Source organism: Pseudomonas marginalis (assembly GCF_001645105.1).
Lineage (GTDB): Bacteria > Pseudomonadota > Gammaproteobacteria > Pseudomonadales > Pseudomonadaceae > Aquipseudomonas > Aquipseudomonas petroselini.
This window is the reverse complement of sequence record NZ_LKEG01000052.1, coordinates 355884-413554: the sequence shown is the minus strand read 5'-3', so window position 1 is coordinate 413554 and position 57671 is coordinate 355884. Positions and strand designations below refer to the sequence as shown.

Annotated in this window: 55 protein-coding genes (2 of these 55 cut by a window edge); 24 read left to right on the top strand and 31 right to left on the bottom strand. The window is 61.3% G+C overall.

The window, feature by feature from the left end:
• The 7 genes from AO064_RS24075 to cmoB form a co-directional block, all read left to right on the top strand.
• Positions 1–560: the 3' portion of a GntR family transcriptional regulator gene (locus tag AO064_RS24075; protein ID WP_012722412.1), read on the top strand. Its footprint begins 430 nt before the window's first position; the window shows 560 of its 990 coding nt (coding positions 431–990); its start codon lies beyond the left edge, outside the window; its stop codon occupies positions 558–560.
• A gap of 218 nt (positions 561–778) precedes the next feature.
• Positions 779–3199 carry an endopeptidase La gene (gene lon / locus AO064_RS24070; RefSeq protein WP_046034400.1) on the top strand — a complete coding sequence of 807 codons (2421 nt, stop codon included), beginning with the start codon at positions 779–781 and terminating at the stop codon, positions 3197–3199.
• Positions 3200–3406: 207 nt separating this feature from the next.
• Entirely contained in the window at positions 3407–3796 is a 390-nt protein-coding gene (locus AO064_RS24065) for a protease inhibitor I42 family protein (RefSeq protein ID WP_012722410.1), read from the top strand.
• Position 3797: 1 nt separating this feature from the next.
• Positions 3798–4445, top strand: a complete 648-nt coding sequence (locus AO064_RS24060) for a lysoplasmalogenase (protein ID WP_064054852.1) — start codon at positions 3798–3800, stop codon at positions 4443–4445.
• A gap of 129 nt (positions 4446–4574) precedes the next feature.
• Positions 4575–5072, top strand: coding sequence for a hypothetical protein (locus tag AO064_RS24055; protein ID WP_064054851.1), 498 nt, complete (start codon positions 4575–4577; stop codon positions 5070–5072).
• A gap of 154 nt (positions 5073–5226) precedes the next feature.
• On the top strand, positions 5227–5970 hold the full coding sequence (cmoA, locus tag AO064_RS24050) for a carboxy-S-adenosyl-L-methionine synthase CmoA (protein ID WP_012722408.1): 744 nt from the start codon (positions 5227–5229) through the stop codon (positions 5968–5970).
• Positions 5967–6923, top strand: coding sequence for a tRNA 5-methoxyuridine(34)/uridine 5-oxyacetic acid(34) synthase CmoB (gene cmoB, locus AO064_RS24045; protein ID WP_046034396.1), 957 nt, complete (start codon positions 5967–5969; stop codon positions 6921–6923). The genes cmoA and cmoB overlap by 4 nt, the downstream gene beginning before the upstream one ends.
• Positions 6924–7005: 82 nt before the next feature.
• Here cmoB and tadA read toward each other — a convergent pair whose 3' ends face one another.
• The 10 genes from tadA to lptF form a co-directional block, all read right to left on the bottom strand.
• Positions 7006–7503, bottom strand: coding sequence for a tRNA adenosine(34) deaminase TadA (gene tadA / locus AO064_RS24040; protein ID WP_064054850.1), 498 nt, complete (start codon positions 7501–7503; stop codon positions 7006–7008).
• Positions 7503–8879: a multicopper oxidase family protein gene (locus AO064_RS24035; RefSeq protein ID WP_102061638.1), complete on the bottom strand. Its 1377-nt coding sequence runs from the start codon at positions 8877–8879 to the stop codon at positions 7503–7505. Before AO064_RS24035 ends, tadA begins: the two co-directional genes overlap by 1 nt.
• A gap of 259 nt (positions 8880–9138) precedes the next feature.
• Complete coding sequence (pdxJ, locus tag AO064_RS24030; protein ID WP_064054848.1) at positions 9139–9882, bottom strand: pyridoxine 5'-phosphate synthase; 744 nt, start codon at positions 9880–9882, stop codon at positions 9139–9141.
• Positions 9883–9934: 52 nt separating this feature from the next.
• Positions 9935–10624, bottom strand: coding sequence for a DNA repair protein RecO (gene recO, locus AO064_RS24025; RefSeq protein WP_012722403.1), 690 nt, complete (start codon positions 10622–10624; stop codon positions 9935–9937).
• A gap of 226 nt (positions 10625–10850) precedes the next feature.
• On the bottom strand, positions 10851–11753 hold the full coding sequence (gene era / locus AO064_RS24020) for a GTPase Era (protein WP_043204836.1): 903 nt from the start codon (positions 11751–11753) through the stop codon (positions 10851–10853).
• On the bottom strand, positions 11746–12435 hold the full coding sequence (gene rnc / locus AO064_RS24015) for a ribonuclease III (RefSeq protein ID WP_012722401.1): 690 nt from the start codon (positions 12433–12435) through the stop codon (positions 11746–11748). Before rnc ends, era begins: the two co-directional genes overlap by 8 nt.
• A gap of 146 nt (positions 12436–12581) precedes the next feature.
• On the bottom strand, positions 12582–13436 hold the full coding sequence (gene lepB, locus AO064_RS24010) for a signal peptidase I (protein ID WP_012722400.1): 855 nt from the start codon (positions 13434–13436) through the stop codon (positions 12582–12584).
• Between the two features lie 5 nt (positions 13437–13441).
• Positions 13442–15241 carry a translation elongation factor 4 gene (lepA, locus tag AO064_RS24005; RefSeq protein WP_003210439.1) on the bottom strand — a complete coding sequence of 600 codons (1800 nt, stop codon included), beginning with the start codon at positions 15239–15241 and terminating at the stop codon, positions 13442–13444.
• A gap of 151 nt (positions 15242–15392) precedes the next feature.
• Complete coding sequence (lptG, locus tag AO064_RS24000) at positions 15393–16472, bottom strand: LPS export ABC transporter permease LptG (protein WP_064054847.1); 1080 nt, start codon at positions 16470–16472, stop codon at positions 15393–15395.
• Positions 16465–17583, bottom strand: a complete 1119-nt coding sequence (gene lptF, locus AO064_RS23995) for an LPS export ABC transporter permease LptF (protein ID WP_012722398.1) — start codon at positions 17581–17583, stop codon at positions 16465–16467. Before lptF ends, lptG begins: the two co-directional genes overlap by 8 nt.
• Before the next feature lie 284 nt (positions 17584–17867).
• Here lptF and AO064_RS23990 point away from each other — a divergent pair, with 284 nt between their 5' ends.
• The 5 genes from AO064_RS23990 (at position 17868) to rlmF (ending at position 24895) form a co-directional block, all read left to right on the top strand.
• Positions 17868–19358, top strand: a complete 1491-nt coding sequence (locus tag AO064_RS23990) for a leucyl aminopeptidase (RefSeq protein ID WP_064054846.1) — start codon at positions 17868–17870, stop codon at positions 19356–19358.
• 158 nt (positions 19359–19516) lie between these two features.
• Positions 19517–19945 (top strand): DNA polymerase III subunit chi, encoded by a 429-nt coding sequence (locus AO064_RS23985; protein WP_064054845.1) that lies wholly within the window; start codon positions 19517–19519, stop codon positions 19943–19945.
• A 7-nt stretch (positions 19946–19952) separates the two neighbouring features.
• Positions 19953–20330 (top strand): hypothetical protein, encoded by a 378-nt coding sequence (locus tag AO064_RS23980; RefSeq protein ID WP_043204835.1) that lies wholly within the window; start codon positions 19953–19955, stop codon positions 20328–20330.
• Between the two features lie 267 nt (positions 20331–20597).
• Complete coding sequence (locus tag AO064_RS23975; RefSeq protein ID WP_064054844.1) at positions 20598–23444, top strand: valine--tRNA ligase; 2847 nt, start codon at positions 20598–20600, stop codon at positions 23442–23444.
• Positions 23445–23875: 431 nt separating this feature from the next.
• Positions 23876–24895, top strand: coding sequence for a 23S rRNA (adenine(1618)-N(6))-methyltransferase RlmF (rlmF, locus tag AO064_RS23970; RefSeq protein ID WP_064054843.1), 1020 nt, complete (start codon positions 23876–23878; stop codon positions 24893–24895).
• 166 nt (positions 24896–25061) lie between these two features.
• Here rlmF and AO064_RS23965 read toward each other — a convergent pair whose 3' ends face one another.
• Positions 25062–25343, bottom strand: coding sequence for an HU family DNA-binding protein (locus AO064_RS23965; RefSeq protein WP_003188840.1), 282 nt, complete (start codon positions 25341–25343; stop codon positions 25062–25064).
• Positions 25344–25739: 396 nt separating this feature from the next.
• Between AO064_RS23965 and yejK the strand changes: the two genes are divergently transcribed.
• Together yejK and AO064_RS23955 are read left to right on the top strand one after the other, a co-directional pair.
• Entirely contained in the window at positions 25740–26744 is a 1005-nt protein-coding gene (gene yejK / locus AO064_RS23960; RefSeq protein WP_012722392.1) for a nucleoid-associated protein YejK, read from the top strand.
• A complete protein-coding gene (locus AO064_RS23955; protein WP_064054842.1) occupies positions 26744–27094 on the top strand; it encodes a glutaredoxin family protein in 351 nt (116 codons plus the stop codon). Before yejK ends, AO064_RS23955 begins: the two co-directional genes overlap by 1 nt.
• Here AO064_RS23955 and AO064_RS23950 read toward each other — a convergent pair whose 3' ends face one another.
• From AO064_RS23950 to AO064_RS23930, 5 genes are read right to left on the bottom strand one after another with little or no spacing between them, the layout of a single operon-like run.
• Positions 27095–28072: a FecR family protein gene (locus tag AO064_RS23950; RefSeq protein ID WP_064054841.1), complete on the bottom strand. Its 978-nt coding sequence runs from the start codon at positions 28070–28072 to the stop codon at positions 27095–27097.
• Entirely contained in the window at positions 28069–28647 is a 579-nt protein-coding gene (locus AO064_RS23945; protein WP_064054840.1) for an RNA polymerase sigma factor, read from the bottom strand. Before AO064_RS23945 ends, AO064_RS23950 begins: the two co-directional genes overlap by 4 nt.
• Before the next feature lie 7 nt (positions 28648–28654).
• Complete coding sequence (locus tag AO064_RS23940; protein WP_064054839.1) at positions 28655–28981, bottom strand: DUF3325 domain-containing protein; 327 nt, start codon at positions 28979–28981, stop codon at positions 28655–28657.
• Entirely contained in the window at positions 28982–30556 is a 1575-nt protein-coding gene (locus AO064_RS23935) for a PepSY-associated TM helix domain-containing protein (protein ID WP_064054838.1), read from the bottom strand.
• Entirely contained in the window at positions 30553–30855 is a 303-nt protein-coding gene (locus tag AO064_RS23930; protein WP_064054837.1) for a DUF3649 domain-containing protein, read from the bottom strand. Before AO064_RS23930 ends, AO064_RS23935 begins: the two co-directional genes overlap by 4 nt.
• Positions 30856–31025: 170 nt before the next feature.
• Here AO064_RS23930 and AO064_RS23925 point away from each other — a divergent pair, with 170 nt between their 5' ends.
• The 3 genes from AO064_RS23925 (at position 31026) to fecA (ending at position 34880) form a co-directional block, all read left to right on the top strand.
• Positions 31026–31514, top strand: coding sequence for a sigma-70 family RNA polymerase sigma factor (locus tag AO064_RS23925; protein ID WP_043204827.1), 489 nt, complete (start codon positions 31026–31028; stop codon positions 31512–31514).
• Positions 31511–32452: a FecR domain-containing protein gene (locus AO064_RS23920; protein WP_064054836.1), complete on the top strand. Its 942-nt coding sequence runs from the start codon at positions 31511–31513 to the stop codon at positions 32450–32452. The genes AO064_RS23925 and AO064_RS23920 overlap by 4 nt, the downstream gene beginning before the upstream one ends.
• Before the next feature lie 91 nt (positions 32453–32543).
• Positions 32544–34880: a TonB-dependent Fe(3+) dicitrate receptor FecA gene (gene fecA, locus AO064_RS23915; protein WP_064054835.1), complete on the top strand. Its 2337-nt coding sequence runs from the start codon at positions 32544–32546 to the stop codon at positions 34878–34880.
• A gap of 191 nt (positions 34881–35071) precedes the next feature.
• Here the strand turns inward: fecA and AO064_RS23910 are convergent, their stop codons facing one another.
• Complete coding sequence (locus AO064_RS23910; protein WP_012722382.1) at positions 35072–35983, bottom strand: LysR family transcriptional regulator; 912 nt, start codon at positions 35981–35983, stop codon at positions 35072–35074.
• 107 nt (positions 35984–36090) lie between these two features.
• Between AO064_RS23910 and AO064_RS23905 the strand changes: the two genes are divergently transcribed.
• Positions 36091–37605, top strand: coding sequence for an MFS transporter (locus tag AO064_RS23905; protein WP_064054834.1), 1515 nt, complete (start codon positions 36091–36093; stop codon positions 37603–37605).
• Between the two features lie 59 nt (positions 37606–37664).
• Here the strand turns inward: AO064_RS23905 and AO064_RS23900 are convergent, their stop codons facing one another.
• Both AO064_RS23900 and AO064_RS23895 read right to left on the bottom strand, forming a co-directional pair.
• The gene (locus AO064_RS23900) at positions 37665–38075 is read right to left on the bottom strand and encodes an HPF/RaiA family ribosome-associated protein (protein ID WP_012722380.1); all 411 of its coding nucleotides are present in this window, start codon (positions 38073–38075) and stop codon (positions 37665–37667) included.
• Positions 38076–38288: 213 nt separating this feature from the next.
• Positions 38289–39236, bottom strand: a complete 948-nt coding sequence (locus AO064_RS23895; protein ID WP_012722379.1) for a LysR substrate-binding domain-containing protein — start codon at positions 39234–39236, stop codon at positions 38289–38291.
• 137 nt (positions 39237–39373) lie between these two features.
• Between AO064_RS23895 and AO064_RS23890 the strand changes: the two genes are divergently transcribed.
• The 3 genes from AO064_RS23890 (at position 39374) to AO064_RS23880 (ending at position 42712) form a co-directional block, all read left to right on the top strand.
• A complete protein-coding gene (locus AO064_RS23890; protein WP_046034377.1) occupies positions 39374–40750 on the top strand; it encodes an L-serine ammonia-lyase in 1377 nt (458 codons plus the stop codon).
• A gap of 62 nt (positions 40751–40812) precedes the next feature.
• Positions 40813–42099: a serine/threonine transporter gene (locus tag AO064_RS23885; protein ID WP_064054833.1), complete on the top strand. Its 1287-nt coding sequence runs from the start codon at positions 40813–40815 to the stop codon at positions 42097–42099.
• A gap of 298 nt (positions 42100–42397) precedes the next feature.
• On the top strand, positions 42398–42712 hold the full coding sequence (locus tag AO064_RS23880) for a DUF3509 domain-containing protein (RefSeq protein WP_012722376.1): 315 nt from the start codon (positions 42398–42400) through the stop codon (positions 42710–42712).
• Here AO064_RS23880 and AO064_RS23875 read toward each other — a convergent pair.
• A complete protein-coding gene (locus tag AO064_RS23875; RefSeq protein WP_012722375.1) occupies positions 42709–43197 on the bottom strand; it encodes a phosphate-starvation-inducible protein PsiE in 489 nt (162 codons plus the stop codon). The two genes, AO064_RS23880 and AO064_RS23875, sit on opposite strands and share 4 nt — an antisense overlap.
• A 372-nt stretch (positions 43198–43569) precedes the next feature.
• Here AO064_RS23875 and AO064_RS23870 point away from each other — a divergent pair, with 372 nt between their 5' ends.
• Positions 43570–43830 carry a YebG family protein gene (locus AO064_RS23870; RefSeq protein WP_012722374.1) on the top strand — a complete coding sequence of 87 codons (261 nt, stop codon included), beginning with the start codon at positions 43570–43572 and terminating at the stop codon, positions 43828–43830.
• 54 nt (positions 43831–43884) lie between these two features.
• On the opposite strand, the gene AO064_RS23865 is transcribed toward AO064_RS23870, so the two are convergent.
• On the bottom strand, positions 43885–44904 hold the full coding sequence (locus AO064_RS23865; RefSeq protein WP_043204825.1) for a Glu/Leu/Phe/Val dehydrogenase family protein: 1020 nt from the start codon (positions 44902–44904) through the stop codon (positions 43885–43887).
• Between the two features lie 187 nt (positions 44905–45091).
• Here AO064_RS23865 and AO064_RS23860 point away from each other — a divergent pair, with 187 nt between their 5' ends.
• Positions 45092–45895: a SirB1 family protein gene (locus AO064_RS23860; RefSeq protein WP_012722372.1), complete on the top strand. Its 804-nt coding sequence runs from the start codon at positions 45092–45094 to the stop codon at positions 45893–45895.
• A 40-nt stretch (positions 45896–45935) separates the two neighbouring features.
• Here AO064_RS23860 and AO064_RS23855 read toward each other — a convergent pair whose 3' ends face one another.
• The 4 genes from AO064_RS23855 to hmgA all read right to left on the bottom strand — a co-directional run bounded on the left by AO064_RS23855 (position 45936) and on the right by hmgA (position 50799).
• Positions 45936–47306, bottom strand: coding sequence for an MFS transporter (locus AO064_RS23855; protein ID WP_064054832.1), 1371 nt, complete (start codon positions 47304–47306; stop codon positions 45936–45938).
• A gap of 270 nt (positions 47307–47576) precedes the next feature.
• Entirely contained in the window at positions 47577–48212 is a 636-nt protein-coding gene (gene maiA, locus AO064_RS23850; protein ID WP_064054831.1) for a maleylacetoacetate isomerase, read from the bottom strand.
• A gap of 12 nt (positions 48213–48224) precedes the next feature.
• A complete protein-coding gene (gene fahA, locus AO064_RS23845) occupies positions 48225–49511 on the bottom strand; it encodes a fumarylacetoacetase (RefSeq protein WP_064054830.1) in 1287 nt (428 codons plus the stop codon).
• Positions 49512–49515: 4 nt separating this feature from the next.
• Entirely contained in the window at positions 49516–50799 is a 1284-nt protein-coding gene (gene hmgA / locus AO064_RS23840; protein ID WP_064054829.1) for a homogentisate 1,2-dioxygenase, read from the bottom strand.
• A 120-nt stretch (positions 50800–50919) separates the two neighbouring features.
• Between hmgA and AO064_RS23835 the strand changes: the two genes are divergently transcribed.
• Positions 50920–51699, top strand: coding sequence for an IclR family transcriptional regulator (locus AO064_RS23835; RefSeq protein ID WP_064054828.1), 780 nt, complete (start codon positions 50920–50922; stop codon positions 51697–51699).
• A gap of 1 nt (position 51700) precedes the next feature.
• Here AO064_RS23835 and dacB read toward each other — a convergent pair whose 3' ends face one another.
• The 6 genes from dacB to AO064_RS23805 all read right to left on the bottom strand — a co-directional run.
• Positions 51701–53158: a D-alanyl-D-alanine carboxypeptidase/D-alanyl-D-alanine endopeptidase gene (gene dacB / locus AO064_RS23830; protein WP_064054827.1), complete on the bottom strand. Its 1458-nt coding sequence runs from the start codon at positions 53156–53158 to the stop codon at positions 51701–51703.
• Positions 53159–53253: 95 nt separating this feature from the next.
• The gene (locus AO064_RS23825) at positions 53254–55674 is read right to left on the bottom strand and encodes a TonB-dependent siderophore receptor (protein WP_012722365.1); all 2421 of its coding nucleotides are present in this window, start codon (positions 55672–55674) and stop codon (positions 53254–53256) included.
• 109 nt (positions 55675–55783) lie between these two features.
• Positions 55784–56719, bottom strand: a complete 936-nt coding sequence (locus AO064_RS23820) for a glutathione S-transferase family protein (RefSeq protein WP_064054826.1) — start codon at positions 56717–56719, stop codon at positions 55784–55786.
• A gap of 75 nt (positions 56720–56794) precedes the next feature.
• Positions 56795–57070, bottom strand: coding sequence for a GIY-YIG nuclease family protein (locus AO064_RS23815; protein ID WP_012722363.1), 276 nt, complete (start codon positions 57068–57070; stop codon positions 56795–56797).
• 37 nt (positions 57071–57107) lie between these two features.
• Entirely contained in the window at positions 57108–57578 is a 471-nt protein-coding gene (locus AO064_RS23810; RefSeq protein ID WP_012722362.1) for a nuclear transport factor 2 family protein, read from the bottom strand.
• Positions 57579–57669: 91 nt separating this feature from the next.
• Positions 57670–57671, bottom strand: a 2-nt sliver of a protein-coding gene (locus tag AO064_RS23805; protein WP_012722361.1) for a response regulator. The gene runs 634 nt beyond the window's last position; just 2 of its 636 coding nucleotides fall inside the window; its start codon lies beyond the right edge, outside the window; the stop codon is cut by the window's right edge — 2 of its three bases fall inside, at positions 57670–57671.

The window sequence follows — 57671 nt, the reverse complement described above, 5'->3', positions numbered from 1 at the left end:
TGCGCGAAGCGCTGATGCGCCTGCGCGATCGTGGCCTGGTCGAAAAGGAGCCCTACTCCCAATGGCTGGCGGGGCCTTTGACGGCGCGGGAAGTCACCGAAGATTACGAACTGCGTGCCTGCCTGGAGCCTGAAGCCCTGCGCCAGAGCGCGCCCCACCTCGACCGCGAGCTGCTTGAAGCGATGTTGCAGCGCGTGCTGGAAGCGCAAGACAGCCCCCAATGCAGCCTGGAAGCCATTGAGCAGATTGAAGAGGACTTGCACCAACGCTGCCTGGCCGGCCTGCAAAACCGCAAGATCGCCGCCCTGATCCGCCAGGGCCAGAGCCCGATGATCATCAGCCGGATTTTCTACCGTTTGCTGGGGATCGGCGCCGATCCCGCCATGCTGGCCGAACATCGTTTGATTCTGGAGTTGCTGCTGCACGGCGCGTTTGATGCAGCGGCGCTGAACCTGCGTGAGCATTTGCAGCGGGCACGGCAACGTATGTTGCAGCGTTTGAAGGTGTTGTCAGTGTTGCCGGAGCAGCCCTTGCCCGCCTACCTGCACAAAATCAGCTGACACCACGCGATAAAAAATGTGGGAGGGGGCTTGCTCCCGATGGCGGTGTGCCAGACATCAATTTTTATCTGAATAACCGCTATCGGGAGCAAGCCCCCTCCCACACCGAGCGACTCTCTCCAGTTATTTCATGCAATTTGTTGCTAACTCCACCCCCCCATTGAAACCACCACTGCCCCGCCCCATCTAAGCACCATACTTCCTTATGCAGGTGCCCCATGAGCGACCAGCAAGATTTCCCTGATTACGACCTCAACGACTACGCCGACCCCGAAAACGCTGAAACCCCTTCGTCCAACACCGGCCTGGCCCTGCCTGGGCAAAACCTGCCGGACAAGGTCTATATCATCCCGATCCACAACCGGCCCTTCTTTCCGGCGCAAGTGCTGCCGGTGATCGTCAATGAAGAGCCGTGGGCCGAGACCCTGGAGCTGGTGAGCAAATCCGATCACCACTCCCTGGCCCTGTTCTTCATGGACACCCCGCCGGAAGATCCGCGCCACTTCGACACCTCCAGCCTGCCGCTGTACGGCACCCTGGTGAAGGTGCACCACGCCAGCCGCGAGAACGGCAAGCTGCAGTTCGTGGCCCAGGGCCTGACCCGCGTGCGCATCAAGACCTGGCTCAAGCACCACCGCCCGCCGTACCTGGTGGAAGTCGAATACCCGCACCAGCCGAGCGAGCCGACCGACGAGGTCAAGGCCTACGGCATGGCGCTGATCAATGCGATCAAGGAACTGCTGCCGCTCAACCCGCTGTACAGCGAAGAGCTGAAAAACTACCTCAACCGCTTCAGCCCCAACGACCCGTCGCCGCTGACCGACTTCGCCGCCGCGCTGACCTCGGCCACCGGTAACGAGTTGCAGGAAGTGCTGGACTGCGTGCCCATGCTCAAGCGCATGGAAAAAGTCCTGCCGATGCTGCGCAAAGAGGTGGAGGTGGCGCGCCTGCAAAAAGAACTCTCCGCCGAAGTGAACCGCAAGATCGGCGAGCACCAGCGCGAGTTTTTCCTCAAGGAACAGCTCAAGGTCATCCAGCAAGAGCTGGGCTTGACCAAGGACGACCGCAGCGCGGATGTCGAACAGTTCGAGCAACGCCTGGAAGGCAAAGTGCTGCCGGCCCAGGCGAAAAAACGCATTGATGAAGAACTGAACAAACTGTCGATCCTCGAAACCGGTTCGCCGGAATACGCAGTGACGCGCAACTACCTCGACTGGGCCACCGCGGTGCCGTGGGGCGTGTACGGCAAGGACAAACTCGACCTGAAACACGCACGCAAGGTGCTGGATAAACACCACGCGGGGCTGGATGACATCAAGAGTCGCATCCTCGAATTCCTCGCGGTGGGCGCTTATAAAGGCGAAGTCGCCGGCTCCATCGTGCTGCTGGTGGGCCCGCCGGGCGTGGGCAAGACCAGCGTCGGCAAATCCATCGCCGAATCCCTGGGGCGGCCGTTCTACCGGTTCAGTGTGGGTGGCATGCGCGACGAGGCCGAGATCAAGGGCCATCGCCGCACCTACATCGGCGCGCTGCCGGGCAAGCTGGTGCAGGCGCTCAAGGATGTGGAAGTGATGAACCCAGTGATCATGCTCGACGAGATCGACAAGATGGGCCAGAGCTTCCAGGGCGACCCGGCGTCGGCGTTGCTGGAAACCCTCGACCCGGAGCAGAACGTCGAATTCCTCGATCATTACCTGGACCTGCGCCTGGACCTGTCCAAGGTGCTGTTCGTGTGCACCGCCAACACCCTGGACTCCATCCCCGGCCCGCTGCTCGACCGTATGGAAGTGATTCGCCTGTCGGGCTATATCACCGAAGAAAAAGTTGCCATCGCCAAGCGTCACCTGTGGCCGAAACAGCTGGAAAAAGCCGGCGTGTCGAAAAACAGCCTGAGCATCAGCGACGGCGCCCTGCGCGCATTGATCGACGGCTACGCCCGCGAAGCCGGGGTGCGCCAGTTGGAGAAACAGCTGGGCAAACTGGTGCGCAAGGCCGTGGTCAAGCTGCTGGATGAGCCGGACTCGGTGATCAAGATCGGCAACAAGGACCTGGAAAGCTCGCTGGGCATGCCAGTGTTCCGCAATGAGCAAGTGCTGTCCGGCACCGGTGTGATCACCGGCCTGGCCTGGACCAGCATGGGCGGCGCGACGTTGCCGATCGAGGCGACGCGCATCCATACGCTCAATCGCGGCTTCAAGCTCACCGGGCAGCTGGGTGAAGTGATGAAAGAATCCGCCGAAATCGCCTACAGCTACATCAGCTCCAACTTGAAGTCGTTTGGCGGTGATCCGAAGTTCTTCGACGAAGCCTTCGTGCACTTGCACGTGCCGGAAGGTGCCACGCCCAAAGATGGCCCGAGTGCAGGCGTGACCATGGCCAGTGCGCTGTTGTCCCTGGCGCGTAACCAGCCGCCGAAAAAAGGCGTGGCCATGACCGGCGAGCTGACGTTGACCGGGCATGTACTGCCGATTGGCGGGGTGCGCGAAAAGGTCATTGCGGCGCGGCGCCAGAAGATTCATGAGCTGATCCTGCCGGAGCCGAATCGCGGCAGTTTCGAGGAGTTGCCGGAGTACCTGAAGGAAGGCATGACCGTGCACTTTGCCAAGCGCTTTGCGGATGTGGCGAAGGTGCTGTTCTAATCACCAGCTAGTGCCCGGCCTGTAGTGAGCGGGCTTGCCCCGCGCTGGGTGGCGAAGCCGCCCTGAACCAAACACCGCGTTCTGTCTGAAAGAATGCGGTGTTTGGTTCAGGGGCGGCTTCGCCACCCAGCGCGGGGCAAGCCCGCTCACTACACCTGCCTCATCTTCAGTTATGCTCGCCCTTCGTCGTGAATCAACGGAGCCCCCATGACCGCAGCCCGCCTGCTTCTCCCCTTGAGCCTTGCCCTGCTGGCCGCCTGCGCCAGTGCCCCCAAGCAAAACGTCAGCGTGGACAACCAAAGCGCCTGCCCGCTTCAGCTTAAAACCGGGCAAAACCTCATCCTCACCCTGCCCAGCAACCCCACCACCGGTTACCGCTGGGCCATCCAGGACTCCGCCGGCGGTGTGCTGCGTGCGTTGAGCCCCGAGGTCTACAGCAGCACGGAATCCGGCGTGATCGGCGGCGGCGGCCAGTCCACCTGGCGCTTCCAGGCCTTCGCGGCCGGCCAGGGCCGTTTGCGCCTGACCTCCCAGCAACCCTGGGAACCGGAAGCCGAACCCGTCGAAACCTTTGACTGCGCCGTCACGGTGAACTGATATGCCATGGCTGATTCTTGCGCTGATGGGCGCCGGCACCTTTATCTACGGCTTGACCACCCATGCGGCGCTGCTGTGCCTGCTGGTCAAGCCGCTGCCGGTACTGGCGCTGCTGGGCTGGCTGCATGATGCACCGCCCACCGACTATCGACGCTGGATCAGCCTGGGTCTGATTTTTTCTCTGCTTGGCGATGTGTTGTTGGCGTGGCCAGGGGATCTGTTCGTGTTCGGTCTCGGCGCATTTCTAGTTGCGCATCTGGCGTATCTCAAGGCTTATCTCAGTGACTGCAACCGTCTGGCGTTGATGCCACTGTTGCTCGCGCTCGGCGTTGGTACCGTGCTGTTGGGGATGCTGATTTCCAGCAGTCTGGGCCCACTGCTGGTACCCGTGATCGTCTACGCCACAGCGATCAGCGCCATGCTCTGGCGCGCGCTCGCTCGACTCGGCACTGACGTACCCAAGCGTTCGGCGTTCCTGGCAGCGGGCGGCGCGCTGGCATTTGCATTCTCAGACGGTGTGATTGGCATCGATCGATTCGTATCGCCGCTCCGCGCTGCGCCTTACATCATCATCCTCAGTTATTGGCTAGGCCAATGGGGTATTGCTGCCTCGGCATTCAATAACAAACAACTTGGGCACACGTCATAACCATAAAAATCCAAGTCTATTTCGGAAGCTTATAAAAAACTGTCAGATCTGACAGTAGCTGGTTTTTTTGGTCCTGCCTATTATTCGGTGACATTCCCCAGCCACCCACGTAATACAAGGAAGAACATCATGAGCTTTTTCAAAGGCAAAAATTCAAATTTCCCCGACACTGCGAGACGTGCCATCACCGTAAGTGCTGAAACACGTGCAACAGTCTCTGACCGAGTGGACTTCAAGACTCAAATCGTTAAATTCGACGCCGATACTGAGAGCGATCTGATTGAGCTGATATCTGTCGCAAATACTGAGGACAGTTCACGTCGCACAACCAAGGGCCTGATACTTGTATTTGATAAAAACATTGCATCCAGCACCTATTCTGTAGGCGATCCAGACTTTCCTTTCAAAATTGCCAATTACTATGAAACGGCCACCATTCCCAGTTTCACAACCTCTTTTTCATACAATCCAGTAAGCGGGACTTTCACTGTAGACACCATCACCGTCACTTCAGATAAGTTACTTTACCAAATCGATTTTAATTTCAAAGGCGTCAATAGTCATACTAATGAAGAGCTGGAAATCATCGGCAGCTCCACGTACTTAATATTTATGCGACCGATGTAATCAGCGTTAGATAATGAATGACCAAACTCACTCTTCGAACCTGGTCATTCAGCTTCCCCCCAAGCGCTCTTTCACGCGTTATCACACAACCCAAGCATCCCCGCGCCACTTTGGCTAAAATGCCGGCCTTTCCCCCTTCGTCGCCGGAACAACCGTGAGCAAAGAACCCGATCGCCTATTCGCCCAGCCCCTGCCCCAGGTGCCGGACTTCGCCTTCAACGAAGACGTGGTGCGGGTGTTCCCGGACATGATCAAGCGCTCGGTGCCGGGTTACCCGACCATCGTCGAGAACCTCGGTGTGCTCGCGGCGCAGTTTGCCCAGCCCCATAGCGTGCTGTATGACCTGGGCTCGTCGCTCGGCGCGGTGACCCAGGCCTTGCGTCGCCATGTGCGCACCGACGGTTGTCGGGTGATTGCGGTGGATAACTCGGCGGCGATGGTCGAGCGCTGCCGCGAATACCTCAATGGCCAGGACTCGATGTTCCAGGAGTTGCTGCCGGTCGAGGTGATCGAGGGCGATATCCTCGCGCTGCAATTTGCGCCGGCTTCGGTGGTGGCGCTGAATTTCACCCTGCAGTTCATTGCTCCCGATGAACGCCTGGCCTTGCTCTCGCGCATCCGCCAATCGCTGTTGCCGGGCGGCGCGTTGATTCTTTCGGAGAAGCTGCGTTTCAACGATCCTGAAGAACACGCGCTGCTCACCGACCTGCACATCGCGTTCAAACGCGCCAACGGCTACAGCGAACTGGAAATCGCCCAGAAGCGCAGCGCCATCGAAAACGTCATGAAGCCCGACAGCCTCGAAGAACACCGTGAACGCCTGCTGGCGGCGGGGTTCTCGACAGTCGTGCCGTGGTTCCAGTGTCTTAACTTTGCCTCGTTGATTGCCTTGCCATGATTGATCTGTCCCCCCTCGCCCGCCATTTGGTCGGCACTCCCCTGGCCGTGTGGGCCCAAGGCCTGCAAGCGCAACTCGATAGCAAGATGGAAAAGGGTCATGGCGACCTGGAGCGTTGGCAGAGTGCGTTGGATGCACTGCCGAACATCCAACCCAGCGAAGTCGATTTGCTCAACGACCTGGCGCTGGACACCGACTGCGACGACGCCACCCGCGCGCAAATGCGCACGGCACTGATGGGGTTGTGCCCGTGGCGCAAGGGTCCGTTCCACCTGTTCGGCGTCCATGTGGACACCGAATGGCGCTCGGATTGGAAATGGTCACGGGTCGCGCCGCACCTGGACCTCAAAGGCAAACGCATCCTCGATGTAGGCTGCGGCAACGGCTATTACATGTGGCGCATGCTCGGCGCCGGTGCCGACAGTGTGATTGGCGTGGACCCGAATTGGCTGTTCTTCTGCCAGTTCCAGGCGGTGCAACGCTACCTGTCCGAGCCCAAGGCTTGGCACCTGCCGTTCCCGTTTGAAGATTTGCCGGCGAACCTGGAAGGCTTTGACACGGTATTTTCGATGGGTGTGTTCTACCACCGCCGTTCGCCGATCGAGCATTTGCTGGCGCTGAAGGACACCCTGGTCAAGGGCGGTGAGCTGGTGCTGGAAACATTGGTGGTCGAGGGCGATCAGCAGCAAGTGCTGGTGCCGGAAGATCGCTACGCGCAGATGCGTAACGTGTGGTTCCTGCCTTCGGTGCCGGCGTTGATGCTGTGGCTACGCCGTGCCGGGTTCAGTGACGTGCGTTGCGTGGATGTGAGCGTGACCACCGTCGAGGAACAGCGCGGCACGGAGTGGATGAAGTATCAGTCGTTAAGTGACTTCCTCGATCCGGAGGATCACAGCAAGACCCTTGAAGGGCTGCCGGCGCCGATGCGGGCGGTGATCATCGCCAAGAAATAACCCCCCGATCCCCCTTGAATAAAGGGAGATCACAATGTGGGAGGGGGCTTGCTCCCTCCCACACTTTGATCTCCAGTGTCCCTTAGAGGGCAGGCTTGGCGCGTCTGGCCCTGAAGAACTCACTCAGCACCGTCCCACACTCCTCCGCCAACACCCCACCTTCAAACACCACCCGATGATTCAAAAAGCTCTGGGTAAAAAACTGCCCCTGGCTCTGCACAATCCCGGCCTTAGGCTCCAGCGCCCCGTACACCACCCGCGCAATCCGTGAATGCACGATCAAACCGGCGCACATGCTGCACGGTTCCAACGTCACATACAGCGTACTGCCCACCAGGCGGTAGTTGCTGATGGCTTGCGCAGCGGCGCGGATAGCGACCATTTCGGCATGGGCGCTGGGGTCGTTGCCGCTGATCGGGCAGTTGAAGCCACGGCCGATGATTTCACCGTCCTGCACCAGTACCGCGCCCACGGGCACTTCACCCAACGCGGCACCTTGGGCGGCGAGCACCAGGGCCTCGCGCATGAAGTCCTGGTCGCGACTGCGGTCGATGATCGCCGTAGGGCGAAACTGGCGCATCACGCCACCTCGATGGCGGCCATCAGGCCGGTTTCCATGTGGTCGATCACATGGCAGTGGAACATCCACACCCCCGGGTTATCCGCCACCAACGCCACGCGTGCGCGTTCGTTCTTGCCCAGCAGGTAAGTGTCGGTGAAGTACGGGATCACCTTGTGGCGGTTCGACGCGATCACCTTGAAACTCATGCCGTGCAGGTGGATCGGGTGCTGGTACTGGGTCATGTTTTTCAGTTCGAAGATGTAGCTCTTGCCCTTCTCAAGCCTGGCAATCGGGCGGTCGGCGCAGGTCTTGTCGGTGATGTCCCAGGCCTTGCCGTTGATCTGCCACAGGCTCGGCGGCTTGCCGTCATCCACCGACACCGAACCCACCCATTCGAAATTGAAGTTGAGTTTCTCGGCATTGGCCAGGTCCGGCTCGCTGATCGGGTTGGCGGGCAATGCCGGTGGCCAGTCGGTCGGCGCGTCGGTGTTGGCCACCGAACGGAAGGTGCCCAGGCGCACCGGGCCGTTGCGGATCGACAGCTCTTCGCCGGCCGGCGGAGCCTTGATCGCCAGGCAGATACGCATGCCCGGGCCCAGCCAATATTCCTTGCCCAACGGGCGAGGTTCGATGGGGTTGCCGTCCAGCGCGTAGATCTGCGCTTCAACGTCCGGGATGTTGAGGCGATAGGTCAAGGTGTTGTCGAGGTTGAGCAGACGCACGCGCGTAATCTGCCCGGCAGGTAGATCGATCACCGCCTGGGACACACCATTGATCGTCGACAAGCGCCCGGCGGTGCCGCCACGCGCCGCTTCACGGGGCACGCTGAACGCCACGAAAGCGCCCTCTTCGTCCACATGCCAGCTTTTCAGGCTGAGGGTGCGCTCGTGCTTGAAACCGGTAGGTTCGCGCTCCTCGATGATCAGCGGGCCGACCAGGCCCCGGCCAAGTTCTTCGCTGCTGTTCACATGCGGGTGATACCAGTAGCTGCCGGCGTCGGGCACGCGGAATTTGTAGTCGAAGTATTCGCCGGGCAGCACCGGCAATTGCGAGACGTAGGGCACGCCGTCCATTTCCAGCGGCAGGCGGATGCCATGCCAGTGAATGGTGGTGGCGACCGGCAGGTGGTTGATAAACCGCACGCGCAGCCACTCGCCCTGGCGCACGCGCAATTCGGTGCCCGGCGCCGAGGGGCCGAACGCCCAGGCTTCGGTCTTGTGCCCCGGCACCAGTTCCACATCCAGCGGTGCCGCGATCAGTTCGTAATCGTGTCCCGCCTCGGCCTCGGCGACTTTCCCCAGCCAGTAGCGATAGGCGCCACCGGCCCCCACCCCCACTACGGCCAGGCCTGCAAGACCACCCAGGATTTGTCGACGAGAAAAGGATCGGGACACAACAACCTCACGTATCTGCCGCAGGCTCGGGGCCTGCAAAGGGCAGATACGATACACCTGCACTGGCTAAACAGTAAGGCTTCGCATTGCCGCATGCCTGATTTCAAAGGGTTTGGCTGGATGACGACAACTTTGGATGCACCAAAAATCACTGTGGGAGGGGGCTTGCCCCCGATTGCAGTGGGTCAGCGACAGATAGGCTGACTGACACACCGCTATCGGGGGCAAGCCCCCTCCCACATTGGATTTTCGGCGTTTTTTAAGCCTTGGCAGCAGCCAGGATCAGCGCCTTCATCTCGGCCACGGCGCCTTTGAAGCCGACGAACAGCGCGTGCGCGACCAGTGCATGGCCGATGTTCAGCTCGTTGATGCCCTTGATCGCGGCCACGGCTTCGACGTTGTGGTAGTGCAGGCCATGGCCGGCGTTGACGATCAAGCCTTCGTTGAGGCCGCAGTTCACACCGTCGATGATGCGCTGCAGCTCGTCAGCCACTTCGGTGGGTGTGGTGGCTTCGGCGTAACGGCCGGTGTGCAGTTCGATGGCGGGGGCACCGACACGGCGCGAGGCTTCGATCTGGCGCTCGTCGGCGTCGATGAACAGCGACACTTCACTGCCGATCTTCGACAGGCGCTCTACCGCCGCCTTGATTCGCGCTTCCTGGCCGGCCACATCCAGGCCGCCTTCGGTGGTCAGTTCCTGGCGGGTTTCCGGGACCAGGCAGATGTGCGCCGGGCGGATGCGCTCGGCGAAGGCCATCATTTCTTCGGTGACGCCCATTTCGAAGTTCATGCGCGTTTGCAGCACATCCTTGAGCAGCAGCACGTCGCGCTCCTGGATGTGGCGGCGGTCTTCGCGCAGGTGCACGGTGATGCCGTCGGCGCCCGCTTCTTCGGCGTCCAGCGCAGCCTTGACAGGGTCAGGGTAACGGGTGCCCCGGGCCTGACGCAGGGTAGCGACGTGGTCGATATTGACGCCAAGAAGAATGCGATTGCTGGTGCTCACGGAAGCGCTCCTGAAAAGGGGAAAGAAACGCTGCACAGCATACACGGGGATGTCAGGGCTTTCGAAACAACTCGCGACTGACCAGCGGCCGTCCGCCCAAGTGCACGGCCAGGGCCTGGCGCATCAGGCGCTTGGCGGCGGACAAGGCGCCGGGGGCGGTCCAGTCGGCTTCGCTCATGGCCAACAGCTCGGTGCCCTGGAACAAGCCGGGTTGCAGCAGGTACACGCGCTCCAGGCCCGCGTCGACTTGCAGTCGGTACATACCGTCGGCAGCGATGGGGTCGCCGTGCAGGTCGTTGTTTAATTCAAAGCCATAGCCCAGGTCGTCGAGCAGGCGCCATTCAAACGCGCGCAGCAACGGTTCCAGGGGCCGGCCTTCGGCCAAGGCGATCAGGGTGGCGGCGTAGTGATCGAAGACCGCCGGGTGCGGGTCTTCCGCGGGAAGCAGACGGATCAGCAACTCATTGAGGTAGAGGCCACTGAACAGGGCCTCGCCATTCAGCCAGGCGGAGGTACCGACGCTTTCCAGGCGGCCGACGTTTTTGAGCTCACCCTTGCCGCGAAACTCCACGTCCAGGGCCACGAACGGCCGCGCCAACGTGCCCGCCTTGCCCCGCGCGCTGCGCAAGACTGCGCGCAAGCGGCCTTGTGGCGTGAGGAAATCCACCAAGGCGCTGGTCTCGCGGTAGGCGCGGCTGTGCAGGACATACGCGAGTTGGCTGGGGGGTGGGGATTGGGACATGGGAGTCTCGATGACGGAACACAAACCATGAAATAGCGAAGAACCACTGTGGTGAGCGGGCTTGCCCCGCGCTGGGCTGCGCAGCGGCCCCAGACAAATCACCGCAGTTCTTTCAGGCAGATCTCAGTGCCTGGTTTTGGGCTGCTTCGCAGCCCAGCGCGGGGCAAGCCCGCTCACCACAGCAAGCCCCCTCCCACAGTTTCAGCGCTGCGGTATATTCAGGACCTTACAAGTCGCCGTAGCCCAACGAGCGCAATGCACGCTCATCATCGGACCAGCCACCCTTAACCTTCACCCACAGGTTGAGCATGATCTTGGAATCGAAGAGCAATTCCATGTCCTTGCGCGCCTCGGTGCCGATGCGCTTGATGCGCTCGCCCTTGTCGCCAATGATGATTTTCTTCTGGCCGTCACGTTCGACGAGGATCAGCGCATGGATATGCAAGGTCTTGCCCTGCTGCTTGAACTCTTCGATTTCGACGGTGATCTGGTACGGCAGCTCGGCGCCCATCTGGCGCATGATTTTCTCGCGCACCAGTTCGGCGGCAAGGAAACGGCTGCTGCGGTCGGTGATCTGGTCTTCCGGGAAGAAGTGTTCGTTCTCCGGCAGGTAGCCGGCAATCACGCGTTCCAGGGCTTCGAGGTTGTGACCGTGCTGGGCCGAGATCGGCATGATCTGGGCGTTCGGCAGTTGTTCCTGCAGCCAGGTCAGGTGCGGCATCAGCTCGGCTTTGTCTTCGATGCGGTCGGTCTTGTTCAGCGCGACGATCAGCGGGCCGGTGACGTACTGCACACGCTCGAGGACCATCTGGTCTTCGTCGGTCCACTTGGTGCGATCGACCACGAAGATCACCACGTCGACGTCTTTCAACGCCGCCGAAGCGGTCTTGTTCATGTAGCGGTTAAGGGCTTTCTCGCCGCCTTTGTGCATGCCCGGGGTGTCGACGTAGACCGCTTGCACGGTGCCTTCGGTCTTGATGCCCAGCATGTTGTGGCGGGTGGTCTGCGGCTTGCGCGAGGTGATCGCAAGCTTCTGGCCGAGGATGTGGTTGAGCAGCGTGGACTTGCCCACGTTGGGGCGGCCAACAATGGCAACATAGCCACAGCGTGTTGCGGTTGAATCAGTCATGGCCATTCTCCACGCCCAGGGCAATCAGTGCTGCAGCGGCCGCTACCTGTTCGGCAATACGACGGCTCACACCCTGACCTCGGCTTTTTTCGTTCAGTAAGGTGATTTCACATTCCACGAAGAATACGCGGCAATGGGGCTCACCCTGGATATCCACCACTTCGTAGCGTGGCAGTTCGCAACCGCGGGACTGCAGGAATTCCTGCAGGCGGGTCTTGGGATCTTTGTTGGTGTCGACCAGCGTGAGGCTTTCGATCTCGGAAGTCAGCCACGCAGTGACGCGCTCCTTGGCCGCTTCCATGCCTGCATCGAGGTAGATCGCACCGATCAACGCCTCGAGGGCATCGGCCAGGATCGATTCACGCCGGAAACCGCCGCTCTTCAACTCACCGGAACCCAGCCGCAGGTATTCGCCCAGGCCAAAGCCACGGGCCAGTACGGCCAGGGTCTCGCCCTTCACCAGGCGTGCGCGCAGGCGCGACAGCTGGCCTTCACGGGCTTGGGGGAAGCGCTCGAACAGCGCTTCACCGGCGACGAAATTGAGGATGGCATCACCGAGGAATTCCAGGCGCTCGTTGTTGCGCCCTGCAAAGCTGCGGTGTGTGAGGGCAAGGACCATCAATTCCTGGTCCTTGAAGGTGTAGCCGAGCTGGCGCTCGAGACGTGCTAGAGAAACGGTCACGGTTTATCCATATCTAGTTGGTGGCACCGGCGGCCATCGACGATTGACGCAGTGTTCAAATTCAAATCCTGGTTGGTGCTGCATGAGGCCGGAAATGTCCGAGCCCCAGAAAAGCATTCGGCGCTGTGTTCACAGCGCCGCTTGTATTACTTGATCAGCCCGACTCGCGAGAAGTTCGGCAGGTGGCTGAGTTTGGGTTCCGGCCAGCTCATCCAGACCGCAAAGGCCTTGCCGACGATATTCTGGTCGGGAACCATGCCCAGCAGGTCCTTGGGAATATTGGGATCATCCCAGTAGCGGCTGTCATTGGAGTTGTCACGGTTGTCGCCCATCATGAAGTAGTGCCCGGCCGGCACTTTCCATTCACCATCAGGCGTCGCGCGGTAGCGGCTCATTTCCTTGCGGATTTCGTGCTCGACCGCACCGAGTTTTTCCTGGTACAGCTCGGCGCTGCCCAGGCTGTTCGGTTCGGAACCGATCAATTTCTCGGCCACCGATTCACCGTTGATGAACAGGCGTTTGTCGCTGGTGTAGCGAATCACGTCGCCCGGCAGGCCGACCACACGCTTGATGTAGTTGACGTTCGGGTCGCTCGGGTAGCGGAACACCATCACATCGCCGCGCTGCGGGTCACCGACTTCGATGACCTTCTTGTCGATCACCGGCAAGCGGATCCCATAGGAAAACTTGTTCACCAGGATGAAGTCGCCCACGTCCAGGGTCGGTTTCATCGAGCCCGACGGGATCTGAAACGGCTCCACCAGGAACGAGCGCAGCACCAGTACGATGAACAACACCGGGAAGAACGACTTGCCGTATTCAACCAGCAAAGGCTCTTTGTTCAGCTTCTCGATGACCACGCCATCGGGCTGGCTGACGCTGCCCTGATAGGACGCGATAGCCGCCCGACGACGCGGGGCGAAGAAGACCAGATCGAGCAATGCCAACAGACCGCAAACGGCAACGGCGATGACCAGCAACAGCGGGAAATTTAGCGACATAGGACCTAACTATCCAACCTGAGCACCGCAAGGAAGGCTTCTTGTGGAATTTCCACGTTACCCACTTGCTTCATGCGTTTTTTACCGGCCTTTTGCTTTTCAAGCAGCTTGCGCTTACGGCTTACGTCACCGCCGTAGCATTTGGCCAGTACGTTCTTTCTGAGGGCCTTGACCGAGGTCCGCGCAATGATCTGCCCGCCGATGGCGGCCTGGATCGCAACGTCGAACATCTGGCGCGGGATCAGTTCTTTCATCTTCTCGGTCAACTGGCGACCTTTGTAGTGCGCGTTGTCCTTGTGCACGATCAGTGCCAGGGCATCGACCTTGTCGCCGTTAATCAACACATCCAGTTTCACCAGATTAGCCGATTGGTACCGGTCGAAATGGTAGTCCAGCGAAGCATAGCCGCGGCTGGTGGATTTGAGACGGTCAAAGAAGTCCAGGACCACTTCGTTCATCGGCAAATCGTAGGTCACTTGCACCTGGGTACCGAGGAACAGCATGTCGTGCTGTACGCCACGCTTTTCAATACACAGGGTAATGACGTTGCCCAGGTGTTCCTGCGGCACAAGAATATTGGCGCGCACGATCGGTTCGCGCATGTCTTCGATGGAAGACAGGTCTGGAAGCTTGGACGGGTTGTCGACGTAAATCGTTTCACCGGTTTTCAGCGCCAGCTCAAAAATAACCGTCGGCGCGGTGGTGATCAGGTCCAGGTCGTACTCGCGCTCAAGACGCTCCTGGATGATCTCCATGTGCAGCATGCCGAGGAAGCCGCAACGGAAGCCGAAGCCCAGGGCGTCGGAGCTTTCCGGGGTGTACTGCAACGACGAATCGTTGAGGGTGAGCTTTTGCAGGGCTTCGCGGAAATCTTCGAAGTCGTCGGAGCTGACCGGGAACAGGCCGGCGTAGACCTGCGGCTGGATGCGTTTGAAGCCCGGCAGCACGTCGACGTCAGGGGTGGAGCTCAAGGTCAGGGTGTCACCGACCGGTGCACCGTGAATGTCCTTGATACCGGCGATGATGAAGCCTACTTCACCGGCTTTCAGATCAGTGGTAGCCGTGTGCTTGGGGTTGAACACACCGACGCTGTCCACCAGGTGGATCTTGCCGGTGGACTTGACCAGGATCTTGTCGCCCTTTTTCACACGGCCATGGCGCACGCGTACCAGGGAAACAACGCCCAGGTAGTTGTCGAACCAGGAGTCGATGATCAACGCTTGCAGCGGATCTTCGTAGTTGCCGGTGGGGGCGGGAATGGTCTTGACCAGGCGCTCGAGCACTTCGTCGACGCCCAGGCCGGTCTTGGCGCTGCACTCGACAGCGTCGGTGGCGTCAATGCCGATGATTTTTTCGATTTCTTCTTTGACGCGGTCCGGATCGGCCTGTGGCAGGTCGATCTTGTTCAGCACCGGCATCACTTCCAGGCCTTGCTCGATGGCGGTGTAGCAGTTGGCCACGGACTGGGCTTCAACGCCCTGGCCCGCGTCCACCACCAGCAACGCACCTTCGCAGGCCGCCAGGGAACGGCTGACTTCATAGGTGAAGTCGACGTGGCCCGGGGTGTCAATGAAGTTCAGTTGGTACTTGATACCGTCTTTGGCGGTGTAGTACAGGGTCACGCTGTGGGCCTTGATGGTGATCCCGCGCTCGCGTTCGAGGTCCATGGAATCCAGTACCTGGGCTTCCATTTCACGCTCGGCAAGGCCGCCGCACATCTGGATGAATCGATCGGCCAGCGTCGACTTACCATGGTCAATGTGGGCGATGATGGAGAAATTGCGGATATGACTCAAATCACTCACGGATCAACACTCAAAAAGGCTGCAGGCAGATTGCCCGCTGAAAAATAGCCGGGAATTGTACCTGATGCTCAGGCCAGGCGTCATCTTTGCTGACCAGAACAAAAATGCCCCGATCTCTCGACCGGGGCATTTTTTGCTCATAAGCGCGCGGTTAGCCCGCCCGGCGCAGCAGCCAGAACCCGGCCAGGGCGCAGATGGCGGTCGGCACCAGCACCGCAAACAGCGGCGAGAAACCAAACACCAGGCTCGACGGGCCCAGCAGGTCCTGGGCGATGCGGAAGGTGAAGCCCACCAGCACGCCGGTAAACACGCGTTGGCCCAGGGTTACCGAACGCAACGGGCCGAAGATGAACGAAATCGCCATCAACACCAACGCCGCGGTGACCACCGGCTGCAACACCTTGACCCAAAATGCCAGCCAATAACGGCCATTGTTCAGGCCCTGGTCCTTGAGGTAGTGGATATAGCTCCACAGCCCCGAGATCGGCAGGCTTTCCGGGATCATCACCACGGTATTCAAGAGTTCCGGCTTGAGGGCGATATCCCACTCTTCGCTCGGCACGTTGATTACTTCGGTACGGGCGTTGGTGCCTTGGCCAATATTGCGGAAGTACGTGGTGGTGACGTCGCTCAGCTGCCATTTTTCGCCACTGTATTGCGCACGTTTGGCGAAGCTCGACTCCAACAAGTGACGTTCTTTGTCAAAGGTGTAGCGCGTCACACCAATCAACAGGCCGCCTGGCTGCACGGCGTTGATGTGGATGAATTCATCGCCCTGGCGGTGCCACAGGCCGTGCTTGGAACTTTGCGCATCGCCCGACCCCTGCGCCAGGGCGCGATTGGCCTGGGCGGTGGTTTCGGCCGGTGGCGCCACGTATTCGCCGATCAGCACGCTGCAGGCCATCAGCAGCAGCATGGGTTTCATCACGGCCCAGACGATACGCCCAATGGACACACCCGCAGCGCGCATGATGGTCAGTTCGCTGCTACTGGCCAGGCTGCCTAGGCCGATCAGGCAACCGATCAGCGCGGCCATCGGCATCATGTCGTAAAGGCGGCGCGGTGCGGTGAGGGCCACGTAGCTAAGTACGTCCCACACCGTGTAGGTGTCGCTGACGTTGCCGACTTCATCGATGAAGGCGAACAACGAGGCCAAGCCCAGGATGATGCCCAGTACCGCCAGGATGGCGATCAGTACGCTGCTACCAATGTAGCGATCGAGCTTAGCCACGAGCCAACTCCTTCTGGCCACGACGGCTCTTCATTTTCAAACGTATAGGTTCCCAATAAAGCAGCCCCAGGCCGATTGCGAGGAAGATCCCGTGCACCCACCACAAGCCCAGGGTCGGCGACAGCTTGCCTTTCTCTACCGCCCCATGGGCAGAGATCAGCATCGTCAGATAAGCCATGTACAACAGGATCGCTGGCAACAGCTTGAGGAAACGGCCTTGGCGCGGGTTGACACGGGCCAAAGGCACAGCCATCAAGGTCACGATAAACACCAACAGAGGCAAGGATAAGCGCCACTGCAACTGGGCGATAGAACGCAGTTCGTTGCTGCCGAACAGGTCCATCGTAGGGATTGCATCGCGGTCGGTGACTTCATCGCTGATGTCCGGGCGAGCCAGCATCACGCCATAGGTGTCGTACTTGATCGCGCGATAATCCGCCATGCCTGGGCTGCCATCGTAGCGATAGCCATTTTCCAGGATCAGGTAGCGGCTGCCGTCAGGACGCACTTCCTGGCGACCTGAATCAGCCACCAGCACGGAAATACCACGGTCTTTCTTGTCTTGGCCCAGACGCTTCTCGGAGATGAACACACCGCCCAGGTTGGCGCGGTCGTCGGTCAGCGTTTCGGTGTAGGTCACCCGTGAACCGTCATTGAGCGCCTGGAAGCGGCCGGGTTCGAGGGTGTCGAACTCGGTCATCGCGTCCTGTTTGTTCAGCACCAGTTGGAACTGCATGGCGCCCTGAGGGGCCAGGCTCAGGCTCAGCCAGGCCACGATCAGCGCGACGCCGGCGGCCGGGATCATGGTCATGCCCAGCAGACGCTGCTGGCTCATGCCGGTGGCCGAGAGCACGGTCATTTCGCTTTCGAGGTACAGCCGGCCGTAGGCCAGCAGGATCCCGAGGAACAGGCCCAACGGCAGGATCAGCTGCAGGAAACCCGGCAGGCGAAAGCCCATGATCAGGAACAGCGAGCCCGGATCGAGGGCGCCGGAGGCAGCCTGGGCCAGGTATTTGACGAAACGACCACTCATGATGATGACCAGCAATACCGCACTCACGGCACTCAGGGTCAACAGGACTTCGCGGGACAGATAACGGAAGACGATCAAACCAGACACTCCAGGGTTGTCAGGCTAAGGCGGCCAAACAAGCAAGCATACCGAGTCAGCCCATTGACACAGGGCCGGCTAAAAAGATGGCGCATTATCCTGTGATTGACCGCGCCTGTCACTGCGCAACCTCATGCACATGCACAAAGCAGGTGGCAAGGGTTGTCAGGCTCCGTCGGCGAGGTTCAAACTGCGGCCTTTGTCACCGGCGGTTTACACAGCTGCCTGGTATTAAAGCCGGAGTACAGACTCTTGGCTAACAGACCTTTATAAGGGACCCGAAAATGGAATTGGTTGTAAAAAGCGTTAGCCCCGAAACGTTGAAAACCGCCACCCTCGTGGTCGCCATCGGCGAAGGCCGCAAGCTCGGCGTTGCCGCCAAGCAACTCGACGAACTCAGCGGCGGCGCCATCAGCGCGGTGCTCAAGCGCGGCGACCTGGCCGGCAAAGTCGGCCAGAGCCTGCTGCTGCAAAGCCTGCCCAACCTCAAGGCCGAGCGCGTGTTGCTGGTCGGCGTGGGTAAAGACGCCGAACTGGGCGACCGCCCGTTCCGCAAGATCATCAGCGGTATCCTCACGACCCTCAAGGGCCTGGGCGGCAGCGATGCGACGCTGGCCCTCGATGAAATCGTTGTAAAAGGCCGTGACAGCTACGGCAAAACCCGCCTGCTGGCCGAAACCCTGGTGGACGGCGGTTATATTTTCGACGAGTTCAAGAGCCAGAAAGCCGAACCGCGTGCGCTGAAGAAAATCACTCTGCTGACCATCAAGGCTGCCCAGGCTGAAGTCGAGCGCGCCGTGACCCACGCGCAGGCCATCGCCAACGGCATGTCCTTTACCCGCGACCTGGGCAACCTGCCACCGAACATCTGCCACCCGACGTTCCTGGGCGAACAGGCCAAGGCGCTGGGCAAAGAGTTCAAGGGCTTGAAAGTCGAAGTGCTGGACGAGAAGAAGATCAAGGAACTGGGCATGGGCTCGTTCTATGCCGTGGGCCAAGGCAGCGACCAGCCGCCACGCCTGATCGTGATGCAATACAACGGCGGCAAGAAGTCCGAGAAGCCTTACGCCTTGGTCGGCAAAGGCATCACCTTCGACACCGGCGGCATCAGCCTCAAGCCGGGCCTGGGCATGGACGAAATGAAGTACGACATGGGCGGCGCCGCCAGCGTGTTCGGCACCCTGCGTGCCGTGCTGGAACTCAAGCTGCCGATCAACCTGGTGTGCATCCTGGCCTGCGCCGAGAACATGCCGAGCGGCGGCGCGACCCGTCCAGGCGACATCGTCACCACCCTGAGCGGCCAGACCGTCGAAATCCTCAACACTGACGCCGAAGGCCGTCTGGTGCTGTGCGATGCCCTGACCTACGCCGAGCGCTTCAAGCCGCAGGCCGTGATCGACATCGCCACCCTGACCGGTGCCTGCATCGTTGCCCTGGGCTCCCACACGTCGGGCCTGCTGGGCAACAGCGATGAGCTGATCGAGCAATTGCTCAGCGCCGGCAAGGCCGCCGACGACCGCGCCTGGCAACTGCCGCTGTTCGATGAGTACCAGGAACAGCTGGACAGCCCATTCGCCGACATCGCCAACATCGGTGGCCCGAAAGCCGGCACCATCACCGCTGCCTGCTTCCTGTCGCGCTTTGCCAAGAACTTCAACTGGGCGCACCTGGACATCGCCGGCACGGCCTGGACCAGCGGCGGCAAGGACAAGGGCGCCACTGGCCGCCCGGTGCCCCTGCTGACCCAATACCTGCTGGATCGCGCCAAGGCCTGACCCGGTCGGAGCGGGCTTGATGTGGCGAGGGCGCTTGCTCCCGCTGGACTGCGCAGCAGTCCCCAGCTTTTTGGGGGCGCTTCGCAGCCCAGCGTAAGCACCCTTGCTCGCCACAACAAGCTGCCTTTTACCCTTGTTGAGGCCGCCCAGGAACCGCAATGACCCAAGTCGACTTCTATATATTGCCCAGCGCCGACCCGCTCGCGCGCCTGGACTTTGCCTGCAAACTCACCGAAAAAGCCTGGCGCATGGGCCACCGCATCTACCTGCATTGCAGCGATGCCGCCCAGCGCAACGAGCTGGATGCCCGCCTGTGGCGCTTCAAGGGCGAAAGCTTCGTGCCCCACGGCCCCGCCGAGTCTGAACCTGAAGGCCTGGTAGTGCTGGGTTTAGGCGACAGTTGCGGCGATCACCACGACCTGCTGGTCAACCTGGACCTGAAAGTGCCGCCGTTCGCCAAGGCATTCGCTCGTGTGGCGGAAGTGGTGGTGGAAGATCCGGCTATTCGTCAGGCCGCGCGGGAGAGTTTCCGTTTCTACCGCGAACAGGGCTATCCTCTGCAGGATCACCGGCTACAACGACTTTGAGTAAATGATGGACACGCCAAACCCTCTAAAAAAAGACGACCACCTGTTGGACGACCTGGAGTCGATCCGTCAGTTGCTGGGTGATGACAACGTGCAGCCGCCGCTGTTGACCGAGCCCGCCGAGGGCGAGCCGCAGATTCCGCTGTTATTCGATATGGTCGGTGGCAAGCCGGTCGAGCCGGCGCCGGTGGTCAAGGCCGCCGCCCCTGCAACGGCCGAAAAAGGCCCCGACGCCCTGCTGCTGCACCTGGACAACGAACTGCGCGCCGCCGCGCAACTGATCATGCAAGACGTAATCGACGACTTTGCCCCGCATATCGAAACCGAGATCAAGCGTCGGTTGGATGCGCGTATGGAGCGGTTACTGAGCCAGTACCAGTCTTAAGCCACACCAAAATCCCCTGTGGGACTTGCTATGGTGAGCAGGCTTGCTGTGTGGTAAGCGGGCTTGCTGTGGTGAGCGGGCTTGCCCCGCGCTGGACTGCGAAGCAGTCCCATTGGTTTTTCGGGGGAAAAGCCCCCTCACCACCACAAGCCCCTCCCCCATTAGTCTTGCATCAGCCTTAAGCCCGTCTTCAACTCGCCCTCCTCGTCCGCCCCCGTTATACTTGCCGGCTTTCCTGAATAAATGCCAACTAGGGTCCCGCCGCGCATGGATAAGACCTACCAGCCGCACGCTATCGAAACTTCCTGGTACAACACCTGGGAATCCGAGAATTATTTCGCCCCGCAAGGCGCGGGCGATTCCTACACCATCATGATTCCGCCACCGAACGTCACTGGCAGCTTGCACATGGGCCACGGCTTCAACAATGCGATCATGGATGCGTTGATCCGTTTCCGCCGCATGCAGGGCCGCAACACCCTGTGGCAGCCGGGCACCGACCACGCTGGCATCGCCACCCAGATGCTCGTGGAACGCCAACTCGAAGCCACCGGCCAGAGCCGTCATGATCTGGGTCGCGAGAAATTCCTGGAAAAGATCTGGGAATGGAAAGACCAGTCCGGCGGCAATATCAGCCGTCAGATCCGCCGCCTGGGCTCGTCCGTGGACTGGAGCCGCGAGCGCTTCACCATGGACGACGGCTTGTCGGAAGCCGTGAAAGAGGCCTTCGTGCGCCTGCATGAAGACGGCCTGATCTATCGCGGCAAGCGCCTGGTCAACTGGGACACCAAGTTGCACACGGCGATTTCCGACCTCGAAGTGGAAAACCACGACGAGAAAGGCTTCCTGTGGAACCTCAAGTACCCGCTGGCCGACGGCGCCAAGACCGCTGAAGGCAACGACTACCTGATCGTCGCCACCACGCGCCCGGAAACCATGCTCGGCGACGCCGCCGTAGCCGTTAACCCGAACGACGAACGCTACCAGGCGCTGATCGGCAAGTTTGTCGAGCTGCCGCTGGTGGGCCGCCGCATCCCGATTATCGCGGACGACTACTGCGACCCTGAATTCGGCACCGGCTGCGTGAAAATCACACCGGCCCACGATTTCAACGACTACGAAGTCGGCAAGCGCCACAACCTGCCGCTGCTGAACATCTTCGACAAGAATGCCGCCGTTCTGCCGGCCTGCCAGGTGTTCAACCTGGACGGCACGCTGAACGACAGCATCGACGGCAAGATCCCGGCTGAATACGCTGGCCTTGACCGCTTTGAAGCGCGCAAGCAGATCGTTGCCGCCTTCGACGCCGCCGGCTTGCTGGTCAGCGTTGACGACCACGGCCTGAAAGTGCCGAAGGGCGACCGCTCCGGCACCGTGATCGAGCCGTGGCTGACCGACCAGTGGTACGTGTCTACCAAGCCGCTGGCAGAACCTGCCATTGCCGCCGTGGAAGACGGCCGTATCCAGTTCGTGCCCAAGCAGTACGAAAACATGTATTTCTCGTGGATGCGCGACATCCAGGATTGGTGCATCAGCCGTCAGCTATGGTGGGGCCATCGCATTCCGGCCTGGTACGACGAGTCGGGCAAGGTCTACGTCGGCCGCGACGAAGCCGAAGTGCGCGCCAAGCACAACCTGGGGGCGGACGTTGCGCTGCAACAGGACAACGACGTACTGGACACCTGGTTCAGTTCGGGCCTGTGGACCTTCTCCACCCTGGGCTGGCCGCAGCAGACCGAATTCCTGAAGAAATTCCACTCCACCGACGTGCTGGTCACCGGCTTCGACATCATTTTCTTCTGGGTTGCCCGGATGATCATGCTGACCATGCACTTGGTGAAGAACGAGGACGGCACCCCGCAGGTACCGTTCAAGACCGTGTACGTGCACGGCCTGGTGCGTGATGGCCAGGGCCAGAAGATGTCCAAGTCCAAGGGCAACGTCCTGGACCCGCTGGACATCATCGACGGCATCGACCTGGAAACCCTGGTGCAGAAACGCACCTCGGGCCTGATGCAGCCGAAACTGGCGAAGAAGATCGAGAAGCAGACCCGCGACGAGTTCGCCGACGGTATCGCCAGCTATGGCACCGACGCCCTGCGCTTTACGTTCTGCTCGCTGGCGTCCACCGGTCGCGACATCAAGTTCGACATGGGCCGCGTCGAAGGCTATCGCAACTTCTGCAACAAGATCTGGAACGCCGCGCGCTACGTGCTGGATAAAGGCGAAGACTGCGGCCAGAACGGCGAAGCCTATGAGTTGAGCCTGGCCGACCGCTGGATCATCTCGCAGCTGCAACGCACCGAAGCCGAAGTGACCCGCCAGCTCGACCAGTTCCGTTTCGACCTGGCTGCACAAGCCTTGTACGAGTTCATCTGGAACCAGTATTGCGACTGGTACCTGGAACTGTCCAAGCCCGTGCTGTGGGACGAAAACGCGCCGGTTGAACGCCAGCGCGGCACTCGCCGTACCCTGGTACGCGTGCTCGAAGTGGCGCTGCGCCTGGCGCATCCGTTCATGCCGTTCATCACCGAAGAAATCTGGCAGCGCCTGGCGCCACTGGCCGGTATCGAAGGCAAGACCATCATGCTGCAACCTTGGCCGGTGGCCAACGAAGCGCGCATCGACGAGGCCGCCGAAAGCGATATCGAATGGCTCAAGACCCTGATGCTTGGCACGCGCAATATCCGCGCCGAGATGAACATCGGGCCGGGCAAGCCACTGGCGGTGTTCGTGAAGAACGCCAGTGCCGAGGACCAGCGTCGTCTCAGCGAGAATGACGCACTGCTGAAAAAGCTGGCGAAGCTGGAGTCGATCACCGTATTGGCGGCCGACGAAGACGCACCACTGTCTGCCACCGCACTGGTCGGTGACATGGAAGTGCTGGTGCCGATGGCTGGCCTAATCGACAAGGGTGCGGAACTGGCCCGTCTCGACAAGGAAATCGCCCGCCTGCAAGGCGAAGTGCAACGCGTGGGCGGCAAGCTGTCCAACGCGGCGTTCGTCGACAAGGCGCCGGCGGAAGTGATCGACAAGGAACGCGCCAAGTTGGCCGAGGCTGAACAGGCCTTGGGCAAGCTGGCGGAGCAACATGCGCGGATTTCCAGCCTGTAAGGTGGACCGCGTTTAAGAAAGAGGCCTTCGGGCCTAATGCCAGTCAGTTAAGACGTAGAAAGGGTAAAAAAATAACCTGTGGCGAGGGAGCTTGCTCCCGCTGGGCCGCGAAGCGGCCCCAGCTCTTTGTTTCAAAAGACTGGGACTGCTGCGCAGTCCAACGGGAGCAAGCTCCCTCGCCACAGGTACAGTGTTTGCCCTTAACTGACTTGCATTAGGCCTTCGGGCCTCTTTTTTTGCCTGGAGACTCCCAATGCCAGGCTGGCAATACAGTCAATGTGGGAGGGGGCTTGCCCCCGATAGCGGTGTGTCAGCTACCTATGAACTGGCGGGTCCACCGCAATCGGGAGCAAGCCCCCTCCCACATTTGACCGGGACAGGCTCAGGATGTGTGACAATGCCCACCACTTTGAGCCAACACCAGAATCATCATGACCGCCCCCAGCACGCCAAAACCTCCGCGCAAGAAGCCTAAAACCGCAACCACGGCCAAACCCGTCGTGCCGCGCAAAGAGGCCACCCTGCACCCGCGCAACCGCCACACAGGCCGTTACGACTTCCAGGCACTGATCAAGACCACGCCGGAACTGGCGCAATTCGTGATCATCAACCCGTACGGCAAGGAAAGCATCGACTTCGCCAGCCCGGACGCGGTGCGGGTGTTCAACCGAGCGTTGCTCAAGTCGTTCTATGGCATCCAGCATTGGGACATCCCGGCCGATTACCTGTGCCCACCGGTACCGGGGCGTGCCGACTACGTGCACTTCCTCGCCGACCTGCTGGCCAGCGTCAATGACGGCAAGATCCCACGCGGTTCGATCGTCAAGGTGCTGGACATCGGCATGGGCGCCAACTGCGTCTACCCGCTGATTGGTTACATGGAGTACCGCTGGAACTTCCTCGGCTCGGAGGTCGACCCTATCGCCGTGGCCGCCGCCAAGGCAATCGTGCAGTCCAATGACCTGAGCAAAGTCATCCAACTGCGCCAGCAGACCAACCCCAAGCAGATCCTGCTGAGCCTGCTGGAGCCGGGTGAGCGCTTTGACCTGACCATGTGCAACCCGCCGTTCCATGCGTCCATGGACGAAGCGACCAAGGGCAGCGAGCGCAAGTGGCGCGCCCTGGGCAAAGCCGACCCCAAGCGCAAGTTGCCGGTGCTGAACTTCGGTGGCCAATCAGCTGAACTGTGGTGTGAAGGCGGCGAAGCGCGCTTTGTGACGCAGCTGATTGCCGAGAGCGCGCATTTTGCCCACAAGGTGTTGTGGTTCAGCACCTTGGTGTCAAAAGCGTCAAACTTGCCCGCTATCGAGACAGCCCTGAAAAAAGCCGGCGTGCTGGAAAGCCAAGTGGTGGAAATGTCCCAGGGCCAGAAGCAAAGCCGTTTCGTGGCCTGGACCTTCCAGACCAAGAACGAGCAGCAGATCTGGCGCCAGCGCTGGGTGCGCGACTGATCCATTGTGGCGAGGGAGCTTGCTCCCGCTCCCAGACTTTTGGGGCCGCTGCGCAGCCCAGCGGGAGCAAGCTCCCTCGCCACAGTAACCCCGCAACCACAGTAAATCGCAGGCGACAAAAAACCGTGCCCGGATCGCTCCGGAGCACGGTTTTTTTTGCTGCGTCTTACTTGTTAACAGCGTCGGTCAGGCCTTTGGCCACAACCAGCTTGATAACTTTCTTGGCAGCGATTTCGATGGCAGCGCCAGTCGAAGGGTTACGGCCAGTACGGGCAGGACGCTCGGTCACTTTCAGTTTGCCAACGCCTGGCAGAGTGATTTCGCCGCCGTTTTCCAGCTGGTCAGCAACAACTTGGCTCAGTTGGTCCAGCAGAGCGCGCACGGTAGTTTTCGGTGCGTCTACTGCTTCAGCCAGGTCAGCGATCAGTTGGTCTTTAGTAATAGCCATTGTGGTGTTCCTTCCCTATCAAATTCATATGGATTGCAGAGTGCAGTGTCAGCCGTCGAGCCCGACCGTCATGGCCTGGCACCCCCGGCTATAACCACGGAGATCGGGGTTATAGATGCTTGAAACGGGGATTGGTTCGACCTGACAGATGCTGAATGCACGCTTATCGCCGAGACTTGGCGTAAGACGGGGCAAAACTAGCACAGAGACGGGGAAATATCCGCTTCTACCTACCCATTTGGTCAGCTTTATCGCTCTAAACCGTGAAAAAAAGGCATATGGCCCGTCGGAGGGTGCTCGAAACACCCTTCGAAGCACGTCTTGGCCAATGGTGCGGTACACTTGGCGACTTTTCGGGGAGGCCAACCGCTCCCCTATCAACCAGCCGAGAAGCCTATGCCGATCCGTCACTGCATCGTCCACCTGATCGACAAAAAACCCGACGGCACACCTGCAGTTCTCCATGCCCGCGACTCCGAGCTTGCCGAGTCGGCCGCCATCGAGAATATGCTTGCCGACCTCAACGAGAGCTACAACGCCAAACAAGGCAAGGCCTGGGGTTTCTTCCATGCCGAGTCCGGTGCGCACCCGTTCAGCGGCTGGTTGAAGGAGTATTTCGAGGGTGGGCAGGATTTCACCACCTTCAGCCGCACCGCTGTCGAGCACCTGCAGAAGCTGATGGAAGAGTCCAACCTCTCCACCGGCGGCCACGTGCTGTTTGCCCACTATCAACAGGGCATGACCGACTACCTGGCCATCGCCCTGCTGCACCACAGCGAAGGCGTGGCGGTGACCGACGAGCTGGATGTGACTCCCTCGCGTCACCTGGACCTCGGCCAGCTACACTTGGCGGCACGCATCAACGTGTCCGAGTGGCAGAACAACAAGCAGTCCAAGCAGTACATTTCCTTTATCAAGGGCAAGAACGGCAAGAAGGTTTCGGAATACTTCCGCGACTTCATCGGCTGCCAGGAAGGCGTCGACGGCCCGGGCGAGACCCGCACCCTGCTCAAGGCCTTCAGCGACTTCGTCGAAAGCGAAGACCTGCCGGATGAATCCGCCCGCGAGAAAACCAAGACCCTGGTGGACTACGCCAGCAGCCAGGCCAAGCTCGGTGAACCGATGGGCCTGGAAGAGCTCTCCGGATTGATCGATGAAGATCGGCCAAAAGCCTTCTACGACCATATCCGCAACAAGGACTACGGCCTGTCGCCGGAAATCCCTGCCGATAAGCGCACCCTCAACCAGTTCCGCCGCTTCACCGGCCGCGCCGAGGGCTTGTCCATCAGCTTTGAAGCCCACCTGCTGGGCGACAAGATCGAGTACGACGAAGCCGCCGGCACCTTGATCATCAAGGGCCTGCCAACCCAACTGACCGATCAGCTCAAGCGCCGCAACTGATGCTGGGCGGGGTTTTCAAGAAAGTCCTGCTGGTGTTGCTGGTCGTGGTGGTGATCCAGAACTGGGGCAAGATCGAGCGGGTGTTCAACCCCTCGCAAGGGGTGCCGGAGCACGTGCGCACGTCGGCGCGCGTGGTGCTCTATTCCACCGAATGGTGTGGGTACTGCAAACAGATCCGCCGGTTCCTGGACCAGAAAGGCATTCCCTACCAGGCGTTCGATATCGAGAAGGACGCCCAGGCGCGCAAGGCGTATGAGGCGTTGGGCGGCGGCGGGATTCCGTTCGTGGACGTGAACGGCACGCTGATTCGCGACTACAGCCCGGAGAAAATCATGGCGGCGCTGAAGTAATCAGCGCACCACGATCATTCGCCCCAGCACATGGTGCTGTTCAAAACCCAGTACCGCCTGCAATGCATTCAGCACCGCCTGCGGATCCTGGCTCGGGAAGCTGCCACTGACGCGCTTGGCGCCCATCTCGTCATTGAGCAACAGGATGCGACCAGGGTAATAACGCTCCAGGTCCTTGACCACGTCGGCCAGCGGCGCCTTGTAGTAGTTGAGCCAGCCGTCGCGCCAGGCCAGGCGTGATTCGCTGTCGACCGCGTGCATCTGATCGGCAATGCCATCGGTGTAGGCCACTTGCTGGCCCGCCGTAAGAATCTGCTGCTGCCCCTGCGTTGACGGCGTCACGCCAACCCGCCCGGACAACACCGTTACCTGAGCGCCAGCCGGTTGCAGACGGACTTCAAACTGTGTGCCCAGCACCCGCGCTTCGCCACTGGCCGCCGCCACGACGAAGGACTCACCGGTGTGGGTCACGCTGAAAAAGCCCGCGCCCCGACGCAGTTGGATATGCCGTTCGCCATGGTTGAAATCCACAGCAATGGCGCTGTCGGCATCGAGGGTGATTTGGGACTTGTCGGCCAGGGTGACGGTTTTGATTTCTCCGGGCGCCGTCACATAGTCCGCGCCAAAGTCATCGACCCAGCGCGACGGCTGCCAACCGGCGCCCATCGACACCATCACCACCAGGCACGCGGCCATGGCCAGCGCCCCGGACCAGCGCACGACCCGCGAACGCTTCGAGGCATGCATGGCATTAAGGTAGCCCTGCAATGCCAACGCCTCCTCGTCCGCCAACTTGCGCGCCGGTACTTCGCTCAACTCCCACAGCACCTGCGCCTGGGAATAGGCCGCGACGTGCGCAGGGTCGGCCCGCAGCCACTGGCTGAACGTAGCCTGGTCGCCGCTGCTGGGCTGGTCGTGCAGCAGGCTCAGCCAGGCCAGTGCGGCGTGTTCCTGGGCGGGCGTGGGGGTGACGTTCACGGTGCTTTCCCTGGCGTACGGGGGGATGAAGGTTCGCGAAGGCTGGCTTTGCAGGCTTCGAGAGCACGCATCATATGTTTTTCCACGGCACTTTGGGACAGGCCCATGGCCTTGGCGATTTCGGCGTACTTACGGCCGTGGATGCGGTTGAGCAGGAAAATCTGCCGCGTACGCTCGGGCAAGCTGCGCAGGGCCGCTTCGACGTGGCGCAGATCGTTGCCTGCCTCCAGCGCCGCCTGGGGTTCGGAGCCCTGGTTGTCTTGCTGCTCGGGCAGCCAGCCTTCGCTGCTGCGCACCCGTGCGCCTTCGCTGCGCAGGTGGTCGATAGCGATGTTGCCGGCGCAGCGCAACAGGTAGGTGCTGAGTTCTTCAACCTGCACCAGCGGCCGGCGCCAGAAGCGCAGGAACAGGTCCTGCACCAGGTCAGCCGCCGTGGCGCGGCACCCCACACGTCGACTTACCAGGGCTTCCATCTGCGAACGCTGGGACAAGAACACCCGCAGGAAATGCGCACGTCCACCGGCCGCGTCAGCGTGCTGGCTGTCCTGGGATTCGGGTGGGGTGCTGATCATCAAGGTGGGCTCAAAGGGTGGCAAACGCCGCAACCGGGCTGGCCAGCAGGCCGACGCCTGCCAGGATCAAGGCCAGCCTTGGCCGATACGGCAACAACAGCACCAACAGCAGCGCGCTGAGCATCAACACGGCGCACCACTCCACCAGGCCCTGCCCCCAACCGACGACACTCACCGCCGGCCAGATCGACAGCGTCAGCAGCAACCAGCCGGTCACACGCAACCCCAGGCGCCGCCGGGGCGAGGGTTTGCTGTGCAGCAGCTCGCCGTGGTGACGGTCAGTGGACAAGCACAGTGCCGTGAACCCGGCGTAGCACATCAGCAGAGCGAGCAGCATTCAGTTCGTCTCCTGCTTGAGCGTCAACGGACGTGCGCGTTCAGCCTTGGGCACAGGCGCGGTGCGATGCTGCATCTTCCAGGCGGCCCAGGCGAGAAACACTCCGCTGGCCAGGCAAGTCAGGTCGAAGCCGGCCATGGCCCAATCGCCAGTGGCCAGCGAAACGCCAAGGTGGTGCGAGGTCGTCAACGCATTGAGCAGCGGAATGGCGATAAACAGCAGCGCGCCGACGCTTAACTGCTCGACCCAACCCTGTCGCCCGCGCCGCAGGATGGCGTGCAACAGGCTCAGGCCCCAGGCGATAAAGAAGGTTTGCACTTCCCAGTCGGAACGCTCGGCGAAGCTCACCGGTAGCAGACGGTTCGCCCAGAAAAACACCGCGATGGCGATCATCAGCCCGGACATGCTGGCGATGTTGAGTACTTCCACCAAGCGCAATTCAAACGGCATGACCGCGGCTTTAGCATGTTTGAGCTGGCGCTTGCCGAGCCAGATCACCAGCCCGGTGCCGATCATCGCCGTGCCCGCCAAGCCACAGATAAAGTACAACCAGCGCAGGACCGGACCGGCGAAATGGCCCATGTGCAGGCCATAGAAACTGCCGCCGATGGCCGCCGGCAGTGACTGCTCGCCACTCACCCGCAACAGCTCACCGGTGCTGCCGTTGAAGGAAACGGTGCTGCCGAAATCGTGCACCACGCTGTCGGAACCTGCGCGGAACACATTGACCGAGGCGTTTACATCGCTGGGATTATTCACCGCCACGCGCCCCACATGCCCACCGTTCCACTGCGCCCGTGCCTGTTCGTACATCGGCACCAGCGGCCGCAATGTGCCTGGCTGGCCCAAGGCCGGCGCGTTGTTGGTGTTGGGGAACACCTCGCTGAAAAAGGCGCGGGTGTCGTTGCCATAAGAAGCCAGGATCGGCGCCGGCATCACCATGCTCATGAAGATCACCAGGCTGCTGTAGGTAATCATCAAATGGAATGGCAGCACCAGCACGCCCACCGCGTTATGCCCGTCGAGCCAGGAGCGTTGGCCTTTGCGGGGGCGGAAGGTGAAGAAGTCCTTGAAGATTTTCTTGTGGGTGATGATGCCGGTGATCAGCGCGACAAACATCACCATCGCGGCAATGGTCGACAGCCAACGGCCCCACGGGTGAGGCATCTGCAGCTGGAAATGGAAGCGATAGAAGAACTCGCCGCCCATGCTTTCACGGGCCTGCACGGCCTGGCCGCTGACCGGGTCGAGGGTTTTCTGGATGAAATTACCGCGCTTGCCGGGGTCGACCTTGTCTTGCCACATCACCGACAGGCCGGGGTCGCGGCTGTCGGGCAAGGTGATGAACCAGCGCGCGGCATTCGGTGCCTGCTGCTGCAGATACGCCTGTGCCACCGTGAGGCTGCGCGTGTCGTCGAGCGGATGGGCCTGTACTTCAGGCTGCATCCAATGACTGATTTCGTCCTTGAAATACGCCAAGGTGCCGGTCAGGAAAATCGCAAACAGCAGCCAGCCAAAGATCAGCCCAGCCCAGGTGTGCAGCCAAGCCATGGCCTGGCGAAAGCCCTCTTTCATGTGCGTGCCATCCAGAACCCCACACCCGCCAGCGTGGCGAAAGCCCCGCTCGGCAGCATCACACCCAACCAGGCGCGCGCGGCACTGCGGCAGGCGAAACACCAGAGCACGGCCAGCAGATAGAACACGAACGAACTCATCATCCCGGTGATCACTGCGTCAGCACGGGAAATAGGCATCCACAGCGCCAGGCAGATACTGGCCAGGGAAGCCATCAGGTACCCCCCCAACACGGCAGCCAGCACGCGCGAGGTCACAGCAAGACGATAGGAGACAGGCAGCGAGGTTTTGCTTTTCATGCGGGAAGCGCCAGGTTCATCAGCACGCAATATTAATGATAAATATTCTCATAAGCAAAACAGAACGGATGAATCACCTGCGCAGGTGGATTGCCGAAGCCGCTCACGCACCCTACAATGCGAACAATTCTTGTTCTCTAAAGCATGGCGATGCTTGTGGAGTGTCCCCGTTGAGCCCGTCCAACACCGTCGAAGTTTTGTACAACGACCACCACCGCTGGCTCACCGGCTGGTTGCGACGCAAGCTCGGCTGTCCGGAAAGTGCCGCCGACCTGGCACAGGACACCTTCATTCGCGTGCTCACCGCACGGGAAACGCCCCCGTTGATCGAGCCCCGTGCGTTCCTCACCACCGTCGCCAAGCGCGTGCTGTTCAACTTCTACCGCCGCCAGGACCTGGAACGCGCCTACCTCGACGCCTTGGCGCACATGCCCGAGCACGTCGCGCCGTCGGAAGAAGAACGCGCAATCATCCTGCAAACCCTGGTGGAGCTGGATCAGCTGCTCGACGGCCTGCCCGTGCAGGTCAAACGCGCTTTCCTGCTGGCCCAGCTGGATGGCCTGACCTACGCACAAATCGGCGCTGAACTGGGCATCTCCATCGCCACCGTCAAACGCCACCTGAACAAAGCGGCCATGCGCTGCTATTTCGCCCTATGAATTTTTCCACTCAAGTCGCCGAACAAGCCGTGCACTGGCTGATGGAAATGCAGCAAGGCGCGCTCAACCCTCGCCAGCAAGCGGCCTGGCAGCAATGGCTGAACGCCCACAGCGAACACCAGCGCGCGTGGGACCATATGCAGCGCGTGAATCAGCGCCTGCGCGGCATGCCCTCGCCCCTGGCCCATGCCGCATTGAATGCGCCGACCTCCACCAGCCGCCGCCAGGCCCTCAAGTTACTGCTGGTCCTCGGTGCCGGTTCGGCCGCCGCCTGGAGCCTGCGCCAGCAACATATCCTGCCGCCGCTGACCGCCGACTATCGCAGCCCCGTCGGCCAGCGTCGCAAGGTGCAATTGGCCGATGGCAGCCAATTGCAGCTCAATACCGGTAGCGCGGTGGACGTGCACTTCGATGGCCGGCAGCGGCTGATCCGCCTGCTTGAAGGCGAGATCCTGCTGACCAGCCTCGCAGGCAATACGCCGCTGAATGTCTTGACCGGCCAGGGCCTGCTCACCAGCCAGGCGGCGCGCTTGAATGTGCGCCAGTTCAACGATCACACCCAACTGACGGTCTTCGATGGCCGCGCCGAGGTGATGCCCAACACCTACAGCGGCCTGCCGCTGACGGTCGAGGCTGGGCGCCAGGTCAACTTCACCCGCAAAGGCTGGGACACCCCGCGCCCCACCGACGCCAACAGCGGCGCCTGGGCCGACGGCATGCTGGTCGCATCCCACATGCGCCTGGAAGATTTCCTCGGCGAACTGGGCCGTTATCGTCGTGGCCAGGTCAATTGCGACCCACAGGTGGCCAACCTGCTGATCTCCGGCAGCTACCCGCTGGATGACAGCGAACGCATTCTCGACCTGCTGGAAGTGAGCCTGCCGGTGAAAGTAAGGCGTTTTACGCGGTATTGGGTGACAGTGCAGGCACGCGCCTGAGATTAATTTCAAAAACGATGAGCCGTTTTCCACCCCTCGCGTGACAGAGAAGGAAAGCCACCTTGATCCTTCCTTCTCAGGACCGCTGTTCATGCCCCAGCAACCGACGCTTCTCGCCCGCACCTTGCGCCAACTCCTACTCGGCGCCAGCCTGAGTCTTACCGTACTGCCGCCGGTGATGGCGGCCGATGCCAAGCCGTATCACATCGCCCCGACATCGCTGGAAGCTGCGCTGAACCAGTTTGGCCGCGAAGCGGGCGTGCTGATTTCCTTCGGTTCCGAGGTTACGGCGGGTAGACAGAGCCGTGGCCTGTCCGGCAATTACAGCGCCGCAGACGGCCTGCAAAAACTGCTGGAAGGCACCGGCCTGCAAGCCCGCGCCGAGGGCGACAATGCCTACAGCCTGCAACCGGTCACGGCACCGGCCAGTATCGAATTGGGCACGTCCAGCGTGGTCGGCGACTGGCTCGGCGATGCGGCGCAAACCAACGTATTCGAACACCCAGGCGCCCGTGATGTGATCCGCCGCGAAGAGTTCGAGCGTCAGGGTGCGACCCAGGCCAAGGACGTGCTTAACCGCATCCCCGGCGTCAACGCACCGGACAACAACGGCACCGGCAGCCACGACATGGCGCTTAACTTCGGCATTCGCGGCCTCAACCCGCGCCTGGCCTCGCGCTCCACGGTGTTGATGGACGGCATCCCGGTGCCTTTCGCGCCTTACGGCCAGCCGCAGCTTTCATTCGCGCCGATCAGCATGGGCAACATGGATGCGGTAGACGTCGTACGCGGCGGCGGCGCTGTGCGCTACGGCCCGCAGAACGTCGGCGGCGTGGTCAACTTCGTGACCCGCGCGATCCCGGATGCGCCCACGGTCAAAGGCGGCCTGCAGACCGAAACCAGCCCGTCCTCCAGCCAGGACGGCTTCAAGACCACCGGCAACCTGCTCGCCGGCGGCACCGCCGATAACGGCCTGGGCGGCGCGCTGCTGTACTCCGGCACCCGAGGCGGCGACTGGCGCGAGAACAGCAACACGCGCATTGACGACTTGATCCTCAAGGGTAAATACCAGCTCGATGATGCCAACAGCTTCAACGCCATGGCGCAATACTACGAAGGCCAGGCCGATATGCCCGGTGGTTTGAACGTCGCGGACTACAAGGCCGATCCGTATCAGTCCACCCGTCCCTACGACAAGTTCTGGGGCCGCCGTACGATGTTCAACGTCGGCTATCGCTATGAGCAGGACCGTCGCGAATTCACCGTAAACAGCTTCTTCACCAAGACGCTGCGCAGCGGCTACCTCGACCAAGGCACGTTCCTGTCGCTGTCCCCGCGCGAGTACTGGGTGCGCGGCTTGGAAACGCGCTTCGCCCAAGGCTTTGACCTGGGCCCGACCAGCCACGAAGTGGGCGTCGGCTACCGTTACATCAACGAGGCCGGCCACGAACTGCGCTACCGCACGCCGATTGCCGCCAACCAGCAAATCCCCACCACCGACAGCCGCAATGACCGCGACACCCGTGGCGGCACCGAGGCCAATGCTTTCTTCATCGATGACCGGATTGATATCGGCAAGTGGACCATCACCCCGGGCATTCGCTACGAGATGATCGAGTCCCAGCAAACCAACAACCTGAGCAACGTTAAATACAAGGGTGACTACAACACCGCGCTGCCGGCACTGAACGTGCTCTATCACCTCACCGACGACTGGAACCTCTACGCCAACACCGAAGGTTCGTTCGGTAGCGTGCAGTACAGCCAGATGCCCAACCGTGTGACCAGCGGCGAAGTCAAACCGGAAAAAGCGCGGACCTGGGAACTCGGCACACGCTACGACAACGGCAGCCTGCGCGCGGAAATCGGCGCGTTCCTGATCAACTTCGACAACCAGTACGAAAGCAACCAGACCAATGATTCGGTGATTGCCCGTGGTGAGACCCGTCACCAGGGCATCGAATCCAGCATCAACTACGCCCTCGACGGCTTGAGCCCGGCGCTGGCAGGGTTCGATGTGTATGCCAGCTACGCTTACGTGGACGCCACCATCCGCGAAGACGGCCCGAACAAAGGCAACCGCGTGCCCTTCTCGTCAAAACACAAGGGCACCCTCGGCGTGGGCTACACCGAAGGCCGCTGGAAGCTCAACCTGGACAGCAGCTACCAGAGCAGCCAGTTCGCCGACAACGCCAACACCCAGGCCGAAAGCGCCGACGGTGCGAACGGGCGCATCCCCGGCTACATGCTGTTCAGCAGCCGCGCCGCCTACGACTTCGGCCCGCAGCTGTCGGATCTGAACGTGGCGGTGGGAGTGAAAAACATCTTCAACAAGCAGTACTACACACGTTCATTCGACGATAACAACAAAGGCAAATACGTCGGTGAGCCACGCACGGTGTATGTGCAGACCTCCATCGCGTTCTAACGGCTCGAGCCACAAATAACCTGTGGTGAGTGGGCCTGCTGTGGTGAGAGGCCTGTTGTGGTGAACGGGCTTGCCCCGCGCCGGGTTGCGCAGCGACCCTGAAAAATGGGCCTGCTACGCAGTCCAGCGCGGGGCAAGCCCGCTCACCACAACAAGCCCGCTCACCACAATGCCTATGTTCATCCTGAGTTCTAACTGCCCGCCAGGCACGAGGGCGTGCCGGCCACCAACGCGTCGATGGCACAGCGCGTCTTGGCCGGCATGTGCGCCGCCGTGGGCCAGATCACGTGGATCGGCGAGGGCTGCTCGCAGTAACCAGGCAGTACCGCTTGCAACTGACCGCGCAGCGCATAGTGGGCGATCAGCCAACTGGGCAACCAGGCCAGGCCCACGCCCGCGATGGCGGCATCGGCCACGGCCTGGAGGTCATCCATCATCAGCGGCGAGGCCACCCGCGCACGGTGTGGGCGGCCCTGCTCGTCATTGAGCGCCCACTCCAGGCGCGGGGCACTGCAGCGATAAGCAATGCCCCGATGCCCGGCCAGGTCCTCGATGCGCTCTATTTGACCCACGCGCTGCAAGTACGCCGGTGACGCCGCCAGGCCAATCGCCTGCTCGCCCAGGCGACGGGCGCTCAAGCGGTCGGTGTCGGGCAGCGCGCCGATGCGTACCGCCAGGTCGAAGCCTTCCTGGGCAACGTCGATCAGCCGGTCAGAGAAAGAAATCTCGATCTCCAATTCGGCAAATCTATCCATCAACCCCCATAGCGCAGGCGCCGCATAGTGGTGCCCGAACGCTAATGGCAGGCTGGCCCGCAACCGCCCGCGGGGTTGTTGCCGTCCGCTTTCCAGCACGGATTCGGCGGCCTCAAGTTCCGCCAGCGCCCGCAGGCAATGCTCGTAATAGGCCTGCCCGTCCTCGGTCAACCGTTGGCGACGGGTAGAGCGCTGTAACAGGCACGTGCCCAGGCGGGCCTCAAGTCGCGCCAAGCCCTTGCCGACTGCCGAGCGCGTCACATTCAGCCGCTCGGCGGCTTCGGTCAGGTTGCCGCTCTCGACGATCTGCAGAAAGAGTTCAACGCCATCAAAACGTGGAGTGGTCATGGGCTCGATTGTCGCTCCTGATTCCCGTATTAATGGAAAACTTATCACGAATAAAGAACCAGATTCCCCTGAAAATAACCCGATCCCCCAACGACAGGAGAGTCCCCATGCCACCCGCTGCCACGTTATCGGTCGCCAGCCCACCGCGCACCGCCAAAAATGGTCTCGCGCTGACCGCCGTGTGCCTGGTCGCCCTGATGTTCGGCCTGGAAATCTCCAGCGTGCCGGTCATCCTGCCCACCCTTGAAAGGGAACTGGGCACCGGCTTCCAGGACGCCCAATGGATCATGAATGCCTACACCCTGGCCTGCACCAGTGTGTTGATGGCGGCCGGCACCCTGGCCGATCGCTTTGGCCGCCGACGCATGCTGGTGCTGTGCCTGTGGCTGTTCGGGCTAGCGTCCCTGGCCTGTGGACTGGCGGAGCAGGCTTCGACGCTGATCGCCGCGCGTTTCGTCCAGGGCATCGGCGCCGGGGCGATGATGATTTGCCAGTTCGCGATTTTGTCGCACTTGTTCCGCGAACCGGCAGCGCGGGCGCGAGCATTCGCGATCTGGGGCGTGATTGCCGGCGTGGGCCTGGGCTTCGGGCCGATGGTGGGCGCGTTGATCCTGGCGGTGGCGGATTGGCGCTGGGTGTTTCTCGTGCACGTGCCACTCACGGTGTTCACCCTGGTGCTGCTGCACGTCAGCGTGCAGGAGTCCCGCGACCCGGCAGGCAATCGCCTGGACATCGCCGGCATGCTCACCTTGACGCTGTCGGTGTTCGCGCTGGTCTACTTCATCACCCAAGGCACCGAACACGGCTTTGGCACCCCGGCCATGCTCGGCTGGGCGGGCCTGGCAGTGGCCGCACTGCTGCTGTTCATCGTTGTTGAACGGCGCAGCGCCCACCCGATGTTTGATTTCTCGGTGTTCCGTATCCAGCGCTTCAACGGCGCGTTGATGGGCTCGATCGGCATGAACTTCAGCTTCTGGCCGTTCATGATCTACCTGCCGCTGTATTTCCAGGCCGGCCTGGGCTACGACACCTTGACCACCGGCGGCGCCCTACTCGCCTACACCTTGCCGACACTGCTGGTGCCGCCACTGGCCGAACGCCTGGCCCTGCGCTACGGCGCCGAACGCATTATCCCTCTTGGGTTAGGTTTGATGGGTGCAGGTTTCTTGAGCATGGCCGCTGCAAACGCTGCCGCGCAGCCAAGCATCGTGCTGGTGCTGAGCAGTTGCATCGCGGCCGGTGTGGGATTGGCGCTGACCAACTCCCCCACCACCAACACCACCACCGGTTCAGTCTCGGCCGACCGCGCAGGCATGGCCTCGGGCATCGACCTCAGCGCGCGGCTGATCACCCTCGCGCTCAACATCGCGTTGATGGGGTTGGTGCTGTTGCTGGGGATCAGCCATCAACTGGCTGCTGTATTGCCCGAAAGCACAGCGCTGGATTGGGCGGCCATCAGCCAGAACATTGCGGCGGGCAAACTGGCTTCATCGATGGACCTTAGCGTCACCGATGCCCAGGCAGCCCTGCGCCATGGCGTCGGCTGGGCCATGCTCTTCGCGGGAGGGGGGGCGTGTGGGTTGGCGTGGTTGAGCAGGTCTTTCTTCCGGCGCGGACACTAAACGAAAACGGGCCTGCAATGGCAGGCCCGTTCAGTGGGGGATGAAAGAACTCTCAGTGATCAGCTGTTAAACACAGCACGTTCTTTTTCCAGAAACTCCTGTTCAAGCTCATCTTCGTTAACCTTGGTGTCCGACAGACTTTTCCCGGCAGCGCGTGGCTTGCCTTGCAGTCTGCCAAACAGATGTTCCAACGCATGGTCCAGCTTGGTCGCCGCACCGTCGATCGCCTGTTCCAGGGTATCGGCCTTGTGCAGTACCGACAGCGGTTGATGGCCTTTTGGCCGTGCTTCCAGGCGGCAACTTAAATCGTGGGGACCGGGCTTGTCGCCGTTCTCATCCCGCAGGTAGACCTCCACGCGGGTCAGGTCTTCTTCGTAACGTTCGAGCGTGCTCTCAATGGTAGTACGTACCCACTCCTCCAGTCGGATGCTGCTTTCAATATGGTTATCGCTATTGACTTGGATTTGCATAGTTCTTCCCTTATTTCAGCTAGCTCGCGAGAGGTCACAAACTGCAACACCGGGGTGGTGAAACCATGACCTCTTGATTACACAATTGAGCAGTCCGAAGAACAATTCAACCCCTTTGCAAAGATAAATCCCACATTACAAATTAAGTCTGACGACAAGCAAAAACGCTGTTAGGGTGGGGAGTTGGTTACATCTTCTTACGCTCAGCCAACCTTACAATTGCCCCTCTCCCAACGGGTGCAACCCGCGGAAAATCCCCGCTTCCTCCACCAGCCAATCATGCACCGCGCGCACGCCCGGATGGCTCAGTGCACCCGGCGCATAGAGCAGCACGTAGCGTTTGTGGTTGGGCACGGCCAGGCCGAACGGCACGATCAAGGTGCCGCGCTCCAATTCATCGTTGAGCAAGGTGCGCCGCGCGATGGCCACGCCCATGCCGGCAATGGCCGCCTCGATGGTCAGGTGGTTGCGATTGAACGTATGCCCACGGCGCACGTCGGCGTCGTGATAGCCGATGGCATTCAGGTAGAACTCCCACTCTGCGTACTCATAACTCCCACGCCAGGCGGTAATGTCGTGCAGCAACGGGAAATGCACCAGGTCGGCCGGGCCATGCAACGGTGGCCTGCCGCGTAGAAGGCTCGGGGCGCACACCGGGAAGATCTGCTCGTCGAGCAAGGCTGTGGATAACAGGCCGGGGTAGCTGCCGTCGTTCAAGTCGATGGCCAGGTCAAAATCGCCCTCATGCAGAGCGATGCTGCTGTCCTCGGCAACCATGCGCAATTGGATATCCGGAAAGCGTTGCTGCAAGCGCGGTAAACGCGGGGTCAGCCACTTGCCGAGAAACGACGGGATCGAACGCAGCCGCAACGTGCCGCTGATCATCCCCGCGTCCAAGCGCTGCAGTTCAGCATCGATGCTGCCGTAGGCCTCACCCACCGTCGTCGCCAAACGCTGCCCCTCGGCACTCAGCTCTACCCCGCGCGCGCGTCGATGAAACAAACGGAAACCCAATCGCTCCTCCAACTGGCGGATCTGCTGGCTCACCGCACCCGGCGTGATGTGCAGTTCTTCGGCGCAACGCGTAAACGACAAATGCCGCGCAGCGCAGGAAAAAACGTGCAGCCAGACATACGTCTGGCCATGAAGGGGCCGGGTCATAGCGTTTAGTCCTGCTAAAGGGTGTCTTAGGATAATTCGTTGGTCAGTGCCGATCCAGAGGCTCAGTATCGCGCCAATTCCGCTCGCTCTACAAAACATGGCAGCGATTTCTACTCCATTGCTTGTAAGGCTTTAGCATGGCTATCAGCGTTTTTGATCTATTCAAAGTGGGCATTGGCCCCTCCAGCTCCCACACCGTCGGCCCCATGCGGGCGGCGGCGACCTTCGCCCAAGCCCTGATCGACCAACAATTGCTGACCGATACCCGCCGCGTGGAAGTGCGCCTGTACGGCTCACTGTCCGCCACCGGTGTCGGCCACGCCACCGACCGCGCCTGCGTGATGGGGCTGATGGGCGAATGGCCGGATCAGGTTGATCCGAGCTCGATCAATCCCCGCATCCAGCAATTGCACGAGTCCGGCCGTCTGCTACTCGCAGGCACACAAGACATTGCCTTCAACTGGCACACAGACCTCCTGCTGCTGGACGAGAGCCTGCCCTACCACCCCAACGCCATGTCCCTGCACGCCTATGGCGAAAATGGCCTGTTGAGTGAGCAAACCTATTACTCGGTGGGCGGCGGTTTCATCATCGAAGCGGCAGAAGCCGCTTCCGGCATTGCGCCGACCAGCGATGTTGATTTGCCCTACGACTTTTCCAGCGCCGTGGAGCTGCTGGCCTTGTGTAACAAGCATGGCTTGCGGGTTTCCGAACTGATGATGGCCAACGAACGCGCTTGGCGCAGCGACGCCGACATCCGCAGCGGCCTGCTGCATATCTGGTCGGTGATGCGCGAATGCGTGGAGCAAGGCCTGCGCGATGAAGGCATCCTGCCAGGTGGCCTGGACGTGCCACGCCGCGCGGCAAAACTGCACCGCAGCCTGCTGGAAATCGGCAAGCCGAATGTGATCACTTCAACCTTGTCGGCGATGGAATGGGTCAACCTCTTCGCCCTCGCCGTCAACGAGGAAAATGCCGCCGGCGGGCGCATGGTGACTGCGCCGACCAATGGCGCCGCCGGGATCATCCCGGCCGTGCTGCATTACTACATGAAGTTCAACGCCGACGCGTCTGACGACGACGTAGTCAATTTCTTCCTGGCCGCTGCTGCCGTCGGCATTCTCTGCAAGAAAAATGCCTCGATCTCCGGTGCCGAAGTCGGCTGCCAGGGCGAGGTCGGTTCGGCCTGCGCCATGGCCGCTGCGGGGTTGGCCGACATCCTCGGCGCCACCCCCGAGCAATTGGAAAACGCCGCCGAAATCGGCCTGGAGCACAACCTCGGCCTCACCTGCGACCCGGTCGGCGGCCTGGTGCAAGTACCGTGCATCGAGCGCAACGCCATCGCGGCGGTCAAGGCGATCAACGCCACGCAAATGGCCCTGCGCGGTGACGGCAAACACTTCATTTCCCTCGACCGGGTGATCCGCACCATGCGCGATACCGGTGCCGACATGCATGACAAATACAAAGAAACTTCACGGGGCGGCCTGGCGGTCAGCTGGGTGGAGTGCTGATCGGAGCACTGCTACCCGCCCCAAACGTGAGCCCGCGCAAAAATAATAACGAGGCAATAACGATGACCGATGTACGTACACCTGCTGCCGAAAATCCTGTTTCAGACAACACCGTGACCACCGGCTGGACCCAACACGACACCACCTGGATGCTGGGCCTCTACGGCACCGCCATCGGTGCCGGCACCCTGTTCTTGCCGATCAATGCCGGCGTCGGCGGTTTCTGGCCGCTGATCGTGCTGGCACTGCTGGCCTTCCCCATGACCTTCTTCGCCCACCGTGGGCTGACGCGTTTTGTGCTGTCGGGCAAATCCGGCGACATCACTGAAGTAGTCGAAGAACACTTCGGCGTCGGCGCCGGCAAGCTGATCACCCTGCTGTATTTCTTTGCGATCTTCCCGATCCTGTTGGTGTACAGCGTGGCGCTGACCAACACCCTCGGCAGTTTCATGGAACACCAACTGCACATGGCCCCACCACCTCGGGCGATCCTGTCGCTGGTGCTGATCCTCGGACTGATGGCCATTGTGCGCTGCGGCCAGGGCGTGATCGTCAAGGCCATGAGCGTGCTGGTGTACCCGTTCGTGGCCGCCCTGTTGCTGCTGGCCGTGAGCCTGGTCCCCAACTGGAACGGTGCGTTCTTCGCCTCTGCCAGCGAGGGCATGCCGCTGCCGATGTTCTTCAAGACCTTGTGGCTGGCGATCCCGGTCATGGTGTTTTCGTTCAACCATTCGCCGATCATCTCCGCGTTCGCCGTCGACCAGAAACGCGTGTACGGCTCGCAGGCCGAGCGCAAAAGCAGCGGCATCCTCGCCACCGCCCACGGCATGATGGTGCTGACCGTGATGTTCTTCTGCTTCAGTTGTGTACTGGCGCTGTCGCCGGCCGACCTGGCAGCGGCCAAGGCCCAGAACATCTCGATCCTGTCGTACCTGGCCAACCACTTCCAGACCCCGGTGATCGCCTACGCCGCGCCGTTGATCGCGCTGGTGGCCATCACCAAATCCTTCCTCGGTCACTACATCGGCGCGAGCGAAGGCTTCCAAGGCCTGATCGTCAAATCCCTGCGCGGGCGTAACCGTTCGATGTCGTCCAAATGGCTGGAACGCTGCACCGCGCTGTTTATGGTGCTGACGTGCTGGGCCGTGGCGACTTTCAACCCGAGTATCTTGGGCATGATCGAGACCATGGGCGGGCCGATCATCGCGTGCCTGCTGTTCTTGATGCCGATGTACGCGATCCGCCGCGTGCCCTCTCTGCACCAGTACTCGGGTCAGCTGTCGAATGTGTTTGTGGTGGTGATTGGGTTGATTGCGCTGTCTGCGATCGTTTTCTCGGTACTGCCCTGAAACAGGTCACCGACTTCAAGAACAACCCAAAACAACGGTGGGATCGGGCTTGCCCCTGATGGCGGTGTGTCAGCCAATGAATGCTCGGCGGAAAGACTGCTATCGGGGGCAAGCCCCCTCCCACATTGGAGTCGCACTGTCTGAAAGATCTCTGTACGGCACGCCCCTTGCTGTACAGCATTGAAGCAAACGGATCTTGTGAAGCTTCAGCGACGGAGTGGCCGGTGGTCAGGAGACGCGAACTAAACCCGACACCGGTCGTCAATGACTGCATGTTCTTATCAGGCGGTAACGCACCATGGACAATCCTTTTCAGATCATCACCGACACGTTCACGCCAGAATATCGTGTCAACTTGAGCATCCAACGGCTGGACGGCAGCATCATGCTGACCCTCTCCAACGAGCAAGGTGTGGTAGCCAAACGCATGATCAGCGCCGAACAACGCAATGATCCAAAGCGGCTGAAGCGTCTGGTGCAGAGTATCCAATTCGGCATCGCCATCGAGCAGGGTCACAGCGCCATGGAAATCCTGGCGGTGATGACGGATGGCGATCACAAAGTGCTACAGCGCCCGCCCAACCGCCCCCTGCCCTTCAGTGTCGGGCTTTAAAGCTCACCCTTCTCGGTTTCCAGGCTCGCTTCGCCCTTGCGGCGCGGGCCTTCTACCTTCACGGAGGGGAACGACGACGACGCATAGCGCACCACCAGGATCGCAAACGCCAAGAGCAGAATCCCGCCGCACAGGTAGATGATGCCAATGTCGGGTGGATTGTGGTGGGACACGTTGGAAATCAGCAGGCGCGTCAGCGCGGTGATTGCCACGTAGATCAGAAAGCGCACGGGCATGTGGTTGGTCTTGAAATAAATCCCGACCATCGCGCCCAATTCCAGGTAGATGAACAGCAGCAAGATGTCATCAATCTTGATGTGCCCGTTCTCGAGCATCCCCAGAAACTCCATCACCGCTGCCCAGGCGGTCACCGCACCAATGGCGAACAACGCCAGGTAGTGGAACGACTCGACAAACAGATTGCCCAGGGACTCAGCCAGACCATGTACTTGCTGGCGCAGCCTTTCGGCCCAATTGATTTTCACGATGATGCTTCCTTAGGTCGACTCGACCGGATAATGCGGGTTGGACGTGACGGTTGTTCTGCATGCAGAAAAAAGGCCAGGGCAGGGAACTGAGATGGTGGCAGCATGACATGAGACACAGATTCATTAAGTGGCACATAACCTGTGGCGAGGGAGCTTGCTCCCGTTGGGGGTCACATTGAAGAGGGTGTCACCGTAGGATTACCCGGCAACCTCGCCGTGTTGTCAGAAATTTCCGTTGTAGCAAACCTCTATTTCCCGACTACATTAAAAAACTGCTACCCAAACCCCACCGTTTGGCTTACTCTTTTCACTGTATATGAATACAGTAGTAGCAAAAGACAACTATCGTGAAGGCATGTGAGGTGGTGAATGGCCGTCGAAGTGGTATACCGCAGCAGCCGAGATCTGGAGCGTTTGTTCATGGATAAAGCCGAAGCTGACCGTCATGACAAGATGCTTGAACTCGCTGAGTTGCTGGCAGAAGTGTTGCAAAAAGCCGTGCCGTCCTTGAGCGAGCAGCAGGTGGAAGAAGCCGGGATCTACATGGCGAAGAACCGCGATGTATTTGCCAAGGCGTTCAAGAGTCAGCCGGACGCGTTGTCCGAGTTGCTGAACGCACCGGCGGAATAAAGCCCGAATTGAACAGGCCCTGAATCATCGATTCAGGGCCTTTTTAATAACCGGCTATTGGTAAAGCAGGCGCTCGGCCAATTCATCCGCGACCCGTGCGGGCGAGCGTTTTTCGGCTTGGGCGTGGGCGAAGATTTCCGTGAGGCGCGTGCCGATGTTGGACAAGTGCGCGGTGATGGTCGGCAGTTCTGCCCCGCTGTGTTTGAGCGCGACGTAGATCAGGCCGCCCGAGTTGATGACGTAGTCAGGGGCGTAGAGGATGCCGCGTCCTTCCAGTTGGTCTGCCACTTGCAGGTTGGTCAATTGCGCACTGGCGGAACCGGCCACGGCAGCGCAGCGCAGTTGGCCGACGCTCTGGCGGTTGAACACGGCCCCGAGGCCGCAGGGCGCGAGGATGTCGCACGGGGTGCTGAGCAAGGCGTCGTTGGCGATGGGGTGCGCGCCCAGTTGCTCCATGGCCAACTGCACCTTGCCGTGGTCGATGTCGCTGACCAGCAGTTCGGCACCCGCGGCGTGCAGTTGTTCGGCCAGGGCGTAACCGACGTTACCGAGGCCCTGGATGGCGACGCGCAAACCTTCAAGGTTGTCGCTGCCCAGGCGGGCCATGGCGGTGGTGCGGATGCCGGCGAAAACGCCCATGGCGGCATGGGGCGAAGGGTCGCCTGCCGCGCTGGTGCTGGTGACGAAGCGGGTGTGCTGGGCGATGCAGTCCATGTCGGCCACCGAGGTGCCGCTGTCGGTGGCGGTGATGTAGCGGCCGTCGAGTTGCTCGATACAACGGCCGAATGCTTCAAACAGTGCCGCGCGGTTTTCCACATGGCCGGGGCGCAGGATCACCGCCGTACCGCCGCCCACCGGCAAACCGGCCAATGCCGCCTTGTAGCTCATGCCTTGGGCCAGGCGCGCAGCGTCGGCCACGGCACTTTCGTCGTCGGGGTAGGAGAGATAGCGACAACCGCCGAGAGCAGGCCCCAGGCGGCTGTTATGGATGGCGATGACCGCCTTCAGCCCGGTGGCCGGGTCGACGCTCAAGTGCAGCGATTCAAGGCGGGTGCTGTGCATGAGAGCAAACATCGTCAAGCTCCCGAATCACTTCTGGTAGTGGGCCAAGTATAGGCTTGCGGCAGAAACCTGCCGAAATACGCTGGAATAAGCCGCTCGATTTCGCAGGCCTTGCGACATAAGCGCACAGGTTATCGCCTAAGCCACTGGACGAAAATTCCCAGCAAGGCTAAAACGGGGGCATCCGCCGGAGAATGCAATGAACCCCCGCAAAGCTTTTTTTGCCTGCCTGGAACGCTCCCCCCCTGCGCTGTTTGAAGCCGCGCTGTGGATCGCCGCCGAGCATGACCCGGCAGTGCAGCCATTGCTGATCCTGCAGGAGCTGACGTTGCTGCAACAGCAGGTGAGCCTCGGCATGCCCATGGTGCCGGCGGATGAACTGGGCCAGACGTTGTTGCGGCGCATGAATGACTTGGGGTTTGCCCAGGATGAGTTCACGCCACTGCGCCCCGCTGCCGCGCTGCTGGACAAAGTCTTGCAGCGCAAACGCGGACAACCCCTGGCCATGGGGCTGATCGCCCTTGAGTTGGCACGACGCCTGGATATCCCCATGGTCGGCGTGAATTTTCCCGGCCACTTTCTACTGCGGGTCCCCGGCGCCGATCACCTTCTGGACCCGTGCGGCGGCCGGCGCCTGTACCCCAATGATTGCCGTGACCTGCTGCAACGCCAATACGGCCCCAACCTCAAGTTGCAGGCCGACCACCTGCACACCGCCGATCCACGTTCGATCCTGCAGCGGCTGTCACGCAACCTGCGGCAATTGCACCTGGCCAACGACGCCCCGCTTGAAGCCTTGGTCGACGCCGAGCGCGTGCTGGAGCTGGGCAATGCCAGCGCCGCCGATTACCTGGCACGGGCCAGCCTGTACCAGCGCCTGGACTGCCCCAACGCCGAGCGTTTTGACTTGGAACACGCGCTGATGCTCAGCGAAGACCCGATCCAACGCCTGCGCCTGACCGAGCGCCTGGGGCATTTGCCGCCCAATTCAGTGGTGCACTGACGCCCGATTCTCGAGCGCTTCCACGCTGATTGACGCTGGCTCAGTGATTGCCCGGCGCCTTGAGAATATCGCCCGGCAGCGAGGCGTTCGGCCTCACACCGCCAGGCGAGCGCACCCGGATAATCAACAACGCCGCGATCACCGCCGGTATCGCGCAAAAGAAGAAAATCTGCTCCACCGGGATATGCATCGCCAGCAGTATGCTGCCAAACAGCGGCCCCAGGATCGAGCCAAACCGCCCCACGCCCAACGCCCAGCCCGTTCCGGTAGCGCGTACGTGCGCCGGGTAGAAATTGCTGGCAAAGGCGTTGAGGGTCAGCTGACCACCGATGATGCAAAACCCTGCCGCAAACACACAGGCCACCAGGTAGCGCGGGTTGTCATGGTTGAGACCGAGCAGAATGGTGCACACCGCCGCCGTCGCCATCACGCCGGACAGGAGGCGCACTTTGCTTTGCAAGCGGTCGGCGAACCAGGCCATGCCGATGGCCCCCAAGGTGCCGGCGAACAGGAACATCGACGTCACCAGGTTGGCTTCTTTCAACGCCAGCCCGCTTTCCAACAGCAGCGACGGCAACCAACTGATCATGAAATACAGCAGGATCAAGCTGACAAAAAAGGTCGCCCAGATCAGCAACGTCGGACGCGCATAGCCATTGCGGAACAACTCCACGACGGTCAGTTTGCTGCCCTGCTCCTGCTGGTTCTCGGCCTCGCTCGCAGGCGGCGCTTGCCAGCCGGGCAACATGCGTGACGTCACGGCCTGCAGCCGCGCATACGGCGGCGCATCTCGCAGCAAGCGCGGCAAGGATTCCGGCAACCACCGCACAAGAAACGGGAACAACAGCAGCGGCGTTACGCCACCTGCCAGAAACACTGCCTGCCACCCGAAGCCTTCGATAAACCCCGCCGCCACAAACCCACCCGCTGCCCCACCAAACGAGAAGCCACAGGCCGCCAGGGTCACCATCAACGTGCGCAGGCGCGGTGGGGAGTAGTCCGACATCAACGCCATGGCACTGGGCATGGCGCCCCCCATGCCGATACCGCAGATAAACCTGGCTTCCATCAAGGTGGTCAGTGAGTGGGCGAACACCATCAGCACCGTGAGGCTGGCGTAGATCAGCACGCAGCCAAGCAGGATGCGTCGTACGCCAAAGCGATCCGCCAATGGCGTGACCAGTAGCGAACCCAAGGTCAGCCCAAGCAGGTTGGCGCTGAACACCGGCCCAAATGCGGCCTTTTCCAGCCCCCAATCCTGAGCCAACGCTGGAACTACATACCCCAACACCTGGGCGTCATAGCCATCCGTCACCAGCAACAGTGCCAGCAACAGAAGAATCATCCACTGGTAGCGCGAGACCGGACGAGCGTCGAGTGCCGCGCGAAAGCTGGCAATTTGATTGTGCATCGCAAAGTACCTGTTATTTTTATAAGGGTGGCGCAGGTCAAAATGTGGGAGGGGGCAAGCCCTAATGCCAGTCAGTTCAGGGCAAACACTGTACCTGTGGCGAGGGAGCTTGCTCCCGTTGGACTGCGCAGCAGTCCCAGTCTTTTGAAACAAAGAGCTGGGGCCGCTTCGCGGCCCAACGGGAGCAAGCTCCCTCGCCACAGGTTATTTTTTGCCCTTTCTACGTCTTAACTGACTGGCATTAGGGCAAGCCCCCTCCCACATTGGGTCCTAAGGCGTGTCAGGTTGTTTGGCGGGGTGTGCCTGCACAAATGCCGGATGCTGTGCCGCCAACGCCGCCACCCGTCCGATGCGCAGGTACGCCGCCAATGGCACCTTGAAGCGCTCGGCCGCATACAACTGCGGAATCAGGAACGCGTCGGCCAGCCCCGGCTGGTCGCCGAAGCAATACCCCTGATCGCCGATCAAGTGTTCCACCGCGCCCAATCCCTGGCTGACCCAATGGCCAATCCATTCCAGCACCTTTGCCTCGTCATGCCCCCACTGACGCAGCAGGTTCTGGGTACTGGAGTTGTGCAGCGGGTGAATATCGCAGCCGATGATCGACGCCACCGCACGCGCATGGGCACGGGCCGCAAGGTCGTTGGAGAGCAACGGCACCTGTGGGTAACGCTCCTCCAGGTATTCGATGATCGCCAGCGACTGGATCAACAGCTCACCCTCATCGGTGCGCAAGGCCGGCACACGCCCTTGCGGGTTGATCGCCAAATACTCGGGTTGGCGATTGGCACCGCCCGCCGGCACCAGCAGGTTGACCGGCACGGCAGTGAAATCCAGGCCCTTGAGCGCCAAGGCGATGCGAACCCGGTACGACGCGGTGGAACGGTAGTAGGTATAGAGTTCCATCCCCGTCTCCTCCTAGCGCGCCGCGACCACAGTGCCGCGGCATTCGCCGAAGCCGATGGAGGCAAAACCTTCACGACTGCAGCGAGCGCGCAGGATGACTTCATCGCCGTCTTCGAGGAACTTGCGCACCTCGCCGGAGGGCAATTCGACGGCCTTTTTGCCGCCTTCGGTCATTTCCAACAGGCTGCCGAACTGACCGGCTTGCGGCCCCGACAAAGTCCCCGTACCAAACAGGTCACCGGCCTGCAGCTGGCAACCGTTGACGCTGTGGTGCGCGACCAATTGCGCGGCGGTCCAGTACATATGCAGGCTGTTGCTCAAGGCCAGGCGATAGGCCGGCAGGTTTTGCTCACGCATGGCGGCCGTGGTCAGCAAGACTTCCAATTCGATATCCAGGGCACCCGCTGCCTGGTCGCGCTGATCCAGCAGGTACGACAGCGGCTGCGGGTCACCTTCGGGCCGCGCCGGTTGCGCGGTGCGGAACGGTTCAAGTGCCTCGGCCGTCACCACCCACGGTGAAATGGAGGTGATAAAGCTTTTCGACAGGAACGGGCCCAGCGGCTGGTACTCCCAGGCCTGGATATCCCGTGCCGACCAGTCATTGAGCAGGCAGAAACCGGCGATATGTTCAGCCGCGTCACCAATGGCAATCGAATCGCCCATCTCATTGCCCTGGCCGATCCAGACGCCCAGTTCCAACTCGTAGTCCAGGCGTGCACACGGACCGAAGGTGGGTTCGGCCTGGCCGGCGGGCAAGGTCTGGCCCTTGGGGCGGCGCACATCGGTGCCCGAGGGACGGATGGTCGACGCGCGGCCGTGGTAGCCAATCGGCACGTACTTGTAGTTGGGCAGCAGAGGGTTGTCGGGGCGGAACAGTTTGCCGACGTTCTGCGCGTGCTCGATACCGACGTAGAAGTCGGTGTAGTCATTGATCCGCGCCGGTACGTGCATCTGGCAATCGGCAGCACGGTGCAACACGTGCGCTTCACGCGCCTGCAGTGTGCTGCCTTCGGCCAACAACGTCAGCAAGCGCTCGCGCAAGGCCACGCGCGGGCCACGCCCCAGTTCGAAGAAGGCGTTCAGTTGGCCACCGGCGGTCGCCTCGACGGCGCGACGGGCGTCACCGTCGAACGCATCGATCGCGGCGTGCAGGTCCAGAATCGAGTCGCCAATCGCCACGCCAGCGCGCGGTGCGGAGCCGTTGACGCTGAACACGCCCAACGGCAGGTTCTGCAGCGGAAAATCGGTGTGACCATTCGCGGAGGCCACCCAGCTGCGGGTGAGTGTTGGCTGCGTCATGGGTTTATCTCCGGTTCGGGTTGAAGGTGGCGGGCAACGAGGCCCAGCACGCGTCATAAGAAGGTTGCAGTTGCGGGCAGTCCAAGGCGAACTGGGTCGGGCGAAGCACTTGGCTGGTCTCGAACATAAAGGCCATGGTGTTATCGATCTTGTGCGGCGCCAGCGCCACGTTGATGGCCTTGGTGCAGGTTTCGCCGTCCGGGCCGTGGGCGCTCATGCAGCTGTGCAGCGACGCGCCGCCGGGCACGAAGCCTTCGGCCTTGGCGTCGTAGGCTCCTTGGATCAGGCCCATGTATTCGTTCATCAGGTTGCGGTGGAACCACGGGGGACGGAAGGTCTTCTCGGCCACCATCCAGCGCGGAGGGAAGATCACGAAGTCGAGGTTGGCCAGGCCGTGGGTGCTGGTGGGCGAGGTCAATACCGTGAAGATCGACGGGTCCGGGTGGTCGAAGCTCACGGTGCCTATCGTGTTGAAGCGGCGCAGGTCGTATTTGTACGGCACATTGTTACCGTGCCAGGCGACCACATTGAGCGGGGAATGATCCAGCTCGCAAGCCCAGAGTTCGCCGAGGAATTTCTGTACCAGCGTTGTCGGTTGTTTCAGGTCTTCGTAGTGGGCGACCGGGGTCAGGAAGTCGCGCGGGTTGGCCAGGCCGTTGCTGCCGATGGGCCCCAGGTCCGGCAGGCGCAGTGGGGCACCGTGGTTCTCGGCGACGTAGCCGCGCGCTTGCGCATCCAGCAGTTCGACGCGGAATTTGAGGCCGCGCGGCAGCACGACGATTTCCAGCGGCTCGACTTCCAGCACGCCCAATTCAGTCGCGATACGCAGACGGCCCTGTTCGGGAACGATCAACCATTCGCCATCGGCATTGAAGAACACCCGCTCCATCGAACGATTCGCGCGGTAGTTGTAGATGCTGATACCCGAAGGTTTTTCCGACCCGGAATTAGCGACCATTCCTACAAGCCCATCGACAAAGTCAGTCGGCTCACTTGGAATATCCAACGGGTTCCAGCGCAAGCGATTCGGCGTCACCGCCCCCAACGGCCCACCGACCAACTGCCGTTCAAGCTTGATAAACGCTGGGTGATTGGCCGACGGCTGAATGCGGTACAGCCAGGTGCGCCGGGCTTCGCTGCGCGCCATGGTGAACGCCGTGCCGGAGAACAGTTCGGTATACAGCCCATAGGGCGCTTTTTGTGGGGAGTTCTGGCCGACCGGCAGTGCGCCGACCAGGGCTTCGCTGGCGAACTCATTGCCGAAGCCCGACAGGTATTCGAGGTTCATGGATCATCCTCTGTACGGAAGTTGTTTTTATCGTAATCCAGTTACGCATAACGTAATTTGATCACTGACGACCGTCAAGCTATAAAGACGCCCATTCATCTCTCGGATTCTCGCCCTTCCATGGAAAAGCCCCGCGACACCGGTAAACAGAAAGTCCGCTCGGCCGAAGTGGGCACCGACATCCTCAAGGCCCTGGCCGAACTGTCACCGGCGACCTCGCTTTCACGCCTGGCCGAGCACGTGCAAATGCCGGCCAGCAAGGTGCACCGCTACCTGCAGGCGCTGATCGCCTCAGGTTTCGCCGAACAGAACACCGCCACCAATCACTATGGCCTGGGCCGCGAAGCCTTGCGTGTGGGCCTGGCGGCGCTGGGCAGCATGGACGTGCTCAAGGTCGGCGCGATGCCCCTGGCGGAGTTGCGCGATGAATTGAATGAAACCTGCTTCCTGGCGGTGTGGGGTAACCAGGGCGCGACCGTGGTGCAGATCGAACCGGCGGTGCGTGCGGTGACGGTGGTCACGCAGCTGGGTTCGGTGTTGCCGCTGCTCAGTTCGTCCACCGGGCTGGTGTTCAGTGCGTTCCTGCCGTCGCGGGAAACCGTAGAGCTGCGGGAACGCGAGATCCAGGCCGGCACCGCCCATGCCCTGGCGGACGACCAGGCTTACGCGACCGCCTGCGAACAGATCCGCCGCCGTGGCCTGCACTTTGTGCATGGTCTGCTGATGCCCGGCGTCGATGCGTTGTCGGCGCCGGTGTTCAACGCTGTCGGCCAAGTGGCGGCGGTGATGACCGTGGTCGGCCCCACCTCGTTGTTCCACGCCGATGAAGACGGCCCGGCGGCGCAGCACTTGCTGGCGGCGACCCAGGCCGTGAGTTGGCGGATGGGGTATCAGCCCTGAGCTAGTCGTGCCATTGGCTCAGGGCCAGTGCCACGCGGTTTTCCAGCGCACGGATGGGCGTGGCGTCACTCACGTAGTTATTGCTGATCATTGAAAACACCAGGCGTCGGCCATCGGCGTCGGTGATGTAGCCGCTCAACGAGGAAACCCCGGCCATGGAGCCGGTCTTGGCGTGCAGGTTGTTTTGCGCCGCCGTGCCGCGCAGGCGGTAGCGCAGGCTGCCGCCGGTCATGCGGTCGGGGTCACCGGCGATCGGCAAGGCGTTGTACCAGGCTTCGAACCAGGGCTGCTTGGCTGCGGCCAGCAGCAGGTCGGTCAGGTTCTGCGACGACACCCAGTTACGCCGCGACAGACCTGAACCGTCCACCTGGCTCAGCGTCATCGGGTCCAAACCCTGGCGCCGCATGAAATCCGCGACTGCCGCGACACCGGCCTGCGCCGTACCCGCGTTAGCTGTCTTGCGCCCCATGGCCTTGAGCAACGCTTCCGACATGTTGTTGTTCGACAGTTTGAGCAGCGGCGTGATCAGTTCCTGCAGCGGTGCCGATTGATGCTCGGCCAGCACCCTGGCCGTTGCAGGGCTTGTACCACCGATCATGCGTCGGCCCAGTACCTGGATGCCCTGCTGCGCCAATGCCTGCTCAAACAGATTGGCCACCAGTTGCGTCGGCTCCCACACGCTCACCCACTGCCGGCTTTGTTTGCCTGGCGCCAGCGCACCCGTGAGTTGCAGCAGGTTGGTGCCGTGCTGGCGGGTGATGCCGTAGGTGTTACCGGGACCGCTGACCGCGCGGTTGCTCAATTGCACATAATCGGTGGACGGGCTCACCACCACACTCACCGGCTGGCCAACCGCGACGGGCGCCTTCGCCGTGACGAGTAACGTGCCCGCATCAAAATCCGCATTGGGCGACACGGTCAGCGCCGAAATCTGCGCGCCGTAGTAGGTGCTTTCATCGTCCTGGGCCCAGTCCACGCCCAGCCGTTCGGCGTCGAACCAGGTGTCGTCGAAGACAAGATCGCCTTGGACCTGGCGCACACCTTGCCCCGCCAGTTGTGCCGCCAATGCCTGGTAGTCGGCGAATTGCGTGGTCGGGTCGCCCAAGCCGCGCAAATAGAGGTTGCCGCTGAGGCGCTCGCCCTGCTGGGTGCCGTTACCCAGCAGTTGAGTGGAAAACCGGTACTGCGGCCCCAGCACATCCATCGCCGCCGCAGTGGTGAGCAATTTGAGGTTGGACGCAGGAATGACCCGTGTTCGCGGGTTGTGTTGGTAGAGCGTGCTGCCGCTGCGGGCGTCACGCACCATCAGGGAGACGGTGGCGCCGTTGAGCGCCGGGTCGGCCATCAGGTGATCGAGGGTGGCTGGGGTGGAGGGCTGGGAAACACTCGCGCAGCCCCCCAGCAAAAGGCTCAAGCCAACCAGCATGCCGCGGGTGTGTAAGCATTTTCCAAAGTACATCAGTAGCGTTGTCCGCAAAGCTGTCAGTGGCGGCAACGCTACCAGCTCCCTCCCCCTGTGGCGAGCGGGCTTGCCACAAGGCGTCATGTCCTACTTTAGAATTCCAGGGTGCTCGACACCGATACCTGCCGCGCATCGCCCATGGACACAAACAGTCGGCTGGCTGCTGAGGTGTAGTAGACGCGATCAAACATGTTCTTCACGTTGAGTTGGAACTTGACCTTCTGCCCATCAATTTTAGTGTCGTAGGTAGCAAATGCGTCCGCCACGGTATAACCCGGCAAGTTGAAGTCGTTGGCCGCATCGCCGGCGCGCTCGCCGACATACCGTGCGCCGGTCCCCACGCGCAACTGGTCGCCACCAAAGATGTTGCCAAAGTCATAGGCCACCGACAGCGAGCCGGTGTGCTTGGCCACGTTCTGCAGGCGGTTGCCCTCCAGCGTCGGGTCGTTGTCCTTGATGTCTTCGGCGTCGGTGTAGGCATAACTGCCGATCACGCTCCACTTGTCGGTCAATTGGCCGGTGGCGTCCAGTTCAAGGCCGCGTGAGCGCACCTGGCCGGCAATGCTGTAGATCGTATTCGCGCCGGAACCGACCGACACCAGCACATTGCGCTTGTCGATGGTGAACAGCGCCGCGCTGGCGGTGATGCGCCCAGGGATGTCGAGCTTGGCACCCAGTTCCCAGGACTTGGACTCCTCAGGCGTGAGGTCGCCGGTCAAGGTGCTGCCATCGTTCAAGGCGGCGATGGTGGAGTTGGGTTTGAACGACTCGGTGTAGCTGCCGTAGAACGACAATTCATCGGTGTAGCGATACACCAGGCCCGCACGCGGCACCCAGGCCTGACCGTTGCCGTTGGTGTTGGCCTTGAACGGTACGCCCTTGCCGGCGTATTGGTCGTACATCTGATAGCGCGCACCGGCGACAAAAATCCACTGGTCGTTGAGGTGGATGGCATCCTGGAAGAACAGCGAGTCACTGCGCAGCAGGTCGGTCTGGGCGCTGTCGACGGCGCTGACGGTAGTGCCCGCCACTTCATTGCCATACACCGGGTTGTTGTAGTTGAAGGTGCCCCGCGAGCCCTGGCGAATCAGGTCGGCGCGGTAGATCTTGCGGTATTCGTCATCCAGGCCGAACACCAGGTCATGCTGCATGCCCAGCAGCTTGACCTTGCCTTCCAGGCTGGCCGTGGTGAACCGGTCGGTGGTGATCGCGCCCTGGGTGCCGTCCATTCTGCGGGTCAGGGTGCCGTTGTCATTCACCGCACTCACACGCACTTGGCTGGCGTCGTAGGTTTCGCGGTTCCAGCTGTAGCCGAAATGGGCCTTCCAGTCATCGTTGAGGTCGTGATCGGCTTCAAAGCGGTACAGGTCGGACCGCCCTTCCATGTTGTTGAAGGGTTCATCCAGCCGACGGGTGGCCGGGATGTCCAACGGGTGGTTGGACTTGTCGATGGCGGTGCCACGGTCAAACGGCGTGAGAAACTCGCGGTGCTCGTAGGCGAACAACAGCTTGGTGGTGTCGCCATACCAGGCCAGCGACGGCGCGATCAGGCTCTCGCGGTGGGTACCGAAGTTGCGCCAGTAATCCTCGTCTTCATGGTCGACGATCAGTCGATAGGCCAGGCCGCTGTCGCCAATCGGGCCGGTGGTGTCTAGGCTGCCGCCGCTACCGTTCTTGCCATCACCGAAGGTGGAGCCGCGCACGGTCAGGGCGGTGGATTGGACCAGTTCAGGCTTTTTGCTGACGATGTTCACCACGCCGCCCGGGTCCTGGATGCCGTACAGCAAGGATGCTGGCCCTTTAAGGACTTCGACCCGCTCCGCCGTAGCGTTCAACGCACGCCCCTGCACGATCGGCATGCCATCGCGCATGATCGAACCGTTGCGGTTGTCACCAAAGCCACGCAGCATCACCGCGTCCTGGGTGCTGGCCAGGGTGTTGGCCTGGGTGATGCCACTGATGTTGCCCAGGGCGTCATCCAGGTTGCGCGGGGTCTGATCGCGCAGCACTTGGGCGGGCACGACGTTGACAGTCTGCGGGGTTTCCAGCAGCAAGCCACCCGAGCGCATCACCGAACTGGTGGGCGGTGGCTGGTAGCTGGTGCTGTCCTGGGCCTGCTGGCCAACGCCGCTGATCGTGGTGGCGCCGAGGTTCACCGCGCCGTCGGTGGGCACCGGCTCAAGGGCCAGGGTACGGGCGTCGATCTGGCGGAAGGTAAAGCCGGTGTTGCTCAGCAACCGTTGCAGGGCCTGGTTTGCGCTCATCTGGCCGCTGACCGCCGGGGCGCTCAGGCCGTAGGGCGCTTCATCGGTGTAGATCACGCTGATTCCAGTGACCCGGCTAAAATCGCTCAGGGCCTGGGGCAGCGGCTTGGCTGCCAGGGCAAAGTTGAACTGGGCGCTTTGCTGCTCCTGCGCCTGCGCCACACTCAGAGGCAGCAACGCCAGCCCCGAGACTGCCAATGCCGAGGCTCCCAGCCACTGTTTTATCCAACCGCCCGCCGTCGACTTCATGCTGTGAGAACCCGTGTAGAAAACGCTGTTAATGCGAATAGATCGCAGTTTCAAGCACTACACGGTTGAGCGGTGGATTTACCTCACCTTTATTTGCAAATATTTTTCGTTATTGCGCCTGAATGCGAAAGCCCATGCGTGGGAAATGCACGTGCACGGTGCCCGCGCGCTCATCGCTACGACGCAGGATCAGCGTTTCACGCCCGACAAACAGCAGCTCACCGGCCACGGGGTCAGTGCCGTAGTCAGTGGCCGAAAGGGTCACCTGCTGGCCGGCCTTGAAGCCGTTCAAGTCCTCGAACACTTCATCGGGCAAAGCCGCTGGGGTGGCGTTGCGCGCCACGTCCAAGGCGTGCTCGGCGCTCATCTCACTGGCGGTGCCATGGCCAAAACTCAGTACCCGGTCGAGCCAGGCGGCAACGGCGGGATACGCGTCCACCAGCGGCGCGGTCACCGAAGAGCCTTTGAGGAACCACAACGGATGGGCCAGGGCAAAGTCGGCAATCGACGGCTCGCCGAACAGGAAATCCCCCGTTTGGTGCTGCAACTGCTGGTCGATTCGGCCGACAATCGCCGGCCATTGATGCTTGGCCACTTCCAATTGCACCCGGGTCGCGGTGCCGCCACTGAACAGCTGGGTACGGTCGGCCACCAGCACCTGCAGCATGTGCGGCGGCACCTTGGCGAACTTGACCGCCAGGGATTCCGGCTGGAACACCAGCGCCACGGCATGGGAAAACACCACCGAATCGGCCCAGGCGGCGAAGCCCTGGGTTACCAACTCCAAACCCTGCGGAAACAGCGCCGGCCCGGACTTCTCCTGCTCCAGGCGCCGGGCGATCAACGCGGTGTCGCAGTAGATATCGGCACCGACCTGCAACACCGGTGTCTTGCGATAGCCACCGGTCAGGGCGGTCAGATCAGGCTTGGGCATCACCGGTGGAATAAACACCGAGCGCCAGGACAAGCCTTTGAAGCCCAGCAGCAGGCGGGCTTTTTCAGCGAAGGGGGACTGCGGGTAGTGGTGCAGGATCAACTCAGACATGCCAGGCTCCGCTCAATAGATGAGCCGCTAGCTTAGCCTGCAAAACCGCGCATGGGGGCGATGGGAGCCCATCAGTCAAATCAATGAGCCGCTGGCCGCCAGGCACTCCTTGGCGCTCTTTTTCAGCTTTTTGATCAAGCGTTCCTGGCGCAGCGCCTCGCCCTTACTCGCGCATTGCTCGGTGTACACCAGCGCTACGGCAGGGCTGGATAAAAAGAACCGCGCGCCCTTGCCGCTCTGGTGCGAGGCAAAACGGCGTACCGGGTCGTTGCTGATGCCGCAATACAGCGAACCATTGGCGGCACGCACCAGGTAGACGAACCAGGGCTTGGGTTCAGGAATATCAGTCACGGGTCAATGTCGGCAAACCAGAAGAGTGCCAATCTTATCAACGACTGGCCTGGAATGCCCTCAGCCCTTTGAGCGCCTGCGCGCGCACGGCGTTTTTCAGCGCAGGTGACCAGCCCAGCAACAGCCCCTTTACACCCAACGCCTGGCGCGACCAACGCCACAGGTCGAAGTGGTCGTGGTGTTCGCAGATCTTGCCGTCGCGAAACACAAACCGCGCGCCGATATCGTTGACCACCGTATTGCCGGTGGCGCTGAACAGGTAAGTCGCCACCCAGTGCGCGCTGCCGGTGGTCTCGTCGCTGCGCACGTGGTCGAACGTCAGGGAAAAGTCCTTGGCCCGCGTGGTGAGCATGCGCCACATATCACCGGCATCACGGCCACGCAGCTCGCCAAACGCCGGGTCGCTGAACACCACATCATCGGTGTAGCAGGCGGCCATGGCTTCGGCATCCAGGCGCTGAAAGGCCGTGTAAAACTCGCTGATCAAGGCGTTATGGGCATCACTCATGGGCAGGCTCCGCGTGAGGAAAAAGAGTAGGCGCACGATAAGCCGTCAACGCCGCCAAGGCTACTGACATTCGCCAGGTAAATAGCCCGCCTC

What these genes read in the sequence shown, in the direction of transcription:
- lon (WP_046034400.1), top strand. Translation starts at nt 779, where the DNA reads ATGAGCGACCAGCAAGATTTCCCTGATTACGACCTCAACGACTACGCC.
- AO064_RS24065 (WP_012722410.1), top strand. Translation starts at nt 3,407, where the DNA reads ATGACCGCAGCCCGCCTGCTTCTCCCCTTGAGCCTTGCCCTGCTGGCC.
- AO064_RS24060 (WP_064054852.1), top strand. Translation starts at nt 3,798, where the DNA reads ATGCCATGGCTGATTCTTGCGCTGATGGGCGCCGGCACCTTTATCTAC.
- AO064_RS24055 (WP_064054851.1), top strand. Translation starts at nt 4,575, where the DNA reads ATGAGCTTTTTCAAAGGCAAAAATTCAAATTTCCCCGACACTGCGAGA.
- cmoB (WP_046034396.1), top strand. Translation starts at nt 5,967, where the DNA reads ATGATTGATCTGTCCCCCCTCGCCCGCCATTTGGTCGGCACTCCCCTG.
- tadA (WP_064054850.1), bottom strand. Translation starts at nt 7,503, where the DNA reads ATGCGCCAGTTTCGCCCTACGGCGATCATCGACCGCAGTCGCGACCAG.
- recO (WP_012722403.1), bottom strand. Translation starts at nt 10,624, where the DNA reads ATGTCCCAATCCCCACCCCCCAGCCAACTCGCGTATGTCCTGCACAGC.
- era (WP_043204836.1), bottom strand. Translation starts at nt 11,753, where the DNA reads ATGACTGATTCAACCGCAACACGCTGTGGCTATGTTGCCATTGTTGGC.
- lepB (WP_012722400.1), bottom strand. Translation starts at nt 13,436, where the DNA reads ATGTCGCTAAATTTCCCGCTGTTGCTGGTCATCGCCGTTGCCGTTTGC.
- AO064_RS23990 (WP_064054846.1), top strand. Translation starts at nt 17,868, where the DNA reads ATGGAATTGGTTGTAAAAAGCGTTAGCCCCGAAACGTTGAAAACCGCC.
- AO064_RS23985 (WP_064054845.1), top strand. Translation starts at nt 19,517, where the DNA reads ATGACCCAAGTCGACTTCTATATATTGCCCAGCGCCGACCCGCTCGCG.
- AO064_RS23980 (WP_043204835.1), top strand. Translation starts at nt 19,953, where the DNA reads ATGGACACGCCAAACCCTCTAAAAAAAGACGACCACCTGTTGGACGAC.
- AO064_RS23975 (WP_064054844.1), top strand. Translation starts at nt 20,598, where the DNA reads ATGGATAAGACCTACCAGCCGCACGCTATCGAAACTTCCTGGTACAAC.
- rlmF (WP_064054843.1), top strand. Translation starts at nt 23,876, where the DNA reads ATGACCGCCCCCAGCACGCCAAAACCTCCGCGCAAGAAGCCTAAAACC.
- AO064_RS23965 (WP_003188840.1), bottom strand. Translation starts at nt 25,343, where the DNA reads ATGGCTATTACTAAAGACCAACTGATCGCTGACCTGGCTGAAGCAGTA.
- yejK (WP_012722392.1), top strand. Translation starts at nt 25,740, where the DNA reads ATGCCGATCCGTCACTGCATCGTCCACCTGATCGACAAAAAACCCGAC.
- AO064_RS23955 (WP_064054842.1), top strand. Translation starts at nt 26,744, where the DNA reads ATGCTGGGCGGGGTTTTCAAGAAAGTCCTGCTGGTGTTGCTGGTCGTG.
- AO064_RS23940 (WP_064054839.1), bottom strand. Translation starts at nt 28,981, where the DNA reads ATGCTGCTCGCTCTGCTGATGTGCTACGCCGGGTTCACGGCACTGTGC.
- AO064_RS23935 (WP_064054838.1), bottom strand. Translation starts at nt 30,556, where the DNA reads ATGAAAGAGGGCTTTCGCCAGGCCATGGCTTGGCTGCACACCTGGGCT.
- AO064_RS23930 (WP_064054837.1), bottom strand. Translation starts at nt 30,855, where the DNA reads ATGAAAAGCAAAACCTCGCTGCCTGTCTCCTATCGTCTTGCTGTGACC.
- AO064_RS23920 (WP_064054836.1), top strand. Translation starts at nt 31,511, where the DNA reads ATGAATTTTTCCACTCAAGTCGCCGAACAAGCCGTGCACTGGCTGATG.
- fecA (WP_064054835.1), top strand. Translation starts at nt 32,544, where the DNA reads ATGCCCCAGCAACCGACGCTTCTCGCCCGCACCTTGCGCCAACTCCTA.
- AO064_RS23910 (WP_012722382.1), bottom strand. Translation starts at nt 35,983, where the DNA reads ATGACCACTCCACGTTTTGATGGCGTTGAACTCTTTCTGCAGATCGTC.
- AO064_RS23905 (WP_064054834.1), top strand. Translation starts at nt 36,091, where the DNA reads ATGCCACCCGCTGCCACGTTATCGGTCGCCAGCCCACCGCGCACCGCC.
- AO064_RS23900 (WP_012722380.1), bottom strand. Translation starts at nt 38,075, where the DNA reads ATGCAAATCCAAGTCAATAGCGATAACCATATTGAAAGCAGCATCCGA.
- AO064_RS23895 (WP_012722379.1), bottom strand. Translation starts at nt 39,236, where the DNA reads ATGACCCGGCCCCTTCATGGCCAGACGTATGTCTGGCTGCACGTTTTT.
- AO064_RS23890 (WP_046034377.1), top strand. Translation starts at nt 39,374, where the DNA reads ATGGCTATCAGCGTTTTTGATCTATTCAAAGTGGGCATTGGCCCCTCC.
- AO064_RS23885 (WP_064054833.1), top strand. Translation starts at nt 40,813, where the DNA reads ATGACCGATGTACGTACACCTGCTGCCGAAAATCCTGTTTCAGACAAC.
- AO064_RS23880 (WP_012722376.1), top strand. Translation starts at nt 42,398, where the DNA reads ATGGACAATCCTTTTCAGATCATCACCGACACGTTCACGCCAGAATAT.
- AO064_RS23870 (WP_012722374.1), top strand. Translation starts at nt 43,570, where the DNA reads ATGGCCGTCGAAGTGGTATACCGCAGCAGCCGAGATCTGGAGCGTTTG.
- AO064_RS23865 (WP_043204825.1), bottom strand. Translation starts at nt 44,904, where the DNA reads ATGTTTGCTCTCATGCACAGCACCCGCCTTGAATCGCTGCACTTGAGC.
- AO064_RS23860 (WP_012722372.1), top strand. Translation starts at nt 45,092, where the DNA reads ATGAACCCCCGCAAAGCTTTTTTTGCCTGCCTGGAACGCTCCCCCCCT.
- AO064_RS23855 (WP_064054832.1), bottom strand. Translation starts at nt 47,306, where the DNA reads ATGCACAATCAAATTGCCAGCTTTCGCGCGGCACTCGACGCTCGTCCG.
- maiA (WP_064054831.1), bottom strand. Translation starts at nt 48,212, where the DNA reads ATGGAACTCTATACCTACTACCGTTCCACCGCGTCGTACCGGGTTCGC.
- fahA (WP_064054830.1), bottom strand. Translation starts at nt 49,511, where the DNA reads ATGACGCAGCCAACACTCACCCGCAGCTGGGTGGCCTCCGCGAATGGT.
- hmgA (WP_064054829.1), bottom strand. Translation starts at nt 50,799, where the DNA reads ATGAACCTCGAATACCTGTCGGGCTTCGGCAATGAGTTCGCCAGCGAA.
- AO064_RS23835 (WP_064054828.1), top strand. Translation starts at nt 50,920, where the DNA reads ATGGAAAAGCCCCGCGACACCGGTAAACAGAAAGTCCGCTCGGCCGAA.
- dacB (WP_064054827.1), bottom strand. Translation starts at nt 53,158, where the DNA reads ATGTACTTTGGAAAATGCTTACACACCCGCGGCATGCTGGTTGGCTTG.
- AO064_RS23825 (WP_012722365.1), bottom strand. Translation starts at nt 55,674, where the DNA reads ATGAAGTCGACGGCGGGCGGTTGGATAAAACAGTGGCTGGGAGCCTCG.
- AO064_RS23820 (WP_064054826.1), bottom strand. Translation starts at nt 56,719, where the DNA reads ATGTCTGAGTTGATCCTGCACCACTACCCGCAGTCCCCCTTCGCTGAA.
- AO064_RS23810 (WP_012722362.1), bottom strand. Translation starts at nt 57,578, where the DNA reads ATGAGTGATGCCCATAACGCCTTGATCAGCGAGTTTTACACGGCCTTT.